Source organism: Pseudonocardia ammonioxydans (genome assembly GCF_900115005.1).
GTDB lineage: Bacteria > Actinomycetota > Actinomycetes > Mycobacteriales > Pseudonocardiaceae > Pseudonocardia > Pseudonocardia ammonioxydans.
Genome location: NZ_FOUY01000012.1, coordinates 114,793 through 162,289, shown reverse-complemented (window position 1 = coordinate 162,289; position 47,497 = coordinate 114,793). Strand labels below are relative to the sequence as shown.

The window sequence follows — 47,497 nt, the reverse complement described above, 5'->3', positions numbered from 1 at the left end:
CCAGCCCTCCGGTACCCCGGTCTCGGTGGGGTCGGGGCGCTCGCCCACGACGAGGGACTCGAGCGGAGCGTCGGCGTTGGGCTCCTTCGCGTACACAGCGAACATGGGTCCGAACCTAACGTGTGCCGTCGGGCGATACCGTGTGGAGTGTGCGCACGATCATCAACGCGTGGGACGCGGTCGAGCTGTGGCTGACCCAGCTCCCGTTCCTGTTCCAGGTGGTGTTCGTGATCGTGGTGGTGGTGCCGCTGGTCGCGCTGCTGGCGACCGGGATCGACCGGGCCACCCAGCGGTTCGACGAGCCCCGCCGGTAGCCGGCGCGCGGGCTCAGGGGCGGGGTCGGGCTGCCAGCGCGCCCAGCACCTCGGAGCAGCCGGCGTCGACCCGGACCTCGGCCAGCTCGTCGCCCCGGGTGGGCCCGCGGTTCACGATCACCACCGGCACCCCGGCCCGGTGGGCGGCGCGGACGAACCGCAGCCCCGACATGACCGTCAGCGAGGAGCCGGCGACGAGCAGCGCCCCGTCCTGCGGGGTCAGCGCGGCGACCGTCGCGTGGCAGTGCGCGACCCGGTCCCGGGGCACGTTCTCGCCGAAGAACACGACGTGCGGTTTGAGCACGCCGCCGCAGGCCGCGCAGGGGGCGACGCGGAAGCCGTCGGTGATCTCCACGGCGGCGTCGCCGTCCGGGGCGGTCTCGACCTCGGCGCTGTGGACCTCGGTGAACCCCGGGTTCAGCGCCGTCAGGCGCTGCTGCAGCTGCGCCCGCGCGGTGACCTGCCGGCAGTCCAGGCAGACGACCTCGTCGATGCGCCCGTGCAGGTCGATCACCGTGCGGTGTCCCGCGGCCCCGTGCAGGCCGTCGACGTTCTGGGTGATGAGGCTCTCGACCACCCCGGCCGCCTCCAGCGCGGCGAGTGCCCGGTGCCCCGGGTTGGGGTCGGCGCGACGCATCCGGGCCCAGCCGACGTGGCTGCGTGCCCAGTAGCGGCGCTGCGCGGGCTCGCCGGAGACGAACTCGGAGTAGGTCATCGGGTTGCGCGGGCGGGAGCCCGGCCCCCGGTAGTCGGGGATCCCGGAGTCGGTCGACAGGCCGGCCCCGGTGAGGACGACCAGCCGGCGTCCGGCCAGGACGTCCTGTGCGGCAGCCGGGTCCGTGGTGGCGCCGACCGCGGAGAGCGTCATGTCCCCCAGCGTAGGCAGCCGAGCGGGCCGGTGCCGCGCACCGCGTGCGACGGGCGGCTCAGGAGCCGGCGGCCCACCGCGGCGGGCGCTTCTCGGCGAACGCCCGGATGCCCTCCTGGCCCTCGTCGGAGGCGAAGAACGACGCCGACAGCTCGTTCATCGCCGCGAAGTCCGCGGCCATCGTCGCCGGGCGCTCGCGGCGCAGCATCTCCTTGGCCCCGGCCAGCGCCCCGGGCGCGCCGCGGCACAGCATCGCGGTGTAGCGGGCGACCTCGTCGTCGAGGTCGTCGGCGGGGACCGCGCTGTTGATCAGACCGATCTCCACGGCGCGGCGGGCGTCGAACGTCTCGCCGGTCAGGAACAGCTCGTGCGCGGCCCGGGCGGACAGCCGCGGCAGCACCGTAACCGAGATCACCGCGGGGACCACCCCGATCCGGACCTCGGAGAACGCGAACGTGGCGTCCCGGGCGGCGACGGCGATGTCGCACGCGGCGACCATCCCGACCCCGCCGGCGCGGGCGGGTCCGGCCAGGCGCGCCACGACCGGCTTGGGCGAGTCCCACAGCGTGGTGAGGATCCGCGGGACCTCGGTGACGCCCTGCTGCTTCGCGTCGGCGCCCTTCGACTCCTTGAGGTCCATCCCGGCGCAGAACACGCTGCCGGTGTGGGTCAGGACGATCACCCGCACCGCGTCGTCGGCGATCGCGGTGTCCAGGTGTGCGATCAGCTCCCGGCGCAGCTGCGCGGACAGCGCGTTGCGGTTGCGGGGGGAGTCCAGGGTGATCGTCGCGACGCCGGCGTCGAGCTCCAGGTGGACGAGTTCGGTACCGGGCGCGTCAGCGTGCTCAGCCACGACGGGGAGCCTAGTGCTTCGTCGGGGAACGTCGGCATCGGAATCGGTGGATCCAGGTGTTCGCTCGCAAGGCGCCGGGCAGGCCCAGTACCGGAGGTACTCGGCCTGTCCGGCAACGCCGCGAGCGGGCAGTTGGGCCGCCGAGTTCGGTGCTGGACGTTTCCTGACGGGGCACTAACCCGCTCCGGACTCAGCTCCGGGGCTGGCGGGGGACCGTGCGCAGGACCGCGATCTGCTGGTCGAGCTCGGCGGCGATCAGCTCTGCGTGCAGGCCGGCACAGCCGCCGTCGTGCGCGGCGAGCGCGCGGTGGCGGCGGACGAGGTCGTCGAGGGAGTCGAGCAGGTGGTCGACGGCCGTGCGCTCCGGCTCCGGGGCGCGGGGTCCGGCGGCGGCCACCGGCGCACCCTCGAGGGGGTGGCTCAGCTCTGCGGTCATGCGACGTTCTCCGTTGAACGTGTCGGGTACGGGCCTGGCATCGAGATCGGTGTGGATGATCGGTGTCGAGTTGTTGCCAATCCGTTGTACCCGGGATCGGCGCGTTTTACGCGCTGTAGAACACAGGTGGGACGGAGGACACGGTGACCGGGTGCGACGCATCGGTGACCGGTCGTGATCATCACCGGTGAAACAGGTGATCACGCGGTCGGCGGGCGAGCGGCGCGGCCGTTCGGTGGCACCGGGAGGGACGTCACGTGACCGGCCGGTTGCGCCGGGTGTGTCCCCGTGCCTGTCCGGAGGAACACCCGTGCGAGCGGTGCGCTCCTCCCCGGGGCTGTGCGGAGATCCGGGAGCTGTGTGGAATCCAGGAGTTGCGGAATCCAGGAGCTGTGCGGAATCCGCCGGGCGGCGCGGGCGTTCCACCCGGCGATGCGTCCCGTGCGGGCGTACCGGACCGGCGGGCTGGCCGGGGGAGGGAGCGCGGCATACCGTGGGACGCGTGGACCTCCGGCTGGTCAAGCGCAGGCACGTCGACCTGTGCCGCCTGCAGTCGGGACCGGTGCGGACGCGGCCCTCCGCCCGTCCGTCCACCCAGGAGCGTCCATGCACCGCAGGAAGAACGAGCGCCGCGCACCCGCCGTCGTGATCGTGGGGGCCGGCCCCCGTGGGGTCGGCCTGCTCGAACGGATGGTGGCCGGCGCCCCGGGCTTGTACGGCGACGCCCTCGCCGGCCCGGGGCTCGACGTCCACCTCGTCGACCCGTACCCGGCCGGGGCCGGGCGCATCTGGCGGCACGCCCAGTCGCCACTGCTCGCGATGAACTCGATGGCCGCCGACGTGACCATGTGGACCGACGACTCGGTGGTCTGCGAGGGCCCTGTCGCGGACGGTCCCACATTCTGGGACTGGGCCCGCGACCTGCGCGAGCACGGTGACCCGCGGGCCGAGCTGGGCCCGGAGCTCGCCGCCGAGCTCGCGACCGTGACGGCGTCGACCTTCCCGAGCCGGCGGCTGCAGAGCCACTACCTCACCGCCGTGCTGCGCGAGGTGATCGACCGGGCCCCGGCCGGGATGCGGGTGCACGTGCACCGCACGACGGCGGAGTCGCTGACCGAGGACCGGGGCGAGGGCGACCAGATCGTCGGGCTCGCCGGTGGCGGGGTGCTGTGCGCCGACGCGGTCGTCCTGGCCTCCGGGCACCTCGACGCGGCACCGACCGCCGACGAGTGGGCCCTCGCTGGCCGGGCACGGGAGCTGGGCCTGCGCTACCTCCCACCGGAACAGACGTCGGACTCGGACCTGTCGGTGATCGAACCGGGCGAGCCGGTGCTGGCGCGCGGGCTGGGCCTGGCGTTCGTCGACCTCGCGGTGCTGCTGTTCGAGGGCCGCGGCGGCCGCTTCGTCCCCGACCCCGACCCGGACGAGCCCGACCGGCTCCGCTACGTCCCGTCCGGCCGGGAACCCGTCCTGATCGCCGGGTCGCCGCGCGGTGCGACCTACCACTCGAAGACGCACTACCAGCTGCGTGGCGGCCGGCCACCGCTGCCACGGTTCCTCCCGCCCGAGGTCAGCGACGAGCTGATCGCGTCCGGCGGTCCGGTGGACATGGCAGAACAGGTCTGGCCGCTGATGGCCAAGGAGATCGGCTGGGGCTGGTACCACGAGCTGTTCGCGGGCCACCCGGACCGGGTCCGCACCGACTGGGACGACTTCGCCACCCGCTTCGCCGCGGTGCCCCACGGGTCCCCCGAGGAGGCGGAGCTGATCGCTGGGCTTGTCCCGGACCCGCTGGACCGGCTCGACCTCACCGCGCTGGACCGTCCCCTCGACGGCGTGCACGCGCCCGACCTGGACACGCTGCAGCCGCTGGTCCGGGAGCGGATCGCCGAGGACCTGCGCCAGCACGTCGACGACCGGCACACCCCGCACCTCGGCGCGTTCGTCGCGATGCTGTCGGTCTACACCGAGACCACCCGGCTCGCGGGGTCGGGCGTGCTCTCGCCCCGCTCCCGGGCGCGGGACCTGCCGTGGTGGCAGAGCTTCTTCAACTCGGTCGCCTCCGGACCACCCGGGTTCCGGGTGCGCGAGCTGCTCGCGCTCGCGGGGGCCGGGTACATCCGGTTCCTCGGCGCCGGGATGGACGTGAGCGTCGACGCCGACGGCTTCCACGCCACGAGCAGCACGCTGGCCGGGGCGGAGCCGGTCACCACCCGGGTGCTGGTCGACGCCCGGCTGCCCGACCCCAGCGTGTCCCGCACCACCGACGGGCTGCTCGCCGGGTTGCTGGACCGTGGCGAGGCCGTCGAGGAGATCCTGCACGACGACGACGGCACGCCGCTGCGCAACACCGGCCTGCTGTCGGTGCGCCCGGCCGACGGGGCCCTGCACACCGCCGGGGGCGGCGTGCACGAGCGGCGGTTCGCCGTCGGGCCGCACACGACGGTCAAGGTCGCGGGCGCCTTCACCCGGCCCGGGATGAACGCGCAGAGCCTGCGCTACAACGACGCCGTCGCCCGTGCCGTGCTGCGTGCACTGCCCGGCGCGGCCGCCCGGGCCACCCCCGCCGCCTGAACCTCACCGGCCGCCCGTCGCGGAGCCCGGCCGCCCCACCGGGGTGCGGCTGCGCCCACGACGGGCGGTCGCTGTGGCGTCGGGCCCGGCTCCGCGGGCTGCCGGCGTCGGGCCGGGCCCCGCCGGGCGGGGTCGTCGGGCCGGGCTCCGCGGGCTGGCGGCGTTGGGCCGGGCTCCGCCGGCGGTGCCGTTGGGCCGGGCTCCGCCGGCGGTGCTGCCGGGCCGGGCTCCGCCGGCGGTGCTGGCGGGCCCGGCTCCGCGGGCGGTGCTGTCGGGCCGGGCTCCCGCCGGGCGGGTCGTCGGTCAGCCGGAGGTGGAGACGGTCTCGCCCTCCTGCAGTGCGGCCTCGGCGCGGCTGCGGCGCAGCCGCGACACCGCGAGCGAGATCGCGGCGGCCCAGGCGGCGACGATCACCAGGTAGGTGACGACGGTCGTCGCCGTGCCCGCCTCCAGGGTGCGCAGGATCGTGCGGGCGTTGGTCAGGACGATGATGCCGCCGACCGCGGTGCCCAGCACCGGCGCCGGGATCTTGGTGACCAGCCACGCCGCGAGCGGTGCGGCGGCCACACCGCCGATCAGCAGCCCGCCGATCGTGTAAGGGTCGAGGACCTCGTGCCCGAGCCCGACCAGGAAACCGATGCTGGCGGCCACGGCGACCAGGAACTCCGAGGTGTCGACCGAGCCGACGACGGTGCGTGGCGCGGTCCGGCCCGCACCCAGCAGGGCCGGGGTGGAGACCGGTCCCCAGCCGCCGCCACCGGAGGCGTCGACGAACCCGGCGACCAGGCCGAGCGGGGACAGGAACCGCGCCCCGTGCGGCGACCGGCGCGCCGTCGCGACGTTCGGGGGCCGCAGCGAGAAGCGCAGCAGGATGTAGACGCCCAGTGCCAGCAGGATGCCGGACATGTACGGGGCGGCGTCGTCGGTGGACAGCGCGGACAGCAGCGTCGCCCCCAGGAACGCGCCGACCGCACCCGGCACACCGAGCTTGAGCACCAGCTTCCAGTCGACGTTGCCGAATCGCCAGTGCGCGGCACCGGAGGCGAGTGTCGTGCCGACCTCCGCGAGGTGCACCGAGGCACTGGCGGTGGCCGGGTTGATACCGGCCACCAGGAGCAGCGACGTGGAGGTGACGCCATAGGCCATGCCGAGGGCGCCGTCGACCATCTGGGCGGCGAACCCGACCAGGGCGAAGACGATGAGTGTGCGCACGCGTGGGATCTCTCTCTCGTGAGGCGGCCGCCGGGCGGTACCCGGCCGGCCGGAGCGAGCCGGTGTCGTGGCTCGGGGAAGTCGCGGGCCTGCGGTGGCGGCGGCGCGACGGTGCGGACTCCGGCGCCCGCGGGCGTGCCCCGGCCGGCGGCCCGTCGAGCGGGCCCGGGCGTACGGGACCGGCCCGGTGACCCCGGCAGGGCGGCGCGGGCGCGGAACGGGGCGGTGCAGGGTGCGGTGCGGCGGTGGGGGTTGCGTCAGCGGGGGTACGTCACCGGGGCTGGGTCAGCAGGGGTGCGTCAGCAACCGCGACAGAATTCGTCGAAGGCGTCCATGCGGCGCGACGGCCAGAACCGCTCGAGATGTGTGACGAGGTACCGGGAGACCGCCGGGTCCGCCGCCGAACGCTCGGGCACCCGGGCCCGGTCGGCGTGCTCCCCGATCGTGGCCATGCCCCCATCGTGGGCCGCGGATCCGGACAGGACAAGTCGTCGTCCGGGCTGCGGGACGTCGCCGAACATGTCCGGACACGTTGCGGGAACGCGGGTGCCGACCTGCCGGTCCGCCGGCGCCGCCCCGGGGTGGGCAGGCGCCGGCGGTCGTGGTGCGATCCTCGTCGTGTCGTTCATCGAGCACCTGGCCGGCCTGGACGCGGAACGCCTGACCGTGCTGCTCGAGCACCGGGCGGACATCCTCCTCGAGCCGGTGCCGGACGACCTCGACGAGCTGGCGTATCGGCTGAACGGACTCGATTCGCTCGCGGCGGCCCTGCAGCGGATGAACCACGACCAGGCCGCCGTCGCCCGTGCCGTCGCGCTGCACAAGGTCGGCGCGGTCTCCGCGCTGGCCGACCTGTTCCGGGTGCCGGAGCGGGAGGTCCGCGCGCTGGTCGACGAGCTCTGCGCCCGGGGACTGGCCTGGACCGACGGTGAGCGGGTCGCACTGGTCGAGCGGCTGGCCGGGCACTTCGCCGCCGAGGTCGGCGGCTTCCTGCCGGTGGCCCACATCGCGCGCCAGGCCCGGGTGGACGACCTGCGGACGGCGGTCACCGCCCTCGGTGCGGACCCGGCCGGACTGCGCGAGCCCGAGCTGATCGAGCGGCTCACCGCGCTGGTCACGGATCCGGAGACGGTGGGTGCGGCCGTCCGGGCCCTCCCCACACCCGTCCGCCGGCACCTCGACGAGCTGGTCCGCTCCGGAGAGGTGTACGACGTCGACGGGTTCGCCCGGCGGCCCGACGAGGCCACCGCCGCGCTGGTCCGCTCCGGGCTGATGCTGGAGGGTCCGTACGACGGACCGGAACTGCCCCGCGAGGTCGCCGTCCTGCTCCGGCGCGAGGACGACGGTCCGACCGGACGGCCGGCACTCCCGGAGTCGGCGGACCCGGCGAACGAGGGCAGGGCCGAGGCGGAGGGAGCCCTGCTCGCGCTGACGACCCTGCTGGACGAGGCGGGCGAGCACCCGCTCACGCCCCTGAAGAAGGGCGGGGTCGGGTCCCGGGAACGCAACCGGCTGGCGAAGCGGCTCGCGCTGTCCGACGTCGCCCTGTGGATCGACGTGGCGCACGCCGCCGGCCTGCTGACGTCGAGGGCGGGCGGATACCCGGCCGCGGACGGTTACGACGGGTGGCGCGAGGAGGAGCCGTCGGTCCGGTGGGCCACGATCGCGCTGGTCTGGTTCGAGCTCGAGCTGGCGCCGACCAGCCGCGAGACCGAGGACGGCGAGATCGCGCCCCCGCTCCCGGTGGAGTCGTCCGCGGGGCTCCTGCGTCGCGCGCTGCTGCGCGCGGCGGCGGGTGGGCGCTCGCTGCGGGCGGTGATCGAGCACCTCGACTGGTTCTGCCCGTTCCACCCCTACGGCGCCACCGACCGGGTACACAAGGTCGAGGCCGCCCTGCGCGAGGCGACGCAGCTCGGGATCGTGGCGGGGGACCGGCTGACGGGTCTCGGCGAGCAGCTCGTCGAGGTGGCCGGCCGGACCGATCCGGGGCCGGAGCTGGCCCGCCGGATCGCGGCGATGCTCCCCCGGGTGCGCGGCATGCTCGTGCTGCAGTCGGATCTCACGGCGGTCGTGTCCGGCCAGCCCGACGCGGCGGCGGCCCGGTTGCTCGCCCTCGCGGCCGTGCCCGAGGCCCGGGGTGTCGCGGCGACGTGGCGGTTCACCCCGGCCGGCGTGCGCGCGGCGATGGACGCCGGTTGGACCGCCGACGAGTTGCGGGCCGAGCTGACGGCGATCTCCGGGCGCGAGCTCCCCCAGCCGTTGGACTACCTGATCACCGACGTCGCCCGCCGGCACGGCGTCGTACGCGTCCGGGCGACCCGGTGCTGCGTGATCGGCCCCGAGCCCGAGATCGCCGAGATCCTGCACTCCCGCTCGTTGGCGGGGCTGCAGCTGCGCTGGCTCGCTCCGACCGTGCTCGCCGCCCCGCTGGACCCCGGCGAGCTCGTGACCCGGCTGCGGGCGGCCGGATTCGCGCCCATGCCGGAGGACGACGGCGGTGTCGTGATCGTCCCGGAGCGCGCGTCGGGGAGCGCGTCCCGGCCCGAAGCCCGGCGGTTCCGCCCCCGGGTCGCCGCACCCGAGCTGGCCGCGCGGCTGCTGGCCGGGGGCTCTCCTGCGCCGTGACCGCTCCGGCCTCCCGGTGTCGGAGGAGCTGCCGGGGCGGAGCCCCCGACCGGGTCGCCGGGCCGGGGAGGCTCCGCGAGCCGGGTCAGCCGTCGTCGATCACGACGAGCCCACCCCCGCGGCCACCGAGCCGAGCGGATCCCCGACCAGCCCGGCGGCCAGGGTGTTCCCGGTCGGGGGGTCGATGAGCACGAAGCCGCCGGTGGTGCGGATCCGCGCGTAGGGGTCGACCGGCAGCGGGTCGGCGACCCGCAGGGACACCCGTCCGATGTCGTTGATCCCGAGCTGCTCCGGTGCCTCCGTGTAGGACACGGCCTCGGTGTCCAGCCGCGACGTCAGCGCTCCGACGACCACCTGCGTGGTGCGCGTGCCGTGTTTGAGCAGCAGCCGCGCGCCGGGGACCAGCGGCTTCTCGGCCAGCCAGCACAGCGTCGCGTCGATCTCGGAGGTGACCTCCGGCGCGTCGGCCGCGGCCGCGATCAGCGCCCCGCGGGGGGCGTCGATGTCGTCGGCCAGCAGCACCGTGACGCTGAGCCCGGCGCCGGCGGCGTCGAGCGGGCCGTCGGCGGTCCGCACCTCGGACACCGTGGTGCGGTGCCCCTCGGGCAGCACGACGACCTCGTCCCCGGCCCGGACGGTGCCGGCGGCGATCTGGCCCGCGTAGCCGCGGTAGTCGTGCAGCTCGTCGGTCCGGGGGCGGATCACGTACTGCACCGGGAGCCGGAACGGGGCGTCGGTGGCGAAGTGCCCGCCCGCCCCCTCGACCGGGACCGACTCCAGGTGCTCGAGCAGCGTCGGCCCCGCGTACCAGGGGGTGCGCTCGCTGCGGCCGGCGACGTTGTCGCCGACCAGCGCGGACAGCGGGATCACCTGGATGCTGGGGGCCTCGAACCCGAGCGAGCGGGTCAGCTCGGTGAACTCCCGCTCGATGTCGCGGATCTTGGCCTCGTCGTAGTCGATGAGGTCGATCTTGTTGATCGCCAGCACCAGGCGCGGCACCCGCAGCAGCGACAGCACCGCGGCGTGCCGCCGGGTCTGCGCGACGACGCCGTTGCGGGCGTCGACCAGCAGCACGGCCAGTTCGGCGGTGGAGGCGCCGGTGACGGTGTTGCGCGTGTACTGCACGTGGCCGGGGGTGTCGGCGAGGACGAACTCCCGGGTCGGTGTGCCGAAGTAGCGGTAGGCGACGTCGATCGTGATGCCCTGCTCACGCTCGGCGCGCAGGCCGTCGACCAGCAGCGACAGGTCCGGAGTGGACATTCCCTTGTCGACCGACGCGCGTTCGACGGCCTCGATCTGGTCGGCCAGCACCGACTTGGTGTCGTAGAGCAGCCGACCGACCAGGGTGGACTTGCCGTCGTCCACCGAGCCCGCGGTCGCGAAGCGGAGGAGATCGCGATGCTGTGATTCCACGAGAAGCTCTGACTCCACTAGAAGTAGCCCTCCTTCTTGCGGTCCTCCATGGCGGCCTCGGAGAGCCGGTCGTCGGCCCGGGTGGCGCCGCGCTCGGTCAGCCGGGACGCGGTCACCTCGGCGATGACCTCGTCCAGGGTGGAGGCGGTCGACTCGACGGCGCCGGTGCAGGAGCCGTCGCCCACGGTGCGGTAGCGCACCGAGCGGGTCTCGAGCGTCTCGCCGGCGCGCGGGCCGCCCCAGGGGCCCTCGGCCAGCCACATGCCGTCGCGGCGGAAGACCGGGCGCTCGTGCGCGTAGTAGATCGACGGCAGATCGATGTCCTCGCGCTGGATGTAGCGCCAGACGTCGAGCTCGGTCCAGTTGGAGATCGGGAAGACGCGGACGTGCTCGCCCGGCGCGTGCCGTCCGTTGTAGAGGTTCCACAGCTCCGGGCGCTGCTTGCGCGGGTCCCAGCGGCCGAACGTGTCGCGCAGCGACATGATCCGTTCCTTGGCGCGGGCGCGTTCCTCGTCCCGGCGCCCGCCGCCGAACACGGCGTCGAAGCGGTGCTCGGCGATCGCGTCGAGCAGCGGCTGGGTCTGCAGCGGGTTCCGGGTGCCGTCGGCCCGCTCGACCAGCCGGCCGTCGGCCAGGTAGTCCTCGACCCGGGCGACCTCGAGCCGCAGGTTCAGCTGCGCGGCGATCCGGTCCCGGAACTCGATGACCTCCGGGTAGTTGTGCCCGGTGTCGACGTGCAGCAGCCCGAACGGGACCGGTGCCGGGGCGAACGCCTTGACCGCCAGGTGCACCAGGAGCGTGGAGTCCTTGCCCCCGGAGAAGAGGATCACCGGCCGGTCGAACTCCCCGGCGACCTCGCGGAAGACGTGGATCGCCTCGGACTCCAGTGTGTCGAGGGCCGTGAGTACTTGTCGCGGCCAGGAGGACGGTTTCCGCTCACGAGCCATGGAGACCACACTCCGTCTTGGCGCGCCCGGCCCAGCGCCCGGAGCGCGGGTCCTCGCCCGGCTGCGGCTTCGCGGTGCACGGGGCGCAGCCGATGCTCGGGTACCCCGCGTCGACCAGCGGGTTCACCAGGACCCCGCGGTCGGCGATGTAGCGGTCCATGTCGTCGTCGGACCAGGCCGCGATCGGGTTGATCTTGACCAGGCCGAACTTGTCGTCGTAGGTGATCAACGGGGTGGTCGCCCGCGTCGGGGCCTCCACCCGCCGCACGCCGGTGACCCACGCGTCGTAGCCGGCGAGGGTGTCCTGCAGCGGGGTGACCTTGCGCAGCGCGCAGCAGCGGTCCGGCTCGCGGGCGAACAGTTCCGCGCCGAACTCGGCGTCCTGCTCGGGGACGGACTGCCGGGCCCGCGCGTTCACGATGGTCAGTTCCGGATACGCGGCGTCGACGGCGTCGCGGGTGCCGATGGTCTCGGCGAAGTGGTAACCGGTCTCGAGGAACAGGACCTCGACGTCGGGCTTCGCCCGGTGGGCCAGGTCGATCAGCACCGCGTCCTGCATGTTGGACGCGACGATCAGCCGGTCGCCGAAGGTCGTCGCGGCCCAGGCGAGCAGGTCCTGTGCGGTCGCGTCCGGGCCCAGCTCGGCGGCGCCGCGCTCGGCGGTCGCGCGCAGGTCGGTCCCGACGGTCTCGCGCACGCTGCCGCTCATGAGGTCGCTCCGGAGGTCTCCGGCACGCCGAGCCCCACGAACGTCACGACGAACGTGCGCAGGCAGTCGGCGCACCACCACGCGGCGCCGGGGACCCGCTCGGAACGCTCGGCCGGTCGCAGGTCCTCCTCACCGCAGTAGGGGCAGTAGAAGGGCGTGGTCCGCTGGGTCGCGCTCACTTGAGATCGGCCTCCTCGGCCCGGAGCACCCACTGCGCGAACCGCTCGTCGTCGGTGCGCTGCTCTGCGAAGTTGCGCACCACCCGCTCGACGTAGTCGCCCAGCTCGGCGCTGGTGACCTTGAGCCCGCGCAGCTTGCGGCCGAACCCGGCGTCGAGCCCCAGGCCACCGCCCAGGTGAACCTGGAAACCCTCGACCTGGTTGCCGTCGCCGTCGGTCACGACCTGGCCCTTGAGGCCGATGTCGGCGACCTGGGTGCGGGCACAGGCGTTCGGGCAGCCGTTGAGGTGCAAGGAGATCGGCACGTCCGGCACGGTGTCGGCGAGCCGCTTCTCCAGGTCCTCGACCAGCCGGATCGCCCGCTCCTTGGTCTCGACGATCGCGAGCTTGCAGAACTCGATGCCGGTGCAGGCCATCGTGGAACGGCGCCAGGTCGAGGGCTCGGCGGGCAGCCCGAGCCGGTTCAGGTCCTCGATCAGGCGGTCCAGCCGGTCGCCGGCCACGTCCAGCACGACGATCTTCTGGTAGGGCGTGAACCGGATCCGGTCGGAGCCGGCGCGCTCGGCGGCGTCGGCGATCGCGGCCAGCGTGCCGCCCGACACCCGGCCCGACGGCGGGGCGACGCCGACGTAGTGCCGGCCGTCCTTCTGCTCGAAGACGCCGACGTGGTCCACCGGGCGCTCCGGGGTCTCCGGGGCGGGGCCGTCGACGAGCGCCCGGCCGAGGTACTCCTCCTCGAGGACCCGGCGGAACTCCTCGGGGCCCCAGTCGGCGATCAGGAACTTGAGCCGGGCGCGGTGGCGCAGCCGCCGGTAGCCGTAGTCGCGGAACACCGTGGTGACCCCGGCCCACACCTCGGGGACCTCGTCGAGCGGTACCCAGGCGCCGAGCCGGACGGCGAGCCTCGGGTTGGTGGACAGCCCGCCCCCGACCCACAGGTCGAACCCGGGCCCGTGCTCGGGGTGCTCGACACCGACGAAGGCGATGTCGTTGATCTCGTGCGCGATGTCCTGCTGCCAGGAGATCGCGGTCTTGTACTTGCGCGGCAGGTTGGAGAACTCCGGGCTGCCGATGTACCGCTCGACGATCTCGTCGACCGCCGGCGTCGGGTCGATCCGCTCCGCGGCGGCGACCCCGGCGACCGGGGAGCCGAGGACGACGCGCGGGCAGTCGCCGCACGCCTCGGTGGTCCGCATGCCCAGACCCTCGAGCTTGTCCCAGATCGCGGGGACGTCCTCGATCCGGATCCAGTGGTACTGGATGTTCTCGCGGTCGGTGACGTCGGCGGTGTCGCGGGCGTAGTCCTGCGAGACCTCGCCGAGCGCGCGGAGCTGGGCGGCGGAGACGGCGCCGCCGTCGAGGCGCACGCGCATCATGAAGTACTCGTCCTCGAGCTCCTCCGGCTCGAGGGCGGCGGTGCGTCCGCCGTCGATGCCGGGGCGGCGCTGGGTGTAGAGGCCCCACCAGCGCATCCGGCCACGCAGGTCCTGCGGATCGATCGAGCCGAATCCGCGCCGGGCGTAGATGTTCTCGATCCGGGCCCGGACGTTGAGGGGGTCGTCGTCGCGCTTGAAACGCTCGTTGGGGTTCAGCGGCTCGCGGTGGCCGAGTTTCCACTGGCCCTGGCCGCGGACACGACCGGGTGCAGTCTGGGAGGGCGCCATGTGGTGGGTGCTCCGAGGTGTCGGACCGGGCACACGCCGGCCCCGGACAGGGCGGAGCGCGGCCCGGGAAGAGGAGAAGAGGCCGTCGGATCAGGACGGACGGCGACAGAGGGCGCTACGAGTCCGGTTCAGGTCCACGTGGCGGCGGGCCACGAGGCGGAGTCGGAGCGCGTGCACGTCGAACAGTCTCTCACGGTGTCCGGACTCCGGGCCAGGACGCGTTCGCATGCTGGGACGCGGGCCGGGAAGGTCCGGACGTTCGGCCCGGGCGGTCCCGGCAGGGGGACGGTGCCCGCCGGGCACGCTGGCACACTCGGGAGCGTGCCGCCCCCCTTCGGGATCTATGTCCACGTGCCGTTCTGCGCGACCCGCTGCGGCTACTGCGACTTCAACACCTACACCGCCTCCGAGCTGTCCGGGGACGCCGCGTCCCCGGACGGCTGGCTGGCGGCCGCGCGCCGCGAGATCGCCCTGGCCGCACGCACGGTCGGGGACCGCACGGTGGAGACCGTGTTCGTCGGCGGCGGCACACCTTCGCTGCTGGGTGCGGAGCGGCTGTCGGCGGTGCTGGCCGCGATCCGCGACGAGTTCGCCGTCGCCCCGGACTGCGAGGTGACCACGGAGTCCAACCCGGAGTCGACCTCGCCGGAGTTCTTCGCCGGCCTGCGCGCCGGTGGCTACACGCGCGTCTCGCTGGGGATGCAGTCGGCGGCCCGGCACGTGCTGGCCGTGCTCGACCGCACGCACACCCCCGGTCGTGCGGTCGACGCCGCCCGGGAGGCCCGGGCCGCCGGGTTCGGGCACGTCAACCTGGACCTGATCTACGCCACCCCCGGCGAGACCGACGACGACCTGCGCCGGTCCGCCGAGGCGGTGCTGGAGGCCGGGGTCGACCACGTCTCGGCCTACGCGCTGATCGTCGAGGACGGCACCGCACTGGCCCGCCGGGTCCGGCGCGGCGAGCTGCCCGCCCCCGACGACGACGTCGCCGCCACCCGCTACGAGCTCCTCGACGCCCGCCTGGCCGAGGCCGGCCTGCGCTGGTACGAGGTGTCCAACTGGGCGCTGCCCGGTGCCGAGTGCCGGCACAACCTGGGTTACTGGCGTGACGGCGACTGGTGGGGCGTCGGCCCGGGCGCGCACTCGCACCTGGGCGGGGTGCGCTGGTGGAACGTCAAGCACCCGGCGCGCTGGGCGGGTCTGCTCGATGCGGGCGACGCGCCCGAGGCGGGGCGTGAGGAGCTGACCGCCGGGGAGCGGCACACCGAACGCGTCATGCTGCGGCTGCGGCTGGCCGAGGGGATGCCGCTGGACCTGCTCGACGACGGCGGCCGGGCCGCCGCGCAGCGCGCCGTCACCGACGGCCTGCTGGACGGTGGTGCGCACGCCGGCGGCCGTGCCGTGCTGACCGACCGCGGACGGCTGCTGGCCGACCGCGTGGTGACCGACCTGCTCCTCGCCGAGGAGGACGCGGTCGGGGCCGCCGGCCGGTGACGCCGGCGCGGCCACGCAGGAATCGCAGGGGGTGAGTCACCGCACCCCGCTGCGCGATCCGTCCACCGGGCCGTGACGGCGCATAGACTGGTCGTGGAACGTCAGCCGTACCGGACGCGCCGGGGGAGGTGCCGGGAGATGAACGCCGACGAGCGCCGCTTCGCCGTGCTGCGGGCCATCGTCGCCGACTACGTGTCCACCCAGGAACCGGTCGGGTCCAAGGCACTCGTCGACCGTCACAACCTCGGTGTCTCGAGTGCGACCGTCCGCAACGACATGGCCGTCCTGGAGGAGGACGGGTTCATCGCCCAGCCGCACACCAGTGCGGGCCGGATCCCCACCGACAAGGGCTACCGCCAGTTCGTCGACCGGATCTCCCAGGTCAAGCCGCTGTCGTCGGCCGAGAAGCGGGCCGTGCAGACGTTCCTGGAGGGAGCGGTCGACCTCGACGACGTCCTGCGCCGGTCGGTGCGGCTGCTGGCCCAGCTGACCCAGCAGGTCGCGGTCGTCCAGTACCCGACCCTGACCCGCTCCACCGTGCGGCACCTGGAGGTCGTGCAGCTCACGCCGGCCCGGCTGATGCTGGTGCTGATCACCGACACCGGCCGGGTGGACCAGCGGGTGGTCGACCTCGGCGACGTGCTCGGCGAGACCGACGTGGCCCGGTTGCGCGAGCTGCTGGGCAACGCGTTGAACGGGCGGAAGCTCGCCGAGGCCTCCGCCGCGGTCGCCGAGCTGCCCGAGACCGGGCCGGACGACCTGCGCGTGCTGCTCACCCAGATCGCGACGGTGCTGATCGAGACGCTGGTCGAGCACCCCGAGGAACGGATGGTGCTCGGCGGCACCGCGAACCTCACCCGCAGCCACGCCGACTTCCCCGGATCACTGCGCCAGGTCCTCGAGGCACTCGAGGAACAGGTCGTGGTGATGCGGCTGCTGGCCGCCTCGCAGGACTCGGGGCTGGTCACGGTGCGGATCGGCGAGGAGAACGAGGCGGAGGACCTGCGGACCGCGTCGGTCGTGACGGTCGGCTACGGGGCGGGTACACCGCTGGGCGGGATGGGCGTCGTCGGGCCGACCCGGATGGACTATCCGGGCACGATCTCGGCGGTGCATGCGGTCGCCCGATACGTGGGTGAGATCCTGACCGGGCGCTAGGAAGCCGCTACGCCGATACTGCACGTGATCGGCACCGCGTCGGCGGTGCCGAGTATGACCTAGAGGACGAGAAGCCAGGTGGCACGCGACTACTACGGGACCCTGGGCGTCGAGCGCGGCGCCGACGCCGCGGAGATCAAGCGGGCATACCGCAAGCTCGCCCGCGAACTGCACCCCGACGTCAATCCGGACCCGGAGGCCCAGGAGCGCTTCCGTGAGATCAGCACGGCCTACGAGGTCCTGACCGATCCGGAGAAGCGGCGGGTCGTCGACCTCGGGGGCGACCCGATGGACCCGCGCGGTGGCGGCGGTGGTGCCGGCGGCGGCGATCCGTTCGCCGGCTTCGGTGGGTTCAGCGACATCATGGACGCCTTCTTCGGCGGCAACGCCGGCGGCGGGCGGGGCCGCGGCCCGCGCAGCCGGGTGCAGCCGGGCGCGGATGCGCTGATCCGGATGGAGCTGACGCTCGAGGACTGCGCCGCCGGAGTGCAGCGCGACCTCGCCGTCGACACCGCCGTGCTGTGCACCCTGTGCCAGGGGTCGGGCTGTGCCGAGGGCACCCAGCCGGCCGCCTGCGACACCTGCGGCGGTTCCGGCGAGATCCAGAGCGTGCAGCGGTCGTTCCTCGGGCAGGTCGTCACCGCCCGTCCGTGCCCGACCTGCCGCGGCTTCGGCGAGGTCATCCCCGACCCGTGCCGGCAGTGCTCCGGGGACGGCCGCGTCCGGTCCCGGCGCACCGTGTCGGTGAAGATCCCGGCGGGGGTCGCCGAGGGCATGCGGGTGCGGCTGGCCGGCCAGGGCGAGGTCGGGGCGGGCGGCGGCCCGGCCGGTGACCTCTACGTCGAGGTCGAGGAGGTCCCGCACGAGATCTTCACCCGGGACGGCTCGGACCTGCACTGCACGTTGCCGCTGCCGATGACCGCGGCCGCGCTCGGTGCGACGCTGCCGCTGACGCTGCTCGACGGCACCGTGCAGGAGCTCGACATCGAGGGCGGCACCCAGCACGGGACCGTCCGCACGTTGCGCGGCAAGGGCATGCCCCGGCTGCGGTCGACCGGCCGCGTCGACGGTCACGGCGATCTGCTCGTGCACGTCGAGGTGTCGGTGCCGACCAAGCTCGACAAGGAGCAGACCGACCTGCTCCGCCAGCTCGCGAAGCTGCGCGGCGAGGAGCAGCCGGACCTGGTCGGCGGTGCCCGCAACGGTCACGGCCTGTTCTCGCGGCTGCGGGACTCGTGGAGCGGCCGGTGACGAGCCCGGCCGGGCGCCGGCGTGCGCCCGTCCGGAGCAACGTCCGCGGCTGCGGGTTCCCGATGTCCGCGAAGCGCCGCCGGGGGACCGGTCCGTCGGTCATGGTGGGCGGCGTGACCCGAGCCGAGATCGACGCGCTCACCCGCCGTGTCGATGCGCACGACGAGACGCTGCGTGCCGTGGCCGACACCGTCCTCGACATCAAGGACGTGGCCGACGAGCACACCGGAACCCTGGGCGGCCACTCGGCGACCCTGGCCGAGCACACCGCGACCCTGGCGGAGCAGACCGCGACCCTGGCGGAGCACAGCGAGTTGCATCGGCAGCACGCGGCGACGCTGGCCGAGCACACCGAGCTGCTGCACGAGATCCTCCGCCGGCTCCCGTCGTCGTGACCACCAGCCCGCTGTTCCTGGTCGACGACGTCGCGGCACTGCCCGCGCCCGGTGGCGAGACGGTCCTGACGGGGCCGGAGGGCCGGCACGCGGTGACCGTGCGGCGGATCCGGCCCGGCGAGGAGCTGGTGCTCTCCGACGGCTGCGGCGGGATCGCGCACGCCGAGGCCGTCGCCACGACGGGGAAGGACGCGCTGACGGTCCGGCTGAGGGCGGTGTCGCACGTTCCCGCACCCGCGGTCCGCATCGTGATCGCGCAGGCCCTGGTGAAGGGCGACCGCGGCGAGCTCGCGGTCGAGACCGCGACCGAGGCCGGCGCGGACGCGTTCCTGCCCTGGAAGGCGGCCCGCTCCGTGGCCCGCTGGGACGACGGCCCGCGCGGGGCCAGGGCCCTGGAACGCTGGCGGTCGTCGGTGCGCGAGGCCGCCAAGCAGGCGCGCCGTCCCTGGCAGCCACAGGTCACGGAGCCGGTGACCACCCGGCAGCTGGCGCAGCGGGTCGCGGCCGCCGACGCGGCCCTGGTCCTGCACGAGTCCGCCGGCACCGGGCTCGCCGGGGTCGAGCTGCCCGCGGACGGTGAGGTGCTGCTGGTCGTGGGGCCGGAGGGCGGGGTGGACGACCACGAGCTCGCCGTGCTCGCCGAGGCCGGTGCGGTCCCGGTGCGGATGGGGCCGGAGGTGCTGCGTGCCTCGACCGCCGCGTGCGTGGCGCTCGGCGCGCTCGCGGTGCGCACCGGTCGCTGGAGCTGAGTCCCGCACCCACGGATCCACCGGAATCCGTGGGTGAGGACGGGCGTTGCACGGGTACCATCCGGACAGTCCGGATACCCGACCCTGAGGCAGGCGAACACAGTCTTGACCGGCACCGAACCCGGCTCCACCCCCCGGACCGACCTGCGGTCCGACGCGGCACCGGGCGGGTCCGTCCGGTCGCGGATGGTCGTCCCGGACACCGCCCTGCTCGCACTCCTCGGCTCACGTGACGAGAGCCTGCGCACCGCCGAGGAGGAGCTCACCGCCGACGTCCACGTGCGCGGCAACGAGCTGACGCTCTCCGGCGACCCCGGCGACGTCGCCTTCGCCGAGCGCGTGTTCACCGAGCTCATCACGCTCGCCGAGCGCGGTCAGCTGGTCGGCGCCGACACGGTCCGGCGGACCGTGCAGATGCTGTCCGACGCCGGGACCGAGACCGACGACCGGATGGGCGAGTCACCCGCCGAGGTGCTGAGCCTGGACATCCTGTCCCGGCGCGGCAAGACCATCCGGCCCAAGACGCTCAACCAGAAGCGCTACGTCGACGCCATCGACTCGCACACCGTCGTGTTCGGGATCGGGCCGGCCGGCACCGGCAAGACCTACCTGGCCATGGCGAAGGCCGTGCAGGCGCTGCAGGCCAAGCAGGTCACCCGGATCATCCTGACCCGCCCGGCGGTCGAGGCGGGGGAGCGGCTGGGCTACCTGCCCGGCACGCTGTTCGAGAAGATCGACCCGTACCTGCGTCCGCTCTACGACGCGCTGCACGACATGATCGACCCGGAGTCCATCCCGAAGCTGATGGCGGCCGGGACGATCGAGGTCGCGCCGCTGGCGTACATGCGCGGGCGGACGCTGAACGACGCGTTCATCATCCTGGACGAGGCGCAGAACACCACGCCCGAACAGATGAAGATGTTCCTCACCCGGCTCGGCTTCGGCTCGAAGATCGTCGTCACCGGGGACATCACCCAGGTCGACCTGCCCGGCGGCAACCGCTCCGGGCTGGCCGTGGTGCAGGAGATCCTCGACGGCGTCGACGACGTGCACTTCTCCCTGCTCGACAGCGCCGACGTGGTGCGGCACAAGCTGGTCTCCGACATCGTCGACGCCTACGCCCGCTTCGACGCCGTGACCGAACGGCGTGCGGCGATGACCGGGGGGAACGGGGCGCCGTCGCCCCGGCGGGGCGGGCGCCGCCGCTGACGGTGACCCACGGCGACCGCCGGCCGACGCGCGGTGGTCGCCCCGGGCGTCCGCAACGGGCGCCGCCGGGACCGTCGGTGCCCGGGACTACGCTGGTCCGCGACCGGAGAAGAACGAGACAGGTGGGGCGGGGCGGCGCCGACGTGAGCGAGCGTGCGAGCGAACCGGTGGACACGGCCACAGCGCGAACGCGGCCGACGGGCCTCGATGAGGAGGTCTCGTGAGCATCGAGGTCGTCAACGAGTCCGGGATCGCGATCGACGAGGCACAGATCGTGTCGGTCGCCCGGTACGCGCTGGACGCGATGAAGGTGAACCCGGCCGCAGAGCTGGCGATCACCGCCGTCGCGCTGGACGCGATGGAGGAACTGCACGTCCGCTGGATGGACGAGCCCGGCCCGACGGACGTCATGGCGTTCCCGATGGACTCGCTCGCCGAGGACGGGCGCCGTCCGGACGCACCGGACCTGGGGCCCGCGCTGCTGGGCGACGTGGTGCTGTGCCCGGCGTTCGCCCGCGACCAGGCCCGCAAGGCCGGGCACACGCTGGCCGACGAGCTGCACCTGCTGACCGTGCACGGCGTGCTGCACCTGCTCGGCTACGACCATCTCGAGCCGGAGGACGAGCGGGAGATGTTCGCGCTGCAGAACCGGCTGCTGGTGCGCTGGCGCGAGGACCGGGCCCAGGCCCACGCCCGCGACGCCCAGCGGCGCAGCGACGACCGCCTGATGGGCACCGTCGGCTTCGAGGACGAGCCCGGCCGGTGAGTCCGCACCTCGACCACGCGGAGGAGACGTGACCACCGCCTGGCTGATCGTCACCACCGTCCTGCTCGTCCTGCTGGCAGGGGTGTTCGCCGCCGCGGACTCGGCCCTGATGTCGATCTCGAGTGCCCGGGTGGACGCGGTGGTGCGGGCCGGGCGGGCCGGCGGGCGGGCGCTCGCCGCCGTCGTCGCGGACCGGCCCCGCCACGTGAACCTGCTGATGCTGCTGCGGGTGATCTGCGAGACCGTCGCGGTCGTCGTGCTGGCGCTGGCGCTGGCCCCGCTGTTCTCCGCACCCTGGATCGGGCTGACGCTGGCCGGCGTGATCATGGTGCTGGCCAGCTACGTGCTGATCGGGGTCGGACCGCGCACGCTGGGCCGCCAGCACCCGTACCAGATCGGCTTGCTGCTCGCCGCGCCGATCCGGGCGCTGGGCACCGTGCTCTCGCCGCTGGCCACGCTGCTGATCCTGGTCGGCAACGCGATCACCCCCGGGCCCGGGTTCCGGGAGGGCCCGTTCTCCACCGAGGTCGAGCTGCGCGAGCTCGTCGACATGGCCAGCAACCGCGGCGTGGTCGACGAGGGCGAGCGCAAGATGATCCACTCGGTGTTCGAGCTGGGGGAGACCCCGGTGCGGGAGATCATGGTGCCGCGGCCGGACGTGATCTGGACCGAGCGCGACACCCCGGTCGACAAGGTGCTGCGGCTGGCGCTCAAGAGCGGCTACTCGCGCATCCCGGTGCTCGGCGAGGGCATCGACGACGTCATTGGTGTCGCCTACCTCAAGGACCTGGTCCGGGCCCGCGACGACGCCCAGTTCCGCGGTGCTCCCCAGAGGTCGCTGGTGGAGATCCTGCGCCCGGCCGCGTTCGTGCCGGACTCCAAACGCAGCGACGAGCTGATGCGCGAGATGCAGCGCACGCGCAACCACATGGCCGTCGTCGTCGACGAGTACGGCGGCACGGCCGGGGTGGTGACGATCGAGGACATCCTCGAGGAGATCGTCGGTGAGATCACCGACGAGTACGACACCGAGGAGGCGCCGGAGGTCGTCGAGGCCGCCGACGGTGCGTTCCGGGTGGCGGCCCGGCTGCCCGTGGAGGACCTGGGCGAGCTGTTCGCCGGGCGCTTCCGCGGGACCCCGCGCGAGGACGAGCTGCGCGAGGCCCTGGAGTCCGCGGACGTCGACACCGTCGGAGGCCTGCTGGCCCAGTGTCTGGGCAAGGTCCCGCTGCCCGGGGCGACGGCAGAGCTGGAGGGCCTGCTGCGTCTCGAGGGCGAGGGCGGCAAGGACGCACGGGGCCGCATCCGGATCACCTCGGTGCTGGTCGGACCGCTGGAGCCGGTCGAGGCCGGGGAGGACGCCGGCACCGGAGACGGCTCCGGTGAGGACACCGAGCATGCGGCCGGCGCCGGGTCCGGGACGGTCGCGTCCGGGCACGAACACGACCACGGTGACCCGGACGGCGCGCGGCCGGACCCGGGCACCGGCGACCCGGCCGGGCACGCCGGGGACGACGCCCGCGCGGAGCGGGCATGACACACGGCTCCCCGGGTGGAGCACGAGCTGGAGAGGCGGCCCCGCGGTGCGGGGCCGGAGGAGGAACCGATGGCAGGAACTGATCGTCCGGCAGGCGGGCTGCCCGCGACGCCGTCCTACGACCTCGTGGTGGTCGGCGGCGGGATCGTCGGTCTGGCCACCGCCTACGCCGCCACCCGCGCCGGGCACAGCGTCGCCGTCGTCGAGCGGGAGGCCCGGCCGGCGAACCACCAGACCGGCAACAACTCCAACGTCATCCACTCCGGCCTGTACTACGCGCCGGGCGGGTACAAGGCCCGGCTCGCGGTCGCCGGGTGCGCGGAGACCGTCGCGTTCTGCCGCGAGCACGACCTGCCGCACCAGGTGTGCGGCAAGCTCGTCGTCGCGACCGAGCCCGAGGAGCTGCCCCGGCTCGACGAGCTGGCCCGGCGCGGCGACGCGAACGGGGTGGAGAACCACCGGCTCGATGAGCACGGCATCCGCGAGTACGAGCCCGACGTCCGCGGTCTCGCGGCGCTGTGGGTGCCCTCCACCGGCATCACCGACTACCGCGCCATCGCCGAGAAGCTGAGCGAGCTCGTCGAGAAGAACGGCGGCGAGGTGCACCTCGGCCGTGCGGTGACCGGATTCGCCCGGCGGCCGTCCGACGTGGTGGTGCGGACGTCGGGGGGCGACCTGCTCGGCTCCCGGGTGGTCGTGTGCGGCGGGCTGCGCTGCGACGAGCTCGCGACGATGGCCGGTGCCGACCCGGGCGTGCGGATCGTGCCGTTCCGCGGTGAGTACTCCGGGTTCTCCGACCGGGCCGCGTCCCTGGTCCGCGGGCTGATCTACCCGGTCCCCGACCCGGCGTTCCCGTTCCTCGGGGTGCACGCCACCCGCGGGATCGACGGGCACGTGCACGCCGGGCCGAACGCCGTCCTCGCGATGGCCCGGGAGGGCTACTCCTGGGGCACGATCAAGCCGAAGGAGCTGCTCGGCACGCTCACCTACCCCGGCATGATCAAGGTCGCGCAGCGGCACTGGCGCTACGGGATCGGGGAGGTGCAGCGCTCGCTGTCGAAGAAGGCCATGGTCCGCCAGATCCAGCGGCTGCTGCCCGACGTGCAGGCCGAGGACCTGCACCCGGCCGGGGCCGGTGTCCGGGCGCAGGCGGTCAAGGCCGACGGCACCCTCGTCGACGACTTCCTGTTCCTCGACCAGCCCGGCCCGGACGGGACCGGCGGGCCGGGCTCGATCCTGCACGTGCTCAACGCGCCGTCGCCTGCGGCGACCGCGGCGCTGCCGATCGGCCGGGAGATCCTCGACCGGCTGGGTGCGGCGTGACGGTTCCGCAACCGCCCGCCGAGGGCTTCCGTTCCGGGTTCGCCTGCTTCGTCGGGCGGCCGAACGCCGGCAAGTCCACGCTGACCAACGCGCTGGTCGGCCAGAAGATCGCGATCACCTCCAGCCGGCCGCAGACGACCCGGCACACGATCCGCGGCATCGTGCACCGCGACGACGCGCAGATCGTGCTGGTCGACACGCCCGGCCTGCACCGGCCGCGCACCCTGCTGGGCTCGCGGCTCAACGACCTGGTCCGCGAGACCTGGTCCGAGGTCGACGTCGTCGGGTTCTGCGTGCCGGCGAACGAGAAGGTCGGGCGCGGTGACCGGTTCATCGCCGACGAGCTGCGCAAGGTCGCCGCGCACACGCCGGTGATCGCCGTGGTGACCAAGACGGACCTCGCGCGTCCGGAGCAGGTCGCCGAGCGGCTCGCCGAGGTCGCGGAGCTGATGGACTTCGCCGAGGTCGTCCCGACCTCGGCGCAGTCCGGCTTCCAGGTGCGGCTGCTGTCCGACCTGCTGGTGGCGCAGCTGCCGGAGGGCCCGCAGCTCTACCCGGACGGCGACCTCACCGACGAGCCGGAGGAGACCCTGGTCGCCGAGCTCGTCCGCGAGGCGTCCCTGGAGGGCGTGCGCGACGAGCTGCCGCACTCGATCGCGGTGACGATCGAGGAGATGATCCCGCGGGAGGACCTGCTCGAGATCCACGCGGTCGTCTGGGTGGAGCGGTCCTCGCAGAAGGGCATCGTGATCGGGCGCGGCGGGGCCCGGCTCAAGCAGGTCGGCTCCGACGCCCGCCGCCAGATCGAGAAGCTGCTGGGCACGAAGGTCTACCTGGACCTGCACGTGAAGATCGCGGAGAACTGGCAGCGCGACCCGAAGCAGCTGCGCAGGCTGGGCTTCTGACCCGCGGCCGCGGCGCTCGGGCGGCCGGGCGGCAGGGCCTAGGGTGGAGTCATGGCCCAGCTCTACCGTGACACCGGTGTGGTGCTGCGCGTGCAGAAGCTCGGCGAGGCCGACCGGATCATCACGCTGCTGACCAAGCAGCGCGGCAAGCTCCGGGTCGTCGCGAAGGGCGTGCGCCGCACCCGCTCCCGCTGGGGGGCGCGGCTGGAGCCGTTCAACCACGTCGACGTCCAGTGCTACACCGGCCGCACCCTCGACGTCGTCACCCAGGCCCAGACGCTCGACGCGTTCGCGCCCGCCGTCGTCGCCGACTGGTCGGCGTACTCGTGTGGCTGCGCGATCCTCGAGACCGCCGACCGGCTGGTGTCCGAGGAAGGGGAGCCGGCGCTGCGTCTGTACCTGCTGGTGCTGGGTGCGACGCGGGCGCTGGCCGACGGTGCCCGCGAGCCCGCCCTGGTGCTCGACGCGTTCCTGCTGCGCGCGATGAGCCACGCCGGGTGGGCGCCGTCGCTGTCGGAGTGCGCGCGTTGCGCGGCCCCGGGACCGCACCGGGCCTTCACCGTCGCCGGGGGCGGCATGGTCTGCCCGCGCTGCCGCCCGCCCGGGTCGGTCACCCCGGCGGCCGAGACCGTGACGCTGCTCGAGGCGTTGCTGCACGGCGACTGGACGACCGCGGACGGCTCCGGCGGGCCGACCCGCCGGGAGGCCAGCGGCCTGGTCGCGGCCCACCTGCAGTGGCACCTGGAACGTCAGCTGCGATCGCTGCCCCTGGTGGACCGCCGGTCCCGGCCGCGGCCCACCGATCCCGCCGCCGCCGACCCCGACACCGCCGTTCCCACCGGCACCGCCGTTCCTGCCGACACCGACCCCGCGCCCGCGGCGGACGGTGCATCCGGTCCGCCCAACGGTTCCCGGAGCCCGGCTGCGGCCGCCGGAGCGCCACCGGTCGCGCCGCACGGCGCACCCGCCGACCCCGCGGGATGATCTCCCCTTCCGGCGGGCAACCCCGCCTCGTTACCCTCCCGTGATCGAGGGGACCCCAGCCCCGTCGACGGAGAGGTAGTCGTGACCCGACCCCATGCCCCGCGGGACGGTGACGGCCGGGCCGAGGGCACCACCCACCGGCTCCCCGCCACCACCCAGCGGATCCCGGTCCCGCCGACCCAGCAGATCCCGGTGCGGACCGAGGTGCTCCCCGAGTCCCCGCAGGACGGCCCCACCCGGGCGATGCGGCAGGTGCGGGCCCGGACCGAGAGCGGGTCCTGGCCGGCCATCCCGATGCTGCCGGTGATCCGCCCCGAGGAGTCCGACCCGGCGAGCGAGGCCGACCGGGTCCGCGGGCACCGCGGTGTCCGCGAGCTGCGCGAGACCCTGGAGCGGCTGGAGGACCCCGACGTGCCGGCCTGGCCGGAGCGCGAGGAACCGGACGAGAACTTCCGCTTCTGATCGACCGCGACCGGCCTCGCAGCACGCACCGTCGGAGGGCGGACGTAGGGTGAACCACGTGCCGTTCCAGCCCCCTCCGCCGCACCCGTCCGGTGCGCGGCCCCCGGCGATCCCGCCGGAGCTGGTGCCGCGTCACGTCGCTCTGGTGATGGACGGCAACGGCCGCTGGGCCAACGCCCGCGGCCTGCCGCGCACCGAGGGCCACAAGCGGGGCGAGGACTCGCTGATGGACGTCGCCCGCGGTTGCATCGACATGGGCGTGCAGTGGCTCTCGGCGTACGCGTTCTCCACCGAGAACTGGCGCCGCAGCCCGGACGAGGTCCGGTTCCTGATGGGCTTCAACCGCGACGTCATCCGCCGCCGGGTCGACGAGATGCACGCGATGGGTGTACGTGTCCGGTGGGCGGGGCGACGACCGCGGCTGTGGCGCTCGGTGATCAAGGAGCTCGAGGTCGCCGAGCAGAAGACCCGGGCCAACGACGTCCTCAACCTCACGATGTGCGTGAACTACGGCGGCCGCGCCGAGATCGTCGACTCGGTACGGCAGATCGCGCAGCTGGCCGCCGAGGGCCGGATCAACCCGGCCCGGATCGACGAGCGGATGCTGGCCCGCCACCTCGACGAGCCGGACATGCCCGACGTCGACCTGTTCGTGCGCTCGTCGGGGGAGCAGCGGACGTCGAACTTCCTGCTCTGGCAGAGCGCCTACGCCGAGATGGTCTTCCTGGACACCCTGTTCCCGGACTTCGACCGCCGCCACATCTGGGAGGCGATCGAGATCTACGCCCGGCGGGACCGCCGGTTCGGCGGCGCGGCCGACCGGCATCCCGCGGGCACGGGCATCGACTCCGACGTGGCGGGTGCGCAGTGACCGATGACGTGATCGCCGGGATGCTGGCGACGGCCCGGGGCGCCCTGGAACGCTTCCACGACGTCCAGGTCGACGACGACGGCGCGCTCACCTTCGCCCACGGCGGCGTGCTCTGCGTCGTCCAGGGCACCGAGCTGGAGGAGGGCCTGCCGGTCCTCAACATCACCTGCGTGGTGGCCTGGGACCTGTCCGACGACGACGTCCCGCGCCGGGTGGGCCTCGGGATCGGTGAGGGCCTGTTCGGCACCCCGCGGGTGGTGCAGGGCGAGCGCGGCTGGGACGTGACGCTGCGCTACGCGTTCCCCGCCCTCGGCCTGGCCGAGCAGCCGATGGGCACGCTGCTCATGCTGGTGGTGTCGTCGGCGTCGAGCATGCGGGCCGAGCTGGTCGAGGCCTGACGGCCCGGTCGGGCCCGCGGTCACCGCTTCCGGTTCGTACCGAGCTCCTCGGCGATCGGGTTGACCGGGTCGACGTCCTTCGTCGCCTCGGACAGCCCGGGCCGCGTGTGCTCGCTGCGCCGCTGCGCTCGCAGCTGCTCGGTCTCCTCCCGGGTCTCGTCGGCCGTGTCGACCGCTGCCAGGACGTCCGCGGCCGAGGTGTACTCCTCGGCCGGGACGGCGCGGACGGCCTCGAGCGTGGCCGCGTCGGCGCCGTTGCGCTCGGCGCCGGCGGCCAGCTCCTGCTTGCCCGCCGGGAACGTCACCCCGTCCAGGGCGGCGTGGACGGCGTCCGGTGTGGTCGTGCGGGTGGCCATGCGAGGTCCCTCCTCGGAACGACGGTCGTGCTGTCCCGATCGGAGTTACCGCGGTACGGCCGATCCATGCGTGCGGCGGCCGAGTCGCCCCGGAGGGGTCAGGCGGGTTCCTGCCCGCCGGCCTCCTCCTCCGGGGACAGGTGCACCAGCGGCAGCGCTGCGAGCTGGGCCGGTGTCATGTCGTGCGCGATGCCGAGCACGTCGTTCTGGGCCTTCGTCATCCGCGCGTCGACCAGCCCGGACAGGGCGTAGGCGACCCGGCCCAGGAGCCGCACCGTGGTCTCGTCGACCTGCGGCCGCGGCGTGGAGACCACGGCGACGCCGCGCGGGGTGCCCTCGTTCGACTGCGCGACACCGATCTCGTAGGACTCGCGGGGGTTCACGTGCCGCGACGCGTAGTGGTCGCGCAGCTTGGTGACCATGTCGTGGAAGCCGCTGACGTCGCCGTCGAGCTCGAGCTTGTCCAGGTCCTCGCGGGTCAGCGTCTTGGTCCGGCCGGAGAAGCACCGGACGTAGCCGATCACCGCACCGCTCCACAACGCCTCGACCAGTGCCGGGTCGGCGTCCACCCGCACCGGGCCGGACTCGGGCCCGCCGAGCGCGGTCACCAGGTGCTCGCAACACCGGAGCACGTACTGCAGGTCGTCGAAGACGCCCGCGAGCTGCGCCAGCTCCCCGGACTCCGGGACATCGATCCGCCGTACGGCTGTGGGCGCCGCGGGGGCGCCGTCCTGCTGCGTTTCGGTCATCGTCGACCTCACCTCCGATGGATCACGCTATCCGCGTGACCGCCGCCACGGTGTCGCGTTATGAGACGGTCCGTGACGGGGATCGCACCGGGCGCGGCGGAGGGGTCTGCTAGCGTCTGCGCCCGAAGGTCACGAGTGCCAGCGCGAAGCCCCGGCTTGCTGGCCGGCAACCCTCCTCCGCGGTGGGGTGCCCCGGGTGATGACCGGGCCGGCGCGGAACCGCCGCCGGCAAGCGCGGATCCGAGCCCCGGAGCGGCCCCCGGATCCCCGAGATCCGAGAGGCCGGATCATGACCGCTGCCCTGCTTCCCGAGACCACCCACGGCCGCACGACGCCGCCCCGGGGGTCTGTTACCCGGGCGACCCCGCCCGAGGCCACCCCGCCCCAGGTGACCCCGCCCCGGGCGACCCCGCACCAGGTGACCCCGCACCAGGTGACCCCGCACCAGGTGACACTGCCCCGGGTGACCGGTGCCGAGCTGACCGTGCCGCTCGTCGACGGCTCCCGCGTGCGCTACTGCGACCTCGACTCGGCGGCCTCGACCCCTGCGCTGGAGTCCGTCGCCGCGCACGTCGCCGAGGTGCTGCCGTACTACGGCAGCGTGCACCGCGGCGCCGGCTGGACCTCGCGGGTCTGCACCTCGCTGGTGGAGAACGCCCGTACCGACGTCGCGCGGTTCGTCCGGGCCCGGACCGGCGACTGCGTGGTGTTCACCCGCAACACCACCGACGCGCTCGCGCTGCTCGCCCGCGCCGTGCGGGCCCGGTCGTGACGTTGGACCTGGAGCACCACGCCACCCTGCTCGCCTGGCGCCACACCGAGCACCGGGTCGTCCGCGCCGGGCGCACGATCGCGGAGACCCTGGACGCCCTGCGGGCCGAGCTGGCCGCGCGACCGGACGCCGCGCTGGTCGCCGTCACCGGGGCCTCCAACGTCACCGGTGAGCTGCTCCCGGTCGGCCGGATCGTGCAGATCGCGCACGCGGCGGGAGCGCGGGTCTGCGTGGACGCCGCGCAGCTGGCCCCGCACCGCCGCGTCGACCTGGCCGGGTGGGGTGCGGACTACGTCGCCCTGTCCGGGCACAAGATCTACGCCCCGTACGGCACCGGGGCGCTGGTCGGGCGCCGGGACTGGCTGGACGCGGCCCCGCCGCACCTGGCGGGTGGGGGTGCGGTCCGCTCGGTCGCCGTCGAGGACGGCCGGACCGACACGGCGTGGCTGCCCGCGCCGCAGCGGCACGAGGGCGGCACACCGAACGTGCTCGGTGTGGCCGCGCTGGGTGCGGCCTGCCGGGCCCTCGACCCCGTCGTCGACGAGGCGGTGCCCGCGCACGAGCGGGAGCTGGTCGCCCGGTTGCATGCCGGCCTCGCCGGGATCCCGGGGCTGTGGACGCTGTCCTGCTTCGACACCGCCGGATCCTCCGATCCCTCCGGCTGCCCTGCCGCTGCCCCCGCCGACGCCGCCCCTGCTGACGCCGACGGTGCCGCTGCCGCCGCCCTCGTCGACGTCGACGCCGCCGACGACGTCGCCGTCGCCGCCGCGGCGGACGCTGCTGCCCCCGACCGGACGGCCACGGTGTCGTTCGTCGTCGAGGACCTGCCGTCCGGGCTGGTCGCGGCGGCCCTGTCGGCCGAGTACGGCATCGGGGTGCGGGACGGCCGGTTCTGCGCGCACCCGCTGCTGGACCGGCTCACCGGGGGCCGGGACGCGGTCCGGGTCGGCCTCGGGCTGCGGTCCACCGCGGAGGACGTCGACCGTCTGGTCACCGCGCTGGACCGGCTCATCCGATACGGCCCGCGGTGGACCTACGCGGTCCGCGACGGGCGCTGGACGCCGACGCCCGACCCGCGCCCGGCCGACCCGTTCGGCCCGGACGAGCGGCCGGGCCCGGCGGGGTGTGCGCGCTGAGTCCTCAGGACTGGCGGGCCGCCGTGCACGCCGCGCACAGCCCGAAGATCTCCAGGGTGTGCGAGAGGTCGGAGTAGCCGTGCTGCTCGGCGATCGACCGGGCCCAGGACTCCACGGCGGGCCCCTCGATCTCGACCGCCGCGCCGCAGCGCCGGCAGACCAGGTGATGGTGGTGGTGCTCGCTCTCGCAGCGCCGGTACACGGCCTCCCCGGAGGCGCTGCGCAGCACGTCGACCTCGTCGCCCTCGGCCAGGGTCTGGAGGGTGCGGTAGACGGTGGTCAGGCCGATGCCCTCACCGCTGCGGCGCAGCTCCTCGTGGATCTCCTGGGCGGAACGGAAGCCCTCGATCCGGTCGAGCAGCGCGGTCACGGCGGCCCGCTGCCGGGTCGCCCGGATGCCGCGCGGCCCGGCGGTGGACCGGGCCGGTCCGCCGCCCGCGGCGGCCCCGTCGGTGCCGGTCTTCACCGGACCGGTCCGCACGGGGTCGGCCTGCACAGGGCCGGTCTGCACAGGGCCGGTCTGCGTGCTCCGGTGCGCGACGTCGCTCACGTGTCCTCCTCGACGTGTGCCACGGCGTCGACCACGATGTGCGCCAGGTGGTCGTCGACCAGGGAGTACAGCACCTCACGTCCCTTGCGCTCGCCCTCGACCACCCCGGCCGCCTTCAGCACCCGCAGGTGCTGGCTGATCAGCGGCTGGGCGACGCCGAGCGCGTCGACCAGGTCGTGCACGCAGCGCGAGTGCTCGAGCAGTTGCAGCACGATCGCGATCCGGACCGGGGCCGCGAGCGCGCGCAGCAGGTCGCCCGCCGCGGCGAGCGTCCGCTGGCCGCGGACCGGGCCGGGCTCGGGTGGCGGCGGGTGGTCGCCGGTGGTGTCGTCGGGAACCCGGGCCGTTCCCGCTGCGGCTGACATGTGGTGACCGTCCCGTTCCCCGGGGGCGGCGGCCACACCCCCGGCACCGTCGAGCCGTGCCGGCCGCACCCGACATGGTAGGCGTGTTCGTTATCGTCGTGTCGTGCTGCTGGTCTGCCGGTTCACCGTGCCACCCGTCCGCGAGGCCGACTTCACCGCCCGGGCGGCCACGGCACTCGAGCTCCTGGCCGCACAGCCGGGATGCCGCGGGGGCGAGGCGGGCCGCGCGATCGAGGACGCGCAGCAGTGGGTGCTCGTCGTCCGCTTCGACTCGGTCGACGCCTACCGCCGGGCCCTGAGCCCGTTCGACGTGCGCGAACACGTCCATCCGCTGCTGGCCGAGGCCGACACGAGCACCGAGTCGACGCACGAGACCCGCCTGTCGGTGGACGCGGGTGCCGGCGTCACCCACCACCCCAGTCTGCTGACCCCCTGACCCCCCCACTCGTGTCCCTCGGCCGCGCACGGTTCCGGCGACGGACGCGCACGAGTTCTGGGAACGCTCACGAGTTCCGGCCGACGCTCACGCGATCCGGTGAGCGTTGGCGCAAACGGTGAGCGTCCCCGGAACGCGTGAGCGTCCGCGGGAGCGGTGAGCGGCGGCGGCGCGTGAGTAGGCATCCACAAGTCGGCGCCGTGTCCACAGGCCCGCAGGTCGACGGTGCAGGGACGGGGAATGGCGGCAGGCTCGTGGCATGGGCGAACTGCACCTGAGACGCGCGCTCCTCGCCGAGGGGCGTACCGACGAGGAGGTCCGTTCCGCGCTCGGCCGCGGAACGCTCGTGCGGGTACGCCCGGGCGCCTACCTCGATGCCGACGACCCGCGCCGCCGTAGTGCGGTGGAGCGGCACCGGCTGCTCGTCGAGGCGACCCTGCCCCTCCTCGGCCCGGGCGCCGTCGTCAGCGGCCCCTCCGCCGCGGTCCTGCACGACCTGCCGCTCTGGGGTGTGTCGTTGCGCCGGGTCCACGTCACCCGTGACCGTGCCGGGGGCGGCCGGAGCACGGCTCGTCTGCACCTGAGCGCGGCCCCGCTCCCGGACGGGGACGTCACCACGGTCGGCAGGATCCCGGTGACCACGGTCGCGCGCACGGTCGTCGACATGGCGCGGACCGCCCCGTTCGAGACGGCGGTGACGGTCGCCGACGCCGCGCTGTTCCGGGAGCTCTGCACGGAGGCCGATCTCGCCGACGCCGCCGGGCGCGCCACCGGCCGCCGGGGCGCCGGCCGGGCACGGGCGGTCGTCGCGTTCGCCGACGGGCGCGCCGACGGTCCCGGGGAGTCGCGCAGCAGGGTCCGCATGCGGGCTCTGGGGGTGGCGGCGCCCGTCCTGCAGCACGTCGTGCGCGACCGGTCCGGGCGCTTCGTCGGACAGGTCGACTTCTGGTGGCCGGAGCACGGCATCGTCGGCGAGTTCGACGGCATGGAGAAGTACGGCCGGTCGCTGCGCCCGGGAGAGACCGTGGCCGAGGCGGTCCTGCGGGAGAAGCGTCGGGAGGACGCACTGCGGGCACAACCGGAGGTCCGGACCGTGGTCCGCTGGACCTGGCCCGACATCGACGACTTCGACGAGACAGCCGCCCGCCTCCCCAGATACTGCGCAGCCGCTCACGGGTTCCGGCAACGCTCGCCCGATCGCGTGAGCGGCGAACGGAACCGGTGAGCGTCCGACACATCGTGGGTGAGCGGCGGGTGAGTCGTGGGAGTGGCGGGGTCGGGTGGGGGTGGTGCGTCGACGGGGGGTCGGTAGCCTGGGGCGACCCCTGGCCGTCCTGCCGGTGGGAGAGTCCGCATCACGTTCCTGGAGTACCGCCGTGGCCAGCAAGCCCACCTCCGCCAAGATCGAGACCATCGTCGCGCTGACCAAGCGGCGCGGATTCGTCTTCGCCTCCGGTGAGATCTACGGCGGTACCCGTTCGGCGTGGGACTACGGACCCCTCGGCGTCGAGCTCAAGGACAACATCAAGCGGCAGTGGTGGAAGTCGATGGTCACCGGCCGCGAGGACGTCGTCGGCCTGGACTCCTCGGTGATCCTGCCGCGCCAGACCTGGGTCGCCTCCGGCCACGTCAACGCGTTCACCGACCCGCTGGTCGAGTGCACGTCGTGCCACAAGCGGTTCCGCGCCGACCAGCTCGCGGAGGAGTTCGCCGAGCGCAAGGGCCGCGACCCCGAGCAGGCCGACCCGAACGACCTGTCCGAGGTGCCCTGCCCGAACTGCGGCACCCGGGGCCAGTTCACCGCGCCGCGCGAGTTCAACATGATGCTCAAGACCTTCCTGGGGCCGGTGGAGTCCGAGGAGGGCATGGCCTACCTGCGCCCGGAGACCGCGCAGGGCATCTTCGTGAACTTCCTGAACGTGCAGACGACCTCGCGCAAGAAGCCGCCGTTCGGCATCGGCCAGATCGGCAAGAGCTTCCGCAACGAGATCACCCCGGGCAACTTCATCTTCCGGACCCGCGAGTTCGAGCAGATGGAGATGGAGTACTTCGTCGAGCCCGGCAGCGACGAGGAACTGCACCAGTACTGGATCGACGAGCGCACCCGCTGGTACACCGACCTGGGGATCGCGGCCGAGAACCTGCGGCACTACGAGCACCCCAAGGAGAAGCTCTCCCACTACTCGAAGCGCACCGTCGACATCGAGTACAAGTTCAACTTCACCGGGCAGGAGTGGGGCGAGCTCGAGGGCATCGCCAACCGCACCGACTTCGACCTGACCACGCACTCGAACCACTCCGGCGTGGACCTGTCGTTCTACGACCAGGCCACCGACACCCGGTACAAGCCGTACGTGATCGAGCCGGCGGCCGGCGTGGGCCGGTCGATGATGGCCTTCCTGATCGAGGCCTACGCCGAGGACGAGGCGCCCAACGCCAAGGGCGGCGTCGACAAGCGGGTCGTCCTCAAGCTCGACCGCCGGCTCGCCCCGGTGAAGGCCGCGGTGCTGCCGCTGTCGCGCAACGCCGACCTCTCGCCGAAGGCGAAGGACCTGGCGGCGCGCCTGCGGAAGAACTGGAACGTCGACTTCGACGACGCCGGCGCCATCGGCCGCCGTTACCGGCGCCAGGACGAGATCGGCACCCCGTTCTGCATCACGGTCGACTTCGACACCCTCACCGATCAGGCCGTCACCATCCGCGAGCGGGACACCATGGCCCAGGAGCGCGTCGCGCTGGACCAGGTGGAGACCTACCTCGCCACCCGCCTGCTCGGCTGCTGAAGCACGGCTCGCAGAACCGCCCCCGCCGGAGTCCCGGCGGGGGCGGTTCGGTCTGCGGGGCCGCTCAGGAGCGGTAGGCCAGCAGCTGGACGCCGAGCTCGGTCTCGGTCCGGCGCAGCTCGGCGAGCTGCTCCTCGCTGAGCGGGGCGTAGGGCGACTCGGGCCGGTAGGCCACCAGCGGCCCACCGATCCGGTCCTCCAGCTGCTTGAGCCTGGTCAGTGCGGTGTCGTCCAGCTCGGCCGGACGGAGCGACGGTGCGGTCATGGTGGACCTCCCACGGTGCGGACTGCGCTACGAGGCCGCCCAGGGTAGGACCGGCCCCGGCCGGGTGCCGAGCGGACACCCGGCCGGGGCCGGATTCACACCGGTTCGGGGAGCAGCCGCTCCACGAGGTCGGAGAGGGTGACGATGCCGATGAGCCGGCCGTCGTCCTCCACCAGGGCCAGGTGCGCCCGCTGGTCGCGCATCGTGTTCACCGCGGTGTGGTACTGGGTGTCGGCGGCGAGCGAGAGGACCGGGCGCATCAGCTCGCGCGCCCGGGTGCCGGGTTCGCGGGTCAGCGTGTCCCGGACGTGCACGTAGCCGACCGGCCGTCCGCCGTCGCGGACGATCAGCCGCAGGTGCCCGGTCCGCCGTGCGGTTTCCTGGACCGCCGCGATGTCGTCGTCGGCCGACACCCCCGACGGCGGGTGGGCCAGGTCGCGCACCGGGGTGCGCTCCAGCTCGAGCGCGGTGACCAGCTGGTCGCGGCGCTCCCGGTCCAGGGCCCCGGTCTGCGCCGAGTGGTCGACCAGCTCGCGCAGATCGTCGGCGTTGCGCCCGGAGGCCATCTCGTCCACCGGCTCCACACCGACGGCGTGCAGGCAGCGGTTGGCCAGGCCGTTGAGCATCACCAGCGCCGGGCGGGTCAGCACCATGAACGCGCGCATCGGCAGCGCCAGCATGATCGCCGACCGTTCCGGGTGCGAGATCGCCCAGGACTTCGGCGCCATCTCGCCCACGACGAGGTGGACGAACGTGACGACGATCAGCGACAGCACGAACGACACGACCGTGGCGATGCCCGAGGCGATGCCCCAGCCCTCCAGCAGCGGGCGCAGGGCGTTGTCCACGGCGGGCTTCGCGACCGCACCGAGGCCGAGCGTGCACAGCGTGATGCCCAGCTGGGACCCGGCCAGCAGCAGCGAGAGGTCCTTCGCGCTGCGCAGGGCCGCCCGGGCCGCGGCGGAGCTCTGCGCGGCCTCCTCCAGGCGGTAGTTCCGGGCGGCGACGAGCGCGAACTCGACGGCCACGAAGAACGCGCTCAACCCGACCAGGGCGATCGAGACGACGATCGAGGTGACGCTCATGCCCACACCTCCTGCTCGTCCTGCTCGTCCCCGTCGGCGGCGGCCTCCGGCTCGGTCCAGACCACGTGGACCGCCGAGGGCACCCGCCGGTCCACCTCCTGCACGGTCAGGCGCAGGGCCCGGTCGTCGTCGTCCGGGTTCTCGGCCGGGATCCGCACGACGATCTCGTCCCCGGCGTCGGGCAGCCGCTGCAGCTCGGACATCACCAGCCCGCCGACGGTCTGGTAGTCGCCCTCGGGCAGCTCGGCGTCGATCAGCCTGCCGACCTCGTCGACGTGCCGGTCACCGGGCACGACCCAGCCGTCGTCGGCCTCGCGTGCCTGGTCGGTACCGGCCAGGTCGTGCTCGTCGGTGATCTCGCCGACCAGCTCCTCGGCGACGTCCTCGACGGTGATCACGCCGGCCAGCCCGCCGTACTCGTCGAGCACACAGGCCAGCTCCTCGCCGTCGGCGCGCAGCTGGGCCAGCACCTGCGGCAGCGGCAGCGACGACGGGACCAGCACCGGTGCCCGCATCAGCTCGGCGACCGTCACCTCGGCGGCGCCGCGCCCACCCAGGTCGGTGCGCTCGGACAGGGCCAGCACGTCCTTGAGGCACACGACGCCGACCAGCTCCATCGCACTGTCCGGGGTGGAGGCGTCCGGCGGCGTACCCAGCACCGGGTAGCGGGAGTGCTGTACCGCCATCTGGCCGATCAGCTGCTCGACGGTGGTGTCCTCGCGGACCCAGGAGACCCGGGGCCGCGGGATCATCGCGGCCCGCGCCGTGCGGTCGCTGAAGTCCACCGCGCGGTCGAGCAGGACGGCGAGCTCGGGGTTGAGGTCCCCGGAGTCCTTCGAGTCGTCGATGATCGCCTCGAGGTCGCGCGGGGTGGCCGAGTGCTCCACGTCGTGCACCGGCTCGATCCGCAGCGCCCGCAGCAGCAGGTTCGACGCCGCATCGAAGATCTTGATGATCCAGCCGAAGACGGCCAGGTAGGTCGTGGTGGACAGGGCCAGCCACCGGGCCACCGGCTCCGGGCGGGCGATGGCCAGGTTCTTCGGGAACAGCTCGCCGAAGACCATCTGGACGACCGTCGAGAGCAGCAGCGCGAGCACGGTGCCGATGGCGACGCCGACCCCGGCCGGCACGTTCACCACACCGAGCAGCTCGCCGATGCCGTTGCCGATCAACGGTTCGGCGACGTAACCGACGAGCAGGCCGGTGACGGTGATGCCCAGCTGGGCGCCGGAGAGCATGAACGAGGTGCGCCGGGTGATGTCGAGGGCCCGGGAGGCCCCGGCGTCGCCCTCGGCCGCCCGGGCCTTGAGCCGGGAGCGGTCGACGGCCATGTAGCCGAATTCCTGCGCCACGAAGTAGCCGGTCAGCGCCGTGATCGCGAGGACGACCAGGATCCCGACCAGGATTCCGAGGATCGTGCCGATCACCGCAGCGTCACCGCCCGGTCATCGGTGCGGGCGGGGGCCGGGATGGGTGGGGGTCGCCGTCCGTCGTGGGACCGGACGGCGCCGGGACTGTCGCTGGGGTCCATGACTCCTTCACTCGCGATGGGGTTCGAGGCGTTCAACGCGTGCGGGGATCGTACGGTTCCGTGCCCCGGGCGTCGCGTCCCTCACCCGATCCGTGTCCGGCCCCGGACTCGGCGTGGCCCGGACTCAGCGTGGCCCGGACTCAGTGCTGCCCGGACTCAGCGTCCTGTCAGGCCCCGTCGCTACCCTGGCGCCCGTGACCACTCCCACGAGCCGGCAGACGGCCGGGCACGGCGGGCGAGCCCGCGACCCGCGCCGGGAGCTCGGCGCGGACCTGCGCCGCTGGGCGTCCGGGGACGCCACGGCGATCGGTGTGGTCCGGGTGCTCGACCGGCACGGCTTCGGCTCGGTCGAGTCCGGCCAGCTGATCGCCGCCACCCCGGGTGGCGAGGTGTCCGGGCTGCTCTACCGCGGCGCGCTCGACGACTCCGCGTACCCGCTGGCGGCCGAGGCCGCGGGCGGGGCGGCGGCCGTGCGGGAGGCGCACGTCGCCGAGTCCTCCGCCCTGGCGGCCGGGCTGGCCTGCGCCGGCGGCGCGACGCTCGTCGGGCACCCACTGCCGGCCGCGGCGGCCGCCGCGCTCGGCGCGGCGCTGGAGGCGGCCCGCCCCGCGGCCCTGCTGTCGACGGTGGAGGGCGGCGCCGCGCTCGTGCTGACCGGCCCCGGACTCACCGAGGAGCACGGCGACCTGGGCGCGGTCACCGCGGCGGCCGCCGCCGAGGCACGCACGCTGCTGCGCCGCGGGGCCACCACCACCGAGCGCGTCCGGGTCGAGGGCGTCGACCTGCTGGTGGACGTCTGGGTCCCGGTGCCGTCGATGCTGGTCGTCGGCGAGGGCGCGCTCGGCGCCGCGCTGCACGCCCAGGCCGGGCTGCTCGGCTGGTCCGCGCGCACCGTGACCACCCTCGAGGAGGCCCGGGCGGCGGTCGCCGACTTCACCGACGCCGACGTGCTGGTCCTGCTCGACCACGCGCCGGCGTTCGACGCGATCCTGCTCGAGGGGATCGCGCACGGCCGCGGCTTCCTCGGTGCGCTGGGCTCGCGCCGCACCCAGGCGGCGCGCCGGGAGCGGCTGCTGGGCGCGGGCGCGACCGACGACCAGCTGGCGGCGATCCACGGCCCGGTCGGGCTGGACCTGGGCGCGCGGACCCCGGCCGAGACCGCCGTGTCGGTGGTCGCCGAGGTGATCGCGTTGCGGGCCGGGCGGTCGGCGTCCGCGCTGGCCGGGAGCAGCGGGCGGATCGGCGGATGAGCGCACCCTCGTCCCGGCGCGGGCTCGGGAGCCCCGACCCGCCCGCCGGCCGGCGTCCGACGGCACCCGGGCCGGTCCGCAGCGGCATGACCTGGGGTGCCCGGCTGCTGGTGGGCGCGCTGGTGATGGTGCTCGCCGTGGTGGGGGTGACGGCGCTGCGGGTGTGGCAGGTCGCCCGGGTGGACGACCAGCGGCCCGCGGACGCGGTCGTCGTGCTCGGGGCCGCGCAGTACAACGGCGAGCCGAGCGCGGTGCTGGCGGCCCGGCTCAAACACGCCGAACAGCTCTGGCGCGACGGTATCGCGCCCCGGATCATCACCGTCGGCGGCGGGGCCACCGGCGACCGCTACACCGAGGCCGAGGCCAGCCGGGACTGGCTGATCGAGCAGGGGGTGCCCAGCACCGCGGTCGAGGCGGTCCCGGAGGGCGCCGACACCCTGCGCAGCCTGGAGGCGGTCGCCGCAACCGCGCAGGAACGGGGCTGGGAGTCGGCGCTGCTCGTGTCGGACCCGTGGCACAGCCTGCGGGCCCGCACGATGGCCCGGGACGCGGGGCTGGAGGCGTGGACGTCACCGACCCGCAGCGGCCCGATCGTGCAGACCCGGGAGACGCAGCTGCGCTACATCTACCGCGAGACCGGCGCGCTGCTGTTCTACGAGCTGACCCACGCCTCGGTCGACACCGCGGGCAGCGGGCAGGGCTGAGCACCGTGTCCACCCTCGCGGTCCCGGCCGACGCCGGTTACCTCCCGGCCGACGGCGAGCGCCGCTACCCCGAGCCGCCCAAGGGCTCCGGGCTGGGGGAGCGGGGACGGGTGGAACGGCGCAGCCCGTTCTCCCGGGACCGGGCGCGCGTGCTGCACTCCGCGGCACTGCGCCGCCTGGCCGGGAAGACCCAGGTCGTGGGGCCGGGTGAGGGCGCGGAGGTGACCGGTATCCCGCGCACCCGGCTCACCCACTCGCTCGAGGTCGCCCAGATCGGCCGGGGGATCGCCGAGGAGCTCGGGCTGGACCCCGACGTCGTCGACGCGGCCGGGCTCGCCCACGACATCGGGCACCCGCCGTTCGGGCACAACGGCGAACGGGCGCTCGACGAGGCGGGCGCCGGGTGCGGCGGGTTTGAGGGCAACGCGCAGACCCTGCGGATCCTGACCCGCCTCGAGCCCAAGGCCCGCTCCTCGGACGGGCGCGCCCCCGGCGGGCTGAACCTGACCCGCGCCACCCTGGACGCGTCGGTCAAGTACCCGTGGCCGCGTCGCGGCGCCGAGCGGAAGTTCGGTACCTACGCCGACGACCGCGCGGCCCTCGAGTGGGTGCGCCTCGGGGCCCGCCCGGGCGTGCGCAGCATGGAGGCCCAGGTCATGGACTGGGCCGACGACGTCGCCTACTCGGTGCACGACGTCGAGGACGCGCTGCTCGCCGGCCGGATGGATCTCGCGGTGCTCTCCTCGCCCGTCGAGCGGGAGGCGCTGGCCGCCGAGGCCGCGCAGCGCTTCGGCGCCGACGCGGCGGCCTGCGCCGAGGCCGCGGCCCGGCTCGACGCGCTGCCGGTGGTCCGGGCGGTGCGCGGGTTCGACGTGCGCACCGCGGGCGGCGACGACCTGGTCGCGATGAAGCGGATGACCTCGGAGCTGGTCGGGCGCTTCGCCCTCGCCGCCACCGACGCCACCCTCGACACCCTCGGTGACGCGCCGCTCGCGCGGCACCGCGCCGACCTCGTCGTCCCGGTGGTGGCCGAGGCGGAGGTCGTGCTGCTCAAGGCACTCGCCACCCGCTACGTGATGAGCGACCCGCAGCGGCTGGCGATGCAGGGCCGCCAGCGCGAGCTGCTGCACGAGCTGGTCACGACCCTGACCGGGCGCGGGCCGGCCGTGCTGGACCCGGCCCGCGCCGAGGACTGGGCCGCCGCCGCGGACGACCGGGCCCGGCTGCGCGTGGTGATCGACCAGGTGGCGCTGCTCACCGATCAGCAGGCGGTGTCCTGGCACGCGGAGCTGTGCCGCACCACCTGACCGCCGGCGGTCAGCGCAGGGTGATCGCCGGCTGTGTTGCGTCGGCCTCGGTGGTGGCCGCCCGGTCCGGGCAGCCGCGCAGCACGCGGTCGATCGCGTCCCGCTCGGCGGCGGTCACCCACAGCTGGTACTTGCTCTTCACCGCGACCTGCCGGGCGACGTAGGCGCACCGGTAGCCGGCGTCCGGGGGCAGCCAGGTGGCGGCGTCGCCGTCGCCCTTGCGGGCGTTCGTCGGTCCGTCGACGGCGATCAGGTTCAGCGGGTCGTTCCCGATCCGCTCGCGGGTCGCCTCGTCGAGCTGCTGGGCGCCCTTCTGCCAGGCGTCGGACAGGGCGACGACGTGGTCGATCTGCACCTTCTCGCTGGTGCCCTGCCCGCGGGTGAAGGAGATCGTCGTGCCGGTGTAGGTGTCGCGCAGGGTCCCGGTGAGCACGATGCAGTCGTGCGTGCCCGCCTTGAACGTCTCCCGGTCCATGTCCCGGGCGAGGACCTGGTTGCGCTGGTCGCAGCCGTCGCGGTCGATGTCGGCCCAGCGGCGTCCGAACTCCTCGCGCTCGTAGCCGGTCTTCGGGGCACGGCCCTTGACCTGCAGCGTCGTCAGGGCCGCCGCGGCGCTGCCGGCCGTGGCGGTGCCCGCGGCCGCGGTGCCCACCCCGGCCGCGCCGACCTCACCCGTGTCGACCCCCGCCGTGTCGCCCCCGGCTGTGTCGACGACGGCGTCCAGCGCGTCGAGCGCGTCCACGAACGACCCGGGGGCTCCACAGCCCGACAGCACCAGTACTGCCGCCAGCACCGCGGCGGTCTTCATCCGACGAACTCGCACCCGCAGATGTTCGCCAACGCCAACACCGATCCACGGAGGACACGCCGCGAGATCGTCACCGTGTGTCGTAACCGGCACACCCGCAGCGCCGGAACGCCGGAGGCGGAAGCATGGATGTGGCCGGCGTCACGTCCGAGGGTGTCACGTCGGGCGGGCGCGCGGTGTCCAAGTCGGTGGGCCGTCTCGCCGCGATCCGGGTCCCGCGATCCGGGTCCCGCGATCCGGGTCACCGCGGCCCGTCCACCGACTCCGTCACCGACCCCGGGAGGTCACCGTGTCCCGCATCCCTGCCGTCCCCGACGCCGACGCCGGCGTCCTCGGCCGACTCGTCTACCGCCTGGCCCGCCGCCGCTTCGGCTCGCTGCCCCAACCGTTCGCCGTGGCCCGCCACCACCGCCGGATCTTCTGGGCGTCGCTGGTGAGCGAGCTGGGCTGGGACCGGGCCGCGACACTGCTGCCGGCTGGGGTCCGCGAGCTCGCGGTCTACCGCACCGCGACCGTCGTCGGCTGCTCGTGGTGCGTCGACTTCGGCACCATGTTGCAACGGCTCTCCGGCCTGGACGTCGAGCGGCTCGCGCACATCGACGAGCACGCCACCAGCCCGCTGTACACCCCGGCCGAGCGGCTCGCGATCGCCTACGCCGACGCGATGACCGCCCAGCCGATGACCGTCACCGACGAGCAGGTCGCCGAGCTCGAGCGCGAGTTCGGCCGGGCCGGTCTGGTCGAGCTCACCCAGATGATCGCGGTGGAGAACATGCGGGGCCGGGCCAACCACGCGCTCGGCATCACCGACCAGGGCTTCGACGCGGCCTGCGCGGTGCGGTGGTCCGGGGAGACCGTCTCCTGAGCACCACTGTGCGGAAGGTCGCGTGCCACGGTGGTGTGAGGGGCCGCCCGCGCGGGCACGTACCCGGTGATGGAGTTTCTGCGTCTGATGTTCCGGGTCGTGTTCCTCGCGGTCGCCGCCGCCGCAGCACTGGGCGTGATCCTCGGCGCCGCGTTGCTGGCCGACTGGATCGGGCGTACCTACGACGTCGTCTGGGCGGTGGCCGCGCTGCTGCTGCTCCCGCTGATCGGCGCCGCCATGACCCTGCGCGACCAGCTGCCGCGGGGCCGGGTCTTCGGCGGGCCGCAGCGGGGCTGACCCGGCGGGGAGGCTCCGGACACGTCCGGTTGCCGAAGACGTTAGCAATGCGATGAAGTGGTGCCGTGCCTTTCCCGCGATGGCTCGTGCCCGTCCTGGCCGTTCTGTTCGTCCCGTTGTGGGCGTCCGGCTTCATCGCGGGCAAGATCGCCACCGGGTACCTCGACGTCCCCGCGGTACTGCTGTGGCGGTTCGTCATCGCGCTCGCGGTGATGCTCGTCGCCGCGGCCGCGCTGCGGCCCGCGCCGCCGAAGGGGCGGGCCTGGCTGCACCTGGTGGTCACCGCGCTGCTGCTGCAGATCGGCCAGTTCAGCTTCGTCTACACCGGACTCGCGTCGGGCGTGCCCGCCGGGCTCTCCAGCCTGATCCTGGGCATGGCGCCGCTGCTGGTCGGGCTGCTCACCCCGCTGCTGCTGACGACCCGGCTCGGCGTCGCGCCGGTGGCCGGGCTGCTGATCGGGGCCACCGGCGTGTACGTCGTGCTGGCCGACGACCTCGGCGGCGGTCTGGGGTGGAGCGTCGTCCTGCCGGTGCTGGGCATGCTGTCGCTGGCCGCGGGCACGCTCTACCAGAAGCGGTTCAACGACAGCACGCCCGTGGTGACGAGCGTGGTCGTCCAGATGGCCACGTCCTTGGTCGCCACCCTGGCCGCATGGCCGTTCCTCGGGGCGCACTGGCTGCCGTCCGGGGTGGGCGGCTGGCTCGCCGTCGGCTGGCTGGGGATCTTCAACTCGGCGGGTGCGTTCGTCCTGATGTTCCTGCTGCTGCGGTGGCGTTCCACGGTGTTCGTGTCGTCGCTGCTGAACCTGGTCCCGGCCACGACCGCGCTGTGCGCGGTCCCCGTCCTCGGCGAGCCGCTGACCCCGCAGGCGGTGCTCGGACTCGCGATCGCCCTGGTCGGCATGTTCGTCGGCCTCGGGCGGCGTCCCGGGCGACGCCGGTCCGCGGACCCGGAGGACACGACCGCGGACCCGACGACGGCGTCGGCGACGTCCCGCTGACCTGCGGGCAGGTCGTCGGACCCGGGACCTAGACTGGCGGCGTGGCAGGACGGATCCGGGACGCCGACATCACCGAGGTCCGCAACCGCACGCGGATCGAGGAGATCGTCGAGGAGTACGTCGCGCTCCGCCGCGCCGGGGCCGGTTCGCTGAAGGGCCTGTGCCCGTTCCACGACGAGAAGACCCCGTCGTTCAACGTCCGCCCCTCGCACGGCACCTTCCACTGCTTCGGTTGCGGCGAGCACGGCAGCGTCATCGACTTCGTGATGCGCATGGAGGTCATCGGGTTCCCCGAGGCCGTCGAGCGGCTCGCGGAGCGCTGCGGGGTCCGGCTGACCTACGAGGGCGGCGGCTCGTCGGTGCAGCGCGACCGGGGCACCCGCAGCCGGCTGCTGGAGATCAACAAGAAGGCGCAGCAGTTCTACGCCGAGCAGCTGCGCACCCCGGCCGGGCGGGCCGCCGTCCAGTTCCTGGCCGAGCGTGGGTTCGACGACGGCGCGGCCGAGAAGTTCGGCTGCGGGTACGCCCCGTCGGGCTGGGACACCGTCACCAAGCACCTGCTGGGCCAGGGGTACCAGCTCGACGAGCTGATCAAGGCCGGGATCTCCAAGGAGGGCCGCCGCGGCGCGATCGACCGGTTCCATCGGCGCCTGCTGTGGCCGATCCGCGACCTGGGTGGCGACGTCGTCGGGTTCGGCGCGCGGCGCCTGTTCGACGACGACGGCATCGAGGCCAAGTACCTCAACACCTCCGAGACGCCGGTGTACCGCAAGACCCACGTGCTGTTCGGGCTCGACCAGGCCAAGCGGGAGATCGCGAAGTCGCGCCAGGTCGTCGTCGTCGAGGGCTACACCGACGTGATGGCCATGCACCTGGCCGGGGTGCCGACGGCCGTCGCGTCCTGTGGCACGGCGTTCGGTTCCGAGCACATCTCGGTGATCCGCAGGCTGATCGGCGACGACTCGTTCGACCGTGGGGAAGTGATCTACACCTTCGACGGCGACGCGGCCGGGCAGAACGCCGCGATGAAGGCCTTCGAGGGGGACCAGAGCTTCGCCGCGCAGACCTTCGTCGCCGTCGCCCCGGACGGTCAGGACCCGTGCGACCTGCGCAACAACCACGGCGACACCGCGGTGCGCGACCTCGTCGCCCGCCGCGAGCCGCTGTTCGAGTTCGCCATCCGCGCCGAGCTGCGCGAACACGACCTGAACTCCGCGGAGGGCCGGGTCGCCGCGCTGCAGCGGACGGTGCCGCTGGTCGCGCGGATCAAGCGGGAGGACCTGCGCGACGAGTACGCCCGCCGGCTCGCCGGCTGGGTCGGCTGGGACGACATCGCCGTGGTCGTGCGCCGGGTGCGGGAGACGGCGGGGGCGCCGGTCGAGGGCCGGTCGCGGCGCCGGGAGCCGCTGCCCGCGCCGAAGCGGGGGGACGCGCAGCTGCACCTGCAGCGGGAGGCGCTGAAGGCGGCGCTGCAGATCCCCGGCGTCGTCGGGCCGGGGTTCGACGAGCTGCCCGAGGCCGGGTTCACGCACCCGCAGTTCGCCGCGGTGCACCGGGCGATCATGGGTGCCGGCGGGGTCTGCGAGGGGCTGGAGGGCCCGGAGTGGCTCGACGCCGTCGTCGCGCAGGTGGCGACCGACGACGTGAAGCGCCTGGTCAGCGAACTGGCGGTGGAGGATCTGGAGCTGCCCAAGCGGAACACCGACGAGGTCCGCTACGTCAACGGCGTCCTGGCCGGGGTGCGGCTCGGGCTGGTGGAGCGCGAGATCGCCGACCTGAAGTCGCAGCTGCAGCGCACCAACATGGTCACCGACCCGGAGGAGTACAACGACCTGTTCGGGGTGTTGGTCCCGCTCGAGCAGTATAAGATCCAGCTGCGCGAGCAGGCCTCCGGGGTGGCGTCGTGACCGGGTGGTGGGCCCGGCTGTTCGGGCGCGACCCGGTGCCCGACGCCGTCGCCGCCGGTCTGGAGCCGTCCGAGGCGGTCGTCGCGACGGCCACGGTCGCCGGCGGCGGGACGCTCGTCGTCACCTCCTGGGGGGTCTGGCCGCCGTCCGGTGCCGGGCGCATCGGGTGGCACGAGGTCGGCAAGGCCGTCTGGGACGGGAACTCGCTGGTGGTGACGCCGACGCACGCCGAGCAGATCGCGCCCGGCACCGAGCTGCTCGCCGACACCCGCCCGCACCGGTTCCGGCTGACCGAGGCCGGCACGGTGCCGCAGGCCGTGCAGGACCGGGTCACGCAGTCGATCCGGACGCGGAACCGGCGCGAGCTTCCCGGCGGGGGAGCGTGGGTACTCCAGCGCAAGGTGCCGGGCCGCGACGGGGTCGTGGTCCAGGTCCGCCCGGACCCGGGCACCGATCCGGCCGCGGCGCGCCGGCTGGCCGAGGGCCTCGCCGACCGGCTGCCGGGACGCGGCACCGAGTGAGCACCGGAGGGGTGCGGTGACCGGGGCATCAGGAGTCGGCTGGGATCCGGAGCTGTACCGGGCGTTCGACGATCACCGCTCCCGCCCGTTCCACGACCTCGTCGCCCGCATCGGCGCGCCGGAGCAGGGGCTTTCGCGGGTGGTGGACGCCGGCTGCGGCCCGGGACACCTCACCGGCCTGCTGGCGAAGCGCCTGCCCGGGGCGACGATCGAGGCGTTCGACTCGTCACCGGACATGGTCGCCGCCGCGCGGGCCGCGGGCGTGCCCGCGGAGCTGGTCGACATCCGGGACTGGACGCCGCCGCGCGACACCGGCGTGCTCGTCACGAACGCAGTGCTGCACTGGGTGCCCGAGCACCCCGATGTCCTGCGGCGCTGGATCGCCGCGCTCGCCCCCGGGGCGTGGCTGGCGCTGCAGGTGCCGGCCAACTTCGACTCGCCCTCGCACGTGCTCACCCGCGAGGTCGCCGCGCAGCCGCGCCGGCGGGACCGGATCCTGCTGCGCGGCGGCGAGTCCGTGCTGGACCCGCGCGGCTATGCCGACCTGCTCGCGGCCGGCGGCGCCGAGGTCGACGCCTGGGAGACGACCTACCTGCAGCGGCTCGACGGCCAGGACCCGGTGCTGCGCTGGATCTCCGGCACGGCCCTGCGTCCGGTCCGCGACGCCCTCGACGACGACGGCTACGCGGACTTCGTCGCCGAGCTCGCCCCGCGGCTGCGGGCGGCCTACCCGCCGAGCGCCGACGGCAGCACCTGGTTCCCGTTCCGCCGGGTGTTCGCCGTCGCGCGGAAGCGCTGACCCGGCTCCCCGGACGCCCCGGGAGCGGGGCGGTCGCGTCAGGCGTCGCCGCTGCCGCGCTCGCCGCGCACCTTGCCGATGACGTTCTCGACACCGGCCTGCGCAACGCCCGCCGCGCCCTGCACCGCGGGGTGGTCCGCGGCCCGGTGGTAGGCGCGCACGAGCTGCTCGTACCGCTCGTGCCCGGCCCGGGTGCCGAGGACGTACCCGACGGCGACTCCCACGAGGAACCTGACCATTCCCCTCACCTCCCTGGCTGCCGACCGTACCGGGCGGCCGGGCCGCGTCGTCCGGCACCCGGAACCAGGGCCGACCTGCGGTAACGACGCCCGAACGGGGGGTGCACGGGCGGCCGATGGGGGTGTTGTAGAGTTCTCCGTGTCGCCGGGACAGCGGTTCGGGCGGCGAGAACGGTCCTCCGTAGCTCAATGGCAGAGCACCCGACTGTTAATCGGGCGGTTACTGGTTCGAGTCCAGTCGGAGGAGCACATTCCCAGGTCAGAGGCTCATGACGTAGCGTTGACCAAGATCGACCCTCTAGAGATGCACACTGATGGGTGTCGCGGTCGAGATGCTTCCGAATGCCTCCAGCGGGGCGAGGCTCCCGTAGAGCTTCGACGCACCGCCGTGGTCGCCGCAGCCCAGGGTGGAGTTGCGCAACAGACGAGCCCCACAGCCTATGGCGGGGTGGCGGGGCCTCGTCTCCCTGCGTGA

The 47,497-nt window shown here is 74.0% G+C and carries 48 protein-coding genes, 1 tRNA gene, 1 pseudogene and 1 riboswitch; of the genes and pseudogenes, 31 read left to right on the top strand and 19 right to left on the bottom strand.

Annotated elements, in window-relative coordinates:
- The first annotated feature begins 149 nt into the window (after positions 1–149).
- Positions 150–314 (top strand): hypothetical protein, encoded by a 165-nt coding sequence (locus BM093_RS35945; protein ID WP_177238468.1) that lies wholly within the window; start codon positions 150–152, stop codon positions 312–314.
- Positions 315–327: 13 nt separating this feature from the next.
- On the opposite strand, the gene BM093_RS14145 is transcribed toward BM093_RS35945, so the two are convergent.
- The 3 genes from BM093_RS14145 to BM093_RS14135 all read right to left on the bottom strand — a co-directional run bounded on the left by BM093_RS14145 (position 328) and on the right by BM093_RS14135 (position 2,471).
- The gene (locus BM093_RS14145) at positions 328–1,182 is read right to left on the bottom strand and encodes an NAD-dependent protein deacetylase (RefSeq protein ID WP_093342741.1); all 855 of its coding nucleotides are present in this window, start codon (positions 1,180–1,182) and stop codon (positions 328–330) included.
- Positions 1,183–1,240: 58 nt separating this feature from the next.
- Positions 1,241–2,035, bottom strand: coding sequence for an enoyl-CoA hydratase family protein (locus BM093_RS14140; protein ID WP_093342738.1), 795 nt, complete (start codon positions 2,033–2,035; stop codon positions 1,241–1,243).
- A 190-nt stretch (positions 2,036–2,225) separates the two neighbouring features.
- Positions 2,226–2,471, bottom strand: a complete 246-nt coding sequence (locus BM093_RS14135) for a hypothetical protein (RefSeq protein ID WP_093342735.1) — start codon at positions 2,469–2,471, stop codon at positions 2,226–2,228.
- Positions 2,472–3,077: 606 nt separating this feature from the next.
- Here BM093_RS14135 and BM093_RS14130 point away from each other — a divergent pair.
- Positions 3,078–5,045, top strand: coding sequence for an FAD/NAD(P)-binding protein (locus BM093_RS14130; RefSeq protein WP_093342730.1), 1,968 nt, complete (start codon positions 3,078–3,080; stop codon positions 5,043–5,045).
- A 303-nt stretch (positions 5,046–5,348) separates the two neighbouring features.
- Here the strand turns inward: BM093_RS14130 and BM093_RS14125 are convergent, their stop codons facing one another.
- Together BM093_RS14125 and BM093_RS35940 are read right to left on the bottom strand one after the other, a co-directional pair.
- Positions 5,349–6,257 carry a sulfite exporter TauE/SafE family protein gene (locus BM093_RS14125; protein WP_093342722.1) on the bottom strand — a complete coding sequence of 303 codons (909 nt, stop codon included), beginning with the start codon at positions 6,255–6,257 and terminating at the stop codon, positions 5,349–5,351.
- 299 nt (positions 6,258–6,556) lie between these two features.
- Complete coding sequence (locus BM093_RS35940; protein ID WP_177238467.1) at positions 6,557–6,709, bottom strand: hypothetical protein; 153 nt, start codon at positions 6,707–6,709, stop codon at positions 6,557–6,559.
- A 166-nt stretch (positions 6,710–6,875) separates the two neighbouring features.
- Between BM093_RS35940 and BM093_RS14120 the strand changes: the two genes are divergently transcribed.
- Positions 6,876–8,882: a helicase-associated domain-containing protein gene (locus BM093_RS14120; protein ID WP_143105379.1), complete on the top strand. Its 2,007-nt coding sequence runs from the start codon at positions 6,876–6,878 to the stop codon at positions 8,880–8,882.
- Between the two features lie 99 nt (positions 8,883–8,981).
- Here BM093_RS14120 and BM093_RS14115 read toward each other — a convergent pair whose 3' ends face one another.
- Genes BM093_RS14115 through BM093_RS14095 form a run of 5 tightly spaced genes read right to left on the bottom strand, consistent with a single transcriptional unit; the run spans position 8,982 to position 13,794 of the window.
- Positions 8,982–10,295 (bottom strand): sulfate adenylyltransferase subunit 1, encoded by a 1,314-nt coding sequence (locus BM093_RS14115; RefSeq protein WP_093342716.1) that lies wholly within the window; start codon positions 10,293–10,295, stop codon positions 8,982–8,984.
- 17 nt (positions 10,296–10,312) lie between these two features.
- Entirely contained in the window at positions 10,313–11,242 is a 930-nt protein-coding gene (gene cysD, locus BM093_RS14110) for a sulfate adenylyltransferase subunit CysD (protein WP_093342713.1), read from the bottom strand.
- Positions 11,232–11,951, bottom strand: coding sequence for a phosphoadenylyl-sulfate reductase (locus BM093_RS14105; RefSeq protein WP_093342710.1), 720 nt, complete (start codon positions 11,949–11,951; stop codon positions 11,232–11,234). Before BM093_RS14105 ends, cysD begins: the two co-directional genes overlap by 11 nt.
- On the bottom strand, positions 11,948–12,130 hold the full coding sequence (locus tag BM093_RS14100; RefSeq protein WP_093342707.1) for an Insertion element protein: 183 nt from the start codon (positions 12,128–12,130) through the stop codon (positions 11,948–11,950). Before BM093_RS14100 ends, BM093_RS14105 begins: the two co-directional genes overlap by 4 nt.
- Entirely contained in the window at positions 12,127–13,794 is a 1,668-nt protein-coding gene (locus tag BM093_RS14095; protein ID WP_093342705.1) for a nitrite/sulfite reductase, read from the bottom strand. Before BM093_RS14095 ends, BM093_RS14100 begins: the two co-directional genes overlap by 4 nt.
- A 321-nt stretch (positions 13,795–14,115) precedes the next feature.
- On the opposite strand from BM093_RS14095, the gene hemW reads away from it, so the two are divergent.
- The 14 genes from hemW to BM093_RS14025 all read left to right on the top strand — a co-directional run bounded on the left by hemW (position 14,116) and on the right by BM093_RS14025 (position 27,296).
- Positions 14,116–15,288: a radical SAM family heme chaperone HemW gene (hemW, locus tag BM093_RS14090; RefSeq protein WP_425439152.1), complete on the top strand. Its 1,173-nt coding sequence runs from the start codon at positions 14,116–14,118 to the stop codon at positions 15,286–15,288.
- Between the two features lie 138 nt (positions 15,289–15,426).
- On the top strand, positions 15,427–16,446 hold the full coding sequence (gene hrcA, locus BM093_RS14085; protein WP_093342699.1) for a heat-inducible transcriptional repressor HrcA: 1,020 nt from the start codon (positions 15,427–15,429) through the stop codon (positions 16,444–16,446).
- A gap of 78 nt (positions 16,447–16,524) precedes the next feature.
- Positions 16,525–17,697 carry a molecular chaperone DnaJ gene (gene dnaJ / locus BM093_RS14080; RefSeq protein WP_093342695.1) on the top strand — a complete coding sequence of 391 codons (1,173 nt, stop codon included), beginning with the start codon at positions 16,525–16,527 and terminating at the stop codon, positions 17,695–17,697.
- A 113-nt stretch (positions 17,698–17,810) separates the two neighbouring features.
- Positions 17,811–18,092, top strand: coding sequence for a hypothetical protein (locus BM093_RS14075; protein ID WP_143105378.1), 282 nt, complete (start codon positions 17,811–17,813; stop codon positions 18,090–18,092).
- Entirely contained in the window at positions 18,089–18,841 is a 753-nt protein-coding gene (locus BM093_RS14070; RefSeq protein WP_093342689.1) for a 16S rRNA (uracil(1498)-N(3))-methyltransferase, read from the top strand. The genes BM093_RS14075 and BM093_RS14070 overlap by 4 nt, the downstream gene beginning before the upstream one ends.
- 105 nt (positions 18,842–18,946) lie before the next feature.
- Entirely contained in the window at positions 18,947–20,050 is a 1,104-nt protein-coding gene (locus tag BM093_RS14065; RefSeq protein ID WP_093342686.1) for a PhoH family protein, read from the top strand.
- 220 nt (positions 20,051–20,270) lie between these two features.
- The gene (gene ybeY / locus BM093_RS14060; RefSeq protein ID WP_093342683.1) at positions 20,271–20,816 is read left to right on the top strand and encodes an rRNA maturation RNase YbeY; all 546 of its coding nucleotides are present in this window, start codon (positions 20,271–20,273) and stop codon (positions 20,814–20,816) included.
- 28 nt (positions 20,817–20,844) lie between these two features.
- On the top strand, positions 20,845–22,353 hold the full coding sequence (locus BM093_RS14055; protein ID WP_093342680.1) for a hemolysin family protein: 1,509 nt from the start codon (positions 20,845–20,847) through the stop codon (positions 22,351–22,353).
- A gap of 69 nt (positions 22,354–22,422) precedes the next feature.
- Complete coding sequence (lhgO, locus tag BM093_RS14050; RefSeq protein WP_093342804.1) at positions 22,423–23,676, top strand: L-2-hydroxyglutarate oxidase; 1,254 nt, start codon at positions 22,423–22,425, stop codon at positions 23,674–23,676.
- A complete protein-coding gene (era, locus tag BM093_RS14045; RefSeq protein ID WP_093342677.1) occupies positions 23,673–24,581 on the top strand; it encodes a GTPase Era in 909 nt (302 codons plus the stop codon). Before lhgO ends, era begins: the two co-directional genes overlap by 4 nt.
- A gap of 51 nt (positions 24,582–24,632) precedes the next feature.
- Entirely contained in the window at positions 24,633–25,565 is a 933-nt protein-coding gene (gene recO, locus BM093_RS14040) for a DNA repair protein RecO (protein WP_245773511.1), read from the top strand.
- An 81-nt stretch (positions 25,566–25,646) separates the two neighbouring features.
- A complete protein-coding gene (locus tag BM093_RS14035) occupies positions 25,647–26,027 on the top strand; it encodes a hypothetical protein (RefSeq protein WP_093342674.1) in 381 nt (126 codons plus the stop codon).
- 58 nt (positions 26,028–26,085) lie between these two features.
- Entirely contained in the window at positions 26,086–26,898 is an 813-nt protein-coding gene (locus BM093_RS14030) for an isoprenyl transferase (protein WP_093342801.1), read from the top strand.
- Entirely contained in the window at positions 26,895–27,296 is a 402-nt protein-coding gene (locus BM093_RS14025; protein WP_245773510.1) for a hypothetical protein, read from the top strand. The genes BM093_RS14030 and BM093_RS14025 overlap by 4 nt, the downstream gene beginning before the upstream one ends.
- Before the next feature lie 20 nt (positions 27,297–27,316).
- Here the strand turns inward: BM093_RS14025 and BM093_RS14020 are convergent, their stop codons facing one another.
- Entirely contained in the window at positions 27,317–27,652 is a 336-nt protein-coding gene (locus tag BM093_RS14020; protein ID WP_093342671.1) for a DUF2795 domain-containing protein, read from the bottom strand.
- Positions 27,653–27,750: 98 nt separating this feature from the next.
- A complete protein-coding gene (locus tag BM093_RS14015) occupies positions 27,751–28,401 on the bottom strand; it encodes a hypothetical protein (protein WP_093342668.1) in 651 nt (216 codons plus the stop codon).
- 127 nt (positions 28,402–28,528) lie between these two features.
- Positions 28,529–28,642: riboswitch (SAM riboswitch) on the top strand.
- On the opposite strand from BM093_RS14015, the pseudogene BM093_RS37260 reads away from it, so the two are divergent.
- Positions 28,601–30,309: pseudogene (locus BM093_RS37260) on the top strand (aminotransferase class V-fold PLP-dependent enzyme). Its footprint overlaps the riboswitch before it by 42 nt.
- Before the next feature lie 4 nt (positions 30,310–30,313).
- On the opposite strand, the gene BM093_RS14005 reads toward BM093_RS37260, so the two are convergent.
- Together BM093_RS14005 and BM093_RS14000 are read right to left on the bottom strand one after the other, a co-directional pair.
- Positions 30,314–30,706 carry a Fur family transcriptional regulator gene (locus BM093_RS14005; RefSeq protein ID WP_245773515.1) on the bottom strand — a complete coding sequence of 131 codons (393 nt, stop codon included), beginning with the start codon at positions 30,704–30,706 and terminating at the stop codon, positions 30,314–30,316.
- 149 nt (positions 30,707–30,855) lie between these two features.
- Positions 30,856–31,224 carry an ArsR/SmtB family transcription factor gene (locus BM093_RS14000; protein ID WP_093342792.1) on the bottom strand — a complete coding sequence of 123 codons (369 nt, stop codon included), beginning with the start codon at positions 31,222–31,224 and terminating at the stop codon, positions 30,856–30,858.
- Between the two features lie 103 nt (positions 31,225–31,327).
- Here BM093_RS14000 and BM093_RS13995 point away from each other — a divergent pair, with 103 nt between their 5' ends.
- From BM093_RS13995 to BM093_RS13985, 3 genes are all read left to right on the top strand, one after another.
- On the top strand, positions 31,328–31,660 hold the full coding sequence (locus BM093_RS13995) for an antibiotic biosynthesis monooxygenase family protein (protein WP_093342665.1): 333 nt from the start codon (positions 31,328–31,330) through the stop codon (positions 31,658–31,660).
- Between the two features lie 259 nt (positions 31,661–31,919).
- Entirely contained in the window at positions 31,920–32,885 is a 966-nt protein-coding gene (locus BM093_RS13990; protein WP_177238466.1) for a hypothetical protein, read from the top strand.
- A 151-nt stretch (positions 32,886–33,036) separates the two neighbouring features.
- Positions 33,037–34,443 (top strand): glycine--tRNA ligase, encoded by a 1,407-nt coding sequence (locus tag BM093_RS13985; protein ID WP_093342662.1) that lies wholly within the window; start codon positions 33,037–33,039, stop codon positions 34,441–34,443.
- A 64-nt stretch (positions 34,444–34,507) separates the two neighbouring features.
- Here the strand turns inward: BM093_RS13985 and BM093_RS13980 are convergent, their stop codons facing one another.
- The 3 genes from BM093_RS13980 to BM093_RS13970 form a co-directional block, all read right to left on the bottom strand.
- Positions 34,508–34,708 carry a hypothetical protein gene (locus BM093_RS13980; RefSeq protein ID WP_093342659.1) on the bottom strand — a complete coding sequence of 67 codons (201 nt, stop codon included), beginning with the start codon at positions 34,706–34,708 and terminating at the stop codon, positions 34,508–34,510.
- Positions 34,709–34,803: 95 nt separating this feature from the next.
- On the bottom strand, positions 34,804–35,793 hold the full coding sequence (locus BM093_RS13975; protein ID WP_093342789.1) for a hemolysin family protein: 990 nt from the start codon (positions 35,791–35,793) through the stop codon (positions 34,804–34,806).
- Positions 35,790–37,220, bottom strand: a complete 1,431-nt coding sequence (locus BM093_RS13970) for a hemolysin family protein (RefSeq protein WP_093342656.1) — start codon at positions 37,218–37,220, stop codon at positions 35,790–35,792. The genes BM093_RS13975 and BM093_RS13970 overlap by 4 nt, the downstream gene beginning before the upstream one ends.
- A gap of 298 nt (positions 37,221–37,518) precedes the next feature.
- Here BM093_RS13970 and BM093_RS13965 point away from each other — a divergent pair, with 298 nt between their 5' ends.
- The 3 genes from BM093_RS13965 (at position 37,519) to BM093_RS13955 (ending at position 40,585) form a co-directional block, all read left to right on the top strand.
- Positions 37,519–38,574, top strand: coding sequence for an XdhC family protein (locus tag BM093_RS13965; RefSeq protein WP_245773509.1), 1,056 nt, complete (start codon positions 37,519–37,521; stop codon positions 38,572–38,574).
- Positions 38,575–38,660: 86 nt separating this feature from the next.
- A complete protein-coding gene (locus tag BM093_RS13960) occupies positions 38,661–39,278 on the top strand; it encodes a YdcF family protein (RefSeq protein ID WP_093342783.1) in 618 nt (205 codons plus the stop codon).
- Positions 39,275–40,585, top strand: a complete 1,311-nt coding sequence (locus tag BM093_RS13955; RefSeq protein ID WP_093342777.1) for a deoxyguanosinetriphosphate triphosphohydrolase — start codon at positions 39,275–39,277, stop codon at positions 40,583–40,585. Before BM093_RS13960 ends, BM093_RS13955 begins: the two co-directional genes overlap by 4 nt.
- A 10-nt stretch (positions 40,586–40,595) precedes the next feature.
- On the opposite strand, the gene BM093_RS13950 is transcribed toward BM093_RS13955, so the two are convergent.
- Positions 40,596–41,393, bottom strand: coding sequence for an HNH endonuclease family protein (locus tag BM093_RS13950; protein WP_245773508.1), 798 nt, complete (start codon positions 41,391–41,393; stop codon positions 40,596–40,598).
- Positions 41,394–41,682: 289 nt separating this feature from the next.
- On the opposite strand from BM093_RS13950, the gene BM093_RS13945 reads away from it, so the two are divergent.
- From BM093_RS13945 to BM093_RS13920, 6 genes are all read left to right on the top strand, one after another.
- Positions 41,683–42,258, top strand: a complete 576-nt coding sequence (locus tag BM093_RS13945) for a carboxymuconolactone decarboxylase family protein (protein ID WP_093342653.1) — start codon at positions 41,683–41,685, stop codon at positions 42,256–42,258.
- Positions 42,259–42,327: 69 nt separating this feature from the next.
- Positions 42,328–42,555 (top strand): hypothetical protein, encoded by a 228-nt coding sequence (locus BM093_RS13940; protein ID WP_143105377.1) that lies wholly within the window; start codon positions 42,328–42,330, stop codon positions 42,553–42,555.
- Positions 42,556–42,620: 65 nt separating this feature from the next.
- A complete protein-coding gene (locus tag BM093_RS13935; protein ID WP_093342647.1) occupies positions 42,621–43,556 on the top strand; it encodes a DMT family transporter in 936 nt (311 codons plus the stop codon).
- A gap of 41 nt (positions 43,557–43,597) precedes the next feature.
- Complete coding sequence (gene dnaG / locus BM093_RS13930; RefSeq protein WP_093342644.1) at positions 43,598–45,463, top strand: DNA primase; 1,866 nt, start codon at positions 43,598–43,600, stop codon at positions 45,461–45,463.
- The gene (locus BM093_RS13925; protein ID WP_093342641.1) at positions 45,460–45,984 is read left to right on the top strand and encodes a hypothetical protein; all 525 of its coding nucleotides are present in this window, start codon (positions 45,460–45,462) and stop codon (positions 45,982–45,984) included. Before dnaG ends, BM093_RS13925 begins: the two co-directional genes overlap by 4 nt.
- Before the next feature lie 16 nt (positions 45,985–46,000).
- The gene (locus BM093_RS13920; protein WP_093342638.1) at positions 46,001–46,783 is read left to right on the top strand and encodes a trans-aconitate 2-methyltransferase; all 783 of its coding nucleotides are present in this window, start codon (positions 46,001–46,003) and stop codon (positions 46,781–46,783) included.
- A 38-nt stretch (positions 46,784–46,821) separates the two neighbouring features.
- On the opposite strand, the gene BM093_RS13915 is transcribed toward BM093_RS13920, so the two are convergent.
- The gene (locus BM093_RS13915; protein WP_093342635.1) at positions 46,822–47,022 is read right to left on the bottom strand and encodes a hypothetical protein; all 201 of its coding nucleotides are present in this window, start codon (positions 47,020–47,022) and stop codon (positions 46,822–46,824) included.
- A 175-nt stretch (positions 47,023–47,197) separates the two neighbouring features.
- On the opposite strand from BM093_RS13915, the gene BM093_RS13910 reads away from it, so the two are divergent.
- Positions 47,198–47,269, top strand: a tRNA-Asn gene (locus tag BM093_RS13910).
- The last annotated feature ends 228 nt before the right edge of the window (positions 47,270–47,497 follow it).

Excerpts from the sequence above, each read along its gene's own strand:
- BM093_RS35940 (WP_177238467.1), bottom strand. The coding sequence starts at position 6,709 with ATGGCCACGATCGGGGAGCACGCCGACCGGGCCCGGGTGCCCGAGCGT.
- cysD (WP_093342713.1), bottom strand. The coding sequence starts at position 11,242 with ATGGCTCGTGAGCGGAAACCGTCCTCCTGGCCGCGACAAGTACTCACG.
- BM093_RS13950 (WP_245773508.1), bottom strand. The coding sequence starts at position 41,393 with ATGAAGACCGCCGCGGTGCTGGCGGCAGTACTGGTGCTGTCGGGCTGT.
- BM093_RS14130 (WP_093342730.1), top strand. The coding sequence starts at position 3,078 with ATGCACCGCAGGAAGAACGAGCGCCGCGCACCCGCCGTCGTGATCGTG.
- BM093_RS13975 (WP_093342789.1), bottom strand. The coding sequence starts at position 35,793 with ATGAGCGTCACCTCGATCGTCGTCTCGATCGCCCTGGTCGGGTTGAGC.
- BM093_RS14000 (WP_093342792.1), bottom strand. The coding sequence starts at position 31,224 with ATGTCAGCCGCAGCGGGAACGGCCCGGGTTCCCGACGACACCACCGGC.
- BM093_RS13940 (WP_143105377.1), top strand. The coding sequence starts at position 42,328 with ATGGAGTTTCTGCGTCTGATGTTCCGGGTCGTGTTCCTCGCGGTCGCC.
- BM093_RS14095 (WP_093342705.1), bottom strand. The coding sequence starts at position 13,794 with ATGGCGCCCTCCCAGACTGCACCCGGTCGTGTCCGCGGCCAGGGCCAG.
- BM093_RS13980 (WP_093342659.1), bottom strand. The coding sequence starts at position 34,708 with ATGACCGCACCGTCGCTCCGTCCGGCCGAGCTGGACGACACCGCACTG.
- BM093_RS13990 (WP_177238466.1), top strand. The coding sequence starts at position 31,920 with ATGGGCGAACTGCACCTGAGACGCGCGCTCCTCGCCGAGGGGCGTACC.
- BM093_RS14105 (WP_093342710.1), bottom strand. The coding sequence starts at position 11,951 with ATGAGCGGCAGCGTGCGCGAGACCGTCGGGACCGACCTGCGCGCGACC.
- BM093_RS14015 (WP_093342668.1), bottom strand. The coding sequence starts at position 28,401 with ATGACCGAAACGCAGCAGGACGGCGCCCCCGCGGCGCCCACAGCCGTA.
- BM093_RS13960 (WP_093342783.1), top strand. The coding sequence starts at position 38,661 with ATGACCTGGGGTGCCCGGCTGCTGGTGGGCGCGCTGGTGATGGTGCTC.
- BM093_RS14145 (WP_093342741.1), bottom strand. The coding sequence starts at position 1,182 with ATGACGCTCTCCGCGGTCGGCGCCACCACGGACCCGGCTGCCGCACAG.
- lhgO (WP_093342804.1), top strand. The coding sequence starts at position 22,423 with ATGGCAGGAACTGATCGTCCGGCAGGCGGGCTGCCCGCGACGCCGTCC.
- BM093_RS14135 (WP_093342735.1), bottom strand. The coding sequence starts at position 2,471 with ATGACCGCAGAGCTGAGCCACCCCCTCGAGGGTGCGCCGGTGGCCGCC.
- recO (WP_245773511.1), top strand. The coding sequence starts at position 24,633 with ATGGCCCAGCTCTACCGTGACACCGGTGTGGTGCTGCGCGTGCAGAAG.
- BM093_RS13915 (WP_093342635.1), bottom strand. The coding sequence starts at position 47,022 with ATGGTCAGGTTCCTCGTGGGAGTCGCCGTCGGGTACGTCCTCGGCACC.
- BM093_RS14020 (WP_093342671.1), bottom strand. The coding sequence starts at position 27,652 with ATGGCCACCCGCACGACCACACCGGACGCCGTCCACGCCGCCCTGGAC.
- hrcA (WP_093342699.1), top strand. The coding sequence starts at position 15,427 with ATGAACGCCGACGAGCGCCGCTTCGCCGTGCTGCGGGCCATCGTCGCC.